This window comes from Pustulibacterium marinum (genome assembly GCF_900116665.1).
In the GTDB taxonomy this organism is placed as follows: domain Bacteria; phylum Bacteroidota; class Bacteroidia; order Flavobacteriales; family Flavobacteriaceae; genus Pustulibacterium; species Pustulibacterium marinum.
Map to the genome: position 1 here is coordinate 205,260 of NZ_FPBK01000004.1, position 55,265 is coordinate 260,524.

The 55,265-nt window shown below is 34.2% G+C and carries 34 protein-coding genes and 1 pseudogene (1 of these 35 only partly in view); 14 read left to right on the forward strand and 21 right to left on the reverse strand.

The annotated features are described in order from the left end of the window. The 3 genes from BM383_RS08175 to BM383_RS08185 all read right to left on the reverse strand — a co-directional run. A protein-coding gene (locus BM383_RS08175) for a RagB/SusD family nutrient uptake outer membrane protein (protein WP_177229090.1) crosses the window boundary here: on the reverse strand, positions 1-81 show its 5' portion. Its footprint begins 1,452 nt before the window's first position; only the first 81 of its 1,533 coding nucleotides appear in the window; it begins with the start codon at positions 79-81; the stop codon falls past the left edge of the window. Positions 82-92: 11 nt separating this feature from the next. Further along, complete coding sequence (locus tag BM383_RS08180; RefSeq protein ID WP_093024633.1) at positions 93-3,221, reverse strand: SusC/RagA family TonB-linked outer membrane protein; 3,129 nt, start codon at positions 3,219-3,221, stop codon at positions 93-95. Positions 3,222-3,763: 542 nt separating this feature from the next. Next, entirely contained in the window at positions 3,764-5,125 is a 1,362-nt protein-coding gene (locus tag BM383_RS08185) for an AGE family epimerase/isomerase (RefSeq protein WP_245766554.1), read from the reverse strand. 154 nt (positions 5,126-5,279) lie between these two features. On the opposite strand from BM383_RS08185, the gene BM383_RS08190 reads away from it, so the two are divergent. Both BM383_RS08190 and BM383_RS08195 read left to right on the forward strand, forming a co-directional pair. Continuing rightward, positions 5,280-7,742, forward strand: coding sequence for a glycoside hydrolase family 9 protein (locus BM383_RS08190; RefSeq protein WP_218157921.1), 2,463 nt, complete (start codon positions 5,280-5,282; stop codon positions 7,740-7,742). A gap of 15 nt (positions 7,743-7,757) precedes the next feature. Continuing rightward, the gene (locus tag BM383_RS08195) at positions 7,758-8,744 is read left to right on the forward strand and encodes a glycosyl hydrolase (protein ID WP_093024635.1); all 987 of its coding nucleotides are present in this window, start codon (positions 7,758-7,760) and stop codon (positions 8,742-8,744) included. 78 nt (positions 8,745-8,822) lie between these two features. Here BM383_RS08195 and BM383_RS08200 read toward each other — a convergent pair whose 3' ends face one another. Together BM383_RS08200 and BM383_RS08205 are read right to left on the reverse strand one after the other, a co-directional pair. Then, positions 8,823-9,668, reverse strand: a complete 846-nt coding sequence (locus BM383_RS08200) for a sialate O-acetylesterase (RefSeq protein WP_093024636.1) — start codon at positions 9,666-9,668, stop codon at positions 8,823-8,825. Between the two features lie 123 nt (positions 9,669-9,791). Then, on the reverse strand, positions 9,792-10,670 hold the full coding sequence (locus BM383_RS08205) for an AraC family transcriptional regulator (protein WP_093024637.1): 879 nt from the start codon (positions 10,668-10,670) through the stop codon (positions 9,792-9,794). 293 nt (positions 10,671-10,963) lie between these two features. Here BM383_RS08205 and BM383_RS08210 point away from each other — a divergent pair, with 293 nt between their 5' ends. Genes BM383_RS08210 through BM383_RS08235 form a run of 6 tightly spaced genes read left to right on the forward strand, consistent with a single transcriptional unit; the run spans position 10,964 to position 18,534 of the window. Then, entirely contained in the window at positions 10,964-11,968 is a 1,005-nt protein-coding gene (locus BM383_RS08210; protein WP_177229091.1) for a glycoside hydrolase family 26 protein, read from the forward strand. A gap of 5 nt (positions 11,969-11,973) precedes the next feature. Continuing rightward, the gene (locus BM383_RS08215) at positions 11,974-13,794 is read left to right on the forward strand and encodes a sodium:solute symporter family protein (protein WP_093024639.1); all 1,821 of its coding nucleotides are present in this window, start codon (positions 11,974-11,976) and stop codon (positions 13,792-13,794) included. Positions 13,795-13,837: 43 nt separating this feature from the next. Then, positions 13,838-15,010, forward strand: a complete 1,173-nt coding sequence (locus BM383_RS08220) for a glycoside hydrolase family 130 protein (RefSeq protein ID WP_093024640.1) — start codon at positions 13,838-13,840, stop codon at positions 15,008-15,010. 2 nt (positions 15,011-15,012) lie between these two features. After that, a complete protein-coding gene (locus tag BM383_RS08225) occupies positions 15,013-16,185 on the forward strand; it encodes an AGE family epimerase/isomerase (RefSeq protein WP_093024641.1) in 1,173 nt (390 codons plus the stop codon). A gap of 3 nt (positions 16,186-16,188) precedes the next feature. Continuing rightward, positions 16,189-17,202, forward strand: a complete 1,014-nt coding sequence (locus BM383_RS08230; RefSeq protein ID WP_093024642.1) for a carbohydrate binding domain-containing protein — start codon at positions 16,189-16,191, stop codon at positions 17,200-17,202. A gap of 9 nt (positions 17,203-17,211) precedes the next feature. Further along, positions 17,212-18,534, forward strand: a complete 1,323-nt coding sequence (locus BM383_RS08235) for a glycoside hydrolase 5 family protein (protein ID WP_093024643.1) — start codon at positions 17,212-17,214, stop codon at positions 18,532-18,534. Between the two features lie 319 nt (positions 18,535-18,853). Here BM383_RS08235 and BM383_RS08240 read toward each other — a convergent pair whose 3' ends face one another. The 5 genes from BM383_RS08240 to BM383_RS08260 all read right to left on the reverse strand — a co-directional run bounded on the left by BM383_RS08240 (position 18,854) and on the right by BM383_RS08260 (position 26,886). Beyond that, positions 18,854-19,852 carry a glycoside hydrolase family 5 protein gene (locus BM383_RS08240; protein ID WP_093024644.1) on the reverse strand — a complete coding sequence of 333 codons (999 nt, stop codon included), beginning with the start codon at positions 19,850-19,852 and terminating at the stop codon, positions 18,854-18,856. 7 nt (positions 19,853-19,859) lie between these two features. After that, entirely contained in the window at positions 19,860-21,071 is a 1,212-nt protein-coding gene (locus BM383_RS08245) for a glycoside hydrolase family 27 protein (protein ID WP_093024645.1), read from the reverse strand. Positions 21,072-21,148: 77 nt separating this feature from the next. Continuing rightward, positions 21,149-22,183: an IPT/TIG domain-containing protein gene (locus BM383_RS08250; RefSeq protein ID WP_093024646.1), complete on the reverse strand. Its 1,035-nt coding sequence runs from the start codon at positions 22,181-22,183 to the stop codon at positions 21,149-21,151. Positions 22,184-22,216: 33 nt separating this feature from the next. Continuing rightward, complete coding sequence (locus tag BM383_RS08255) at positions 22,217-23,749, reverse strand: RagB/SusD family nutrient uptake outer membrane protein (RefSeq protein WP_093024647.1); 1,533 nt, start codon at positions 23,747-23,749, stop codon at positions 22,217-22,219. A gap of 11 nt (positions 23,750-23,760) precedes the next feature. After that, entirely contained in the window at positions 23,761-26,886 is a 3,126-nt protein-coding gene (locus BM383_RS08260; protein WP_245766555.1) for a SusC/RagA family TonB-linked outer membrane protein, read from the reverse strand. A 402-nt stretch (positions 26,887-27,288) separates the two neighbouring features. Between BM383_RS08260 and BM383_RS08265 the strand changes: the two genes are divergently transcribed. The 6 genes from BM383_RS08265 to BM383_RS08295 all read left to right on the forward strand — a co-directional run bounded on the left by BM383_RS08265 (position 27,289) and on the right by BM383_RS08295 (position 40,922). Then, positions 27,289-28,389 (forward strand): SGNH/GDSL hydrolase family protein, encoded by a 1,101-nt coding sequence (locus BM383_RS08265; RefSeq protein ID WP_093024648.1) that lies wholly within the window; start codon positions 27,289-27,291, stop codon positions 28,387-28,389. Between the two features lie 14 nt (positions 28,390-28,403). Further along, the gene (locus BM383_RS08270) at positions 28,404-29,783 is read left to right on the forward strand and encodes a sialate O-acetylesterase (protein ID WP_093024649.1); all 1,380 of its coding nucleotides are present in this window, start codon (positions 28,404-28,406) and stop codon (positions 29,781-29,783) included. Between the two features lie 6 nt (positions 29,784-29,789). Next, positions 29,790-32,081, forward strand: coding sequence for a beta-glucosidase BglX (gene bglX / locus BM383_RS08275; RefSeq protein ID WP_093024650.1), 2,292 nt, complete (start codon positions 29,790-29,792; stop codon positions 32,079-32,081). 59 nt (positions 32,082-32,140) lie between these two features. Then, positions 32,141-34,918, forward strand: a complete 2,778-nt coding sequence (locus BM383_RS08280; protein ID WP_218157922.1) for a sugar-binding domain-containing protein — start codon at positions 32,141-32,143, stop codon at positions 34,916-34,918. A gap of 72 nt (positions 34,919-34,990) precedes the next feature. Further along, complete coding sequence (locus BM383_RS08285; RefSeq protein ID WP_093024651.1) at positions 34,991-37,348, forward strand: glycoside hydrolase family 95 protein; 2,358 nt, start codon at positions 34,991-34,993, stop codon at positions 37,346-37,348. Between the two features lie 1,408 nt (positions 37,349-38,756). After that, positions 38,757-40,922, forward strand: a complete 2,166-nt coding sequence (locus BM383_RS08295) for a TonB-dependent receptor (RefSeq protein ID WP_093024653.1) — start codon at positions 38,757-38,759, stop codon at positions 40,920-40,922. A gap of 589 nt (positions 40,923-41,511) precedes the next feature. On the opposite strand, the gene BM383_RS18815 is transcribed toward BM383_RS08295, so the two are convergent. The 11 genes and pseudogenes from BM383_RS18815 to BM383_RS08345 form a co-directional block, all read right to left on the reverse strand. Further along, a complete protein-coding gene (locus BM383_RS18815; protein ID WP_177229092.1) occupies positions 41,512-41,688 on the reverse strand; it encodes a hypothetical protein in 177 nt (58 codons plus the stop codon). A 678-nt stretch (positions 41,689-42,366) separates the two neighbouring features. Then, on the reverse strand, positions 42,367-42,927 hold the full coding sequence (locus BM383_RS08300; protein WP_093024654.1) for a DUF3347 domain-containing protein: 561 nt from the start codon (positions 42,925-42,927) through the stop codon (positions 42,367-42,369). A 15-nt stretch (positions 42,928-42,942) separates the two neighbouring features. After that, positions 42,943-43,395: a heme-binding domain-containing protein gene (locus BM383_RS08305; protein WP_093024655.1), complete on the reverse strand. Its 453-nt coding sequence runs from the start codon at positions 43,393-43,395 to the stop codon at positions 42,943-42,945. Beyond that, on the reverse strand, positions 43,396-44,025 hold the full coding sequence (locus BM383_RS08310) for a DUF3347 domain-containing protein (RefSeq protein WP_093024656.1): 630 nt from the start codon (positions 44,023-44,025) through the stop codon (positions 43,396-43,398). Positions 44,026-44,064: 39 nt separating this feature from the next. Beyond that, positions 44,065-46,431, reverse strand: a complete 2,367-nt coding sequence (locus tag BM383_RS08315) for a multicopper oxidase domain-containing protein (RefSeq protein ID WP_093024675.1) — start codon at positions 46,429-46,431, stop codon at positions 44,065-44,067. 7 nt (positions 46,432-46,438) lie between these two features. Further along, positions 46,439-48,286 carry an efflux RND transporter periplasmic adaptor subunit gene (locus BM383_RS08320; RefSeq protein WP_093024657.1) on the reverse strand — a complete coding sequence of 616 codons (1,848 nt, stop codon included), beginning with the start codon at positions 48,284-48,286 and terminating at the stop codon, positions 46,439-46,441. A 4-nt stretch (positions 48,287-48,290) separates the two neighbouring features. Continuing rightward, on the reverse strand, positions 48,291-49,514 hold the full coding sequence (locus tag BM383_RS08325) for a TolC family protein (protein ID WP_093024658.1): 1,224 nt from the start codon (positions 49,512-49,514) through the stop codon (positions 48,291-48,293). Then, positions 49,514-53,353, reverse strand: coding sequence for an efflux RND transporter permease subunit (locus BM383_RS08330; protein ID WP_093024659.1), 3,840 nt, complete (start codon positions 53,351-53,353; stop codon positions 49,514-49,516). Before BM383_RS08330 ends, BM383_RS08325 begins: the two co-directional genes overlap by 1 nt. A gap of 106 nt (positions 53,354-53,459) precedes the next feature. Beyond that, on the reverse strand, positions 53,460-53,879 hold the full coding sequence (locus tag BM383_RS08335) for an HYC_CC_PP family protein (protein WP_093024660.1): 420 nt from the start codon (positions 53,877-53,879) through the stop codon (positions 53,460-53,462). 694 nt (positions 53,880-54,573) lie between these two features. Then, positions 54,574-55,038, reverse strand: a complete 465-nt coding sequence (locus BM383_RS08340; RefSeq protein ID WP_093024676.1) for a DUF305 domain-containing protein — start codon at positions 55,036-55,038, stop codon at positions 54,574-54,576. A gap of 23 nt (positions 55,039-55,061) precedes the next feature. After that, a pseudogene (locus BM383_RS08345) lies at positions 55,062-55,265 on the reverse strand (DUF3347 domain-containing protein); the annotation flags it as partial.

The window sequence follows — 55,265 nt, forward strand, 5'->3', positions numbered from 1 at the left end:
ATAATCATCTGAACATGATAGCGATGTTGCTAACAATCCAACAGATAGTATTTTAAAAATATATAATTTATTCAACTTCATCATTTTCATTTTTAGAATTGTAAATTAAATCCAAGTGTTATAGTTGCAGAATTTGGATATGCTCCAAAGTCTATACCTCTAGTTTGTACACCACCATTACCATCTATATCTGTAGCAGTACCAATTTCCGGATCAAGACCACTATAATTAGTAATAGTAAATAAGTTCTGACCACTCATAAAAACGGTTGCTTTAGAAGCACTAATTTTGTCTAAAATTCCTTGTGGTAAATTATAACCTACTTTAACATTTCTTAGTTTTAAGAAAGAGCCATCTTCTACAAAATAATCAGAAATTCTACCATTACGGTTCGTATCTTCAACTACTGCTCTAGCATAGGTGTTAGATGGATTTTCTGGAGTCCAACGGTTGTTATAATATTCTTGACTTACGTTAGTATATACAGAGTTATAACCATAAGCTCCTAAACTTTCGTTTTGACTCTTAATAAAGTTGAGAACTTCGTTGCCGTATGTTCCATAGAAAGATAATTGGAAATCCCAATTTTTATAAGATGCATTTACATTTAAACCTCCGTAGAAATCTGGTACTGGACTACCGATAATTTCTCTATCTTCAGCAGTAATTTCACCATCCCCATTTAAATCTTTGAATTTTCTATCACCAGGAGCAATAGGATTTAAACCATAAGCTGGTTGATATTCTCCGTCAGGAGCACTTGCATTAAGCGCATCAATTTCAGATTGACTTTGGAAAATTCCTTCAGCTCTATATCCATAGAATGCACCAACATTACCTCCTACATATGACCTCGTGAAACCAGACCAACTTGTATTAAAGCTAGGTGTAAAATTAGATGGATATGTTACAAAATCTTGATTTCCTAAATCAGTAATTTCGTTATTAATAACACTTATGTTAGCAGAAACATCCCAAGTAAATTCGCCTTCAGTTTTTCTATACCCTAACATTACCTCAATACCTTCATTAACAACATTACCAGCATTAACAGACATTGTTGTAAAACCGTTTTGTGCAGGAATAGTTTGATCTAATAAGAAATCTTTAGCAGATTTATTAAAGTAATCTAATGTTCCATAAAATCTAGAATCTAACAATTCGAAATCTAAACCAATGTTTGTTTGAATTTGAGATTCCCAAGTAAGATCAGGATTTGCCAAACTAGCCAATGCCAAACCACTTACAGGATTTCCACCAAAAACATAACCTGAATTATCTTGAGTTGCACCAGAAGTATAAGATGCTAAATACTTAAATGCTTCTATACCCTGACTATTACCAGTTTCACCCCAAGAAGCTCTTAATTTTAATAAATCAAAAATAGAATCTTCCATAAATTTTTCTCTATCAATATTCCAAGCACCAGCAACTGATGGGAAAACACCATAAAGATTATCAGAAGAAAACTTGTTACCTACTCCATCACGTCTTACTGTAGCAGTGAAAGAGTATTTCTCATCATAAGAGTAGTTTAATCTTGCAAATGTACTAGCAAAAGTTGCTGTACCATGAGTACCAGAATAATTGATTATAGATTCTGATGCAGAAAGATCTCTAATACTATTGTTTAAATATCCTTGACCAGTAGTTGCTATATTATCATATAATTGCTTTTGAGCAGAAGAACCTACTAATAAGTCAAAATTATGTGCATCAAATGCTTTTTTATAGTTTACTAAAAACTCACCTAAATATTGTCTAGATTTAGATTGACTTACATAATAAGTAGCATTTGCATTTTGGTCATTTGCGCTTCTAAAATAAGATGGGTTAAAACTACTACCACTATAGCTAGTTAATTGATAACCAAATTTACCTGTTACTTTTAAGCCTTCAATTATTTCATAATCTAACGCTAAGTTAGATAATAAATTATCAGTAGCATTTTCGTTATCAGTTAATAAAGCATTACCAATTACGTTGATACTACTAGAAATTAAGTTACTATCTGTAAAAGCACCATAGTTACCATTATCATCGTAAGGTTCTGTAATACCTCCTCCACCTAAGTAAGGCACATTATCAAACACTCTAGCAAATCCATAGAAACCTGCAGATAAATTATTGTAAGTTTCAGAATATGCATATTTCACACTAGCTCTTGCTTTTAAACCTTTAGCAATATCATACTCGCTATTTAAACCAATGTTATATCTTTTATACTCAGCAGAAACTACAGTACCGTCGTCATCTACCATACCTAAACTAAAGGCAGTCTTTGATTTTTCTCCTCCACCTCTAATTCCTATGTTATATACTTGCTTAAAACCAGTATCAAAAGCATAATCTTGCCAGTTTACATTTGTTAAACTTTCTGGATTAGACCATTCAGATAATGTATCTACTCCTTGTGCTGTTCCTGTCTCTAAAGCAAACCCAGCGAAAGTAGATGCATCTAACATATCTATTTGTTGTGGAGTTGTTTGAATACTAACAAAACTATCTAGTGATACAATAATTCTATCCTTAACACCAGTTTTAGTTTTAATAATAACTACCCCAGCATTTGCTCTCACCCCATAAATAGCAGCTGCAGAAGCATCTTTTAATACAGAAATACTTTCAATATCGCTAGGGTTTAAAAATGAAATATCTTGTGTTGGAAAACCATCAACTACATACAATGGATCATTACTACCAAAAGAAGCAACCCCTCTTATGTTGATACTCATAGCAGAACCTGGACTACCAGAGTTTTGAGTAATCTGTACACCAGAAACTTTACCTTGAATAGACTGATTAACATCTGTTGCAGGAAACTGTTCCAACTCCTCACTTGAAACTGAAGTAACTGCACCGGTTAAATCTCTTTTTGTTTGCGTACCATACGCAACAATTACAACTTCATCAAGTAAACTACTTGATATTGTTAACACTACATCGATTTCGTCTTGATCACCAACTTCAACGCGTTGTTCTTTCATACCTACATAGGTAAAGATTAAAACGCTTCCAACTTCTACGTTGTTCAATTGATAGTTTCCATCAAAATCTGTTACTGTACCATTAGTTGTTCCCTCAACGGTAACATTTGCCCCAGGAAGAGCCACGCCCTGATCGTCTTTTACAATTCCCGTAATTGTTTTTGTCTGCTGTCCTAATACTAGGAAAGAAACAAAAAACATACATGAGAAAAATAATATTTTTAGTTTTTCCATAAAAAGTTTGTTTTAGAATCGTGTAAGTTTTATAGATTTTATGTTCAATAAAACTTCACTTTTTGATAAATTGATTAATAAGTCGAAATTAGGAATATAGCTCACTAGTCACTAATCATATTTTGTCAAATTGTTATTATAAAAATAATCAATCGTATATTTTTATGATAACACATTTTCCAACATCTATATATATAGAATCATCAATTTTAATAGGGCTAGGCAAATATTATGCGCATACGTCGCTGTAGTATAAAAAATAAATAGAATTCAAAAGACACCCTAACTACTAATAATAAACAAATTAACACAAATCAAAAATTATAGAAAAGTAAATACGATTTCTTAAATGAAAGCTTCTCTTATAAGCTGCTTAAAAATATTAAGAAAACAACAAATATTAGAATTTGATAAAAAAGATAGCTCAAAAATGCCATAAGTGTAAAAAACACACCTAGTACTATTTTTTCAAATATATAAGAAATATGATCTAAATCATATTCACATTCATATAATGTATACCTCTTAAAAAGACATAGAACTTAGGATTTCTTTTTCTTTAGGAACTCCAACTGATGTTTGCAATTAATTAATGCTCTAAAATTATGATACGTAGTTTTCCAAACATGCCCTTTTAATTCTTTTTTAACTTCAGGTCTCACATCTGTACCCCATGAATACCATCCTCCATATTTATCATCCATCATATACTGCTGAGTATACTTCCATAAATCTTCAAACTTTTCATAATAGTTCATTTTGTCATCAGGATACATTCGTGTCATAATTAATAAGGTATTCAAACCTTCTGCCTGTGCCCACCAATTTTTATCATAATTAGTTATAGTTAATACATCATCTCCTTTAAAGTAATATCCTCCCTCATAAAATCCTCCTAATTTATTATCTAATCCATAGGTTAAAGAGTGGTCAACCATTTTTTTACCTATTTCCAAAGTCTTTTCTGTATCTGTTCTACCTAAAACCTCTGATGCTTCTAACATCAAATATGCTGTTTCTACATCATGACCAAAGGAAACATGATCTAAATAAAAATGTTCTTGTATCACTTCTTTACTCTCCTCTCTAAAGCTTACTGGTGTCCAATCAGGTGTAAAGAATAAATCCATAGAATATTTATCATTCACTATAGTATCTCTAATCAGTAATAACAATTCCGTTAATCTTTCTTTTACAATATCATCTTTCCAAACCTGATATAATTCTGTAAAGGCTTCCATTAAATGTATAGAACTGTTCTGATCTTTATACCCAGCGTCAGATGTAGAAGCTATATCTTCTGTACGCACTATAGGAGTACCATCCATTTCCATGTGCTGAAAGTATCCTTTATACTCTTTATCATGACTATGTTCCTCTAACCACATAAAAACTTTTTTTGCTAATTCTAATGCCTCTGCATCTTTTGACACATCATAATAAGCAGCCAAAGCATAAATTGCAAATGCATTACCATAAGCAGTTTTAGCTTCATAAGGTTTCATAATAGGTTCACCTTCTTTAGTAACTAATGTATGAAACCCACCATTTTCTTTATCCCACATTACATCACGTAAAAACTTAAAACCATGTTCTGCATACGTTAAATACTCCTTATCTCCATATTCTTTATAAGCTTTTGAAGTAACCCACACTTGTCTAGATTGAGTTACAATCATTTTTTCATGCTCATTACCTACTTTAAAGTCGTAAGTAATATTAGTATAATATCCACCATCATCTTTATCTAAAGCTAAAGGATACCATTTATCTATTAATTCTTCTTTCGCATCTTTATCAAATGTATCAGCAAGATTATTTGATTTTTTTTCTGCGCATCCGATAAAAATCATCAATACAACAATCATTAACGTATTATATTTCAACATATTAACATTTTTCATATGAAAAAACTCTTTGTTATTATTGAATAAATATAAAATATACCCCCGAAATTTTATCAATACATAAATAATACGTTGTTATTTTGATAAAATAGTATTATCGAATCTTTCAGTCAAATTCTAGTTTTATATTCTAAATGGAAAAAATAGTATCATGAAAAACCTGTTTTATATAATTATTCTACTAGGTGCATTTTGCAATGCACAAAAAAAAGATTCCGTTTTTAAAATAACAGACCAACAATATCTTAAAAATAAAGGTGTTGAAGTGATGCTTGCTCATGATTTTTACCCTGAAGGACACCAAGGAGGAGTTGGTATTATACAAAATGGAATCCGGGTAGCTACTAACGGAGATTTACGTTTAGAACCTACACCAGGCCAATGGCAACCTGTTCCCAAAGTTGGTGAGCGTAGTGTTGACCTAGCCAACCAAACAATTAACTTGAGAATGCAGTTTCCTGATTCTTCTAAAAACAGAACTGGTTTTAATCCGGTGGAATACCCAGATTTATATCTTGCGTACACCCTAAAAATCAAACCAGAAGGTAAATCTTTCAAAATTATCGTAGATTTAGATAAGCCATTACCTGCTGAATGGGTTGGAAAAGTAGGGTTTAACTTAGAGTTTTTCCCAGGAATTCTATTTGGTAAGAGTTATTATATGGATGATGAGTTTGGTATTTTTAACAGACAAGCAAATGGACCTGGTTACACAAATGAAGATAACGAATATAGAATGACCCCTATTGCTTCTGGTAAAAAACTAAGTATTGCACCAGAAATGCCAGAACAAAGTGTTACTATTCAAAACGTAGGAACCGACAACTTAGAATTACTTGATGGACGTGCACAGCATAATAATGGCTGGTTTATTGTTCGCTCTCTTATTCCTGCTAATACCACTAAAAATGCTATTGAATGGATTGTGAGCCCTAATATGATTCAAGACTTTATTTACGACCCAGTAGTTCAAATTTCTCAAGTAGGTTATCACACAAATCAAGATAAAGTAGCTGTTATAGAAACAGACCCTAACGACACGGTTTCAGACATTACACTACATAGAATTATGCCTGATGGTAGCGCTAAAACTATTGAAACTAAAACTCCAAAATCTTGGGGTAACTTTTTAAGATATAAGTATTTTCAATATGATTTCTCTAAAATATCAGAGCCCGGTGTTTATTATATTACCTATAAAAACTATACTACATCTTCATTTATAATAAGCGAAACTATTTATGATAGAAATGTGTGGCAACCAACGTTAGAGTATTTTTTACCTGTACAAATGTGCCACATGAGAATTAACGACCGCTATAAGGTTTGGCATGGAAGATGCCATTTAGATGATGCTCTAATGGCTCCTACAAGTTTTAATCATTTCGATGGTTATTTACAAGGTGATAACACATTAACTTCATTTAAATCTGGAGAACATGTGCCAGAGCTAGATAAAGGTGGATGGCATGATGCAGGAGACTTTGATTTAAGAATAGAATCTCAGGCAGAAACAGTTCAAGGACTTGCCAGAATTTATGAGTTATTTGATGTTAATTATGATAATACACTAATTGATCAAAAGACTAAAACAGTAGAAATGCTTTCCCCTGATGGAAAAGCTGATATGCTACAACAAATAGAACACGGACTATTATCGATAGTTGGTGGTTATGAATCTTTAGACAGATTTTACCGTGGTGTTATTGTACCAACACAAAGACAGTATGTTTTACTTGGCGACCCTCTAAACCATAGCGATAACGAGATTTACCAAAAGAATGGTACCACTGAAATACCTATGGGGCAAGATGGAGCTCCTGACGACCGTTGGGTATTTACAGAAGACAACCCAGAACGTGCTATGGAAGCTGCTGCTGCGTTAGCTACAGCTGCTAGAAGCATGAAAGATTACAACAATATACTAGCTAAAAAATGTACTGACATTGCTAAAAAAGAGTGGGACAGCTATTCATTTGATCCATCAGCTGCTAGAATAGAACTTGCAACTGAGCTATACCACACTACCAAAGATGAAAAATACCTTGATTATTTAATTGACAACAAGAAATACATAGCTGCAAATTTTGCTAATGTAGGATGGATTGTTGCAACCATATATGATGATGTAGATAACAAAAGATTTAAAAAGTTCTTATTAGAGCCAGCTATGGCATATGCAGAAACGGTAAAAGAGCAAGCAAACCAGACACCTTACGGAGTGCCTTACGAGCCAAACATTTGGGGTGCAGGTTGGGATATTCAAAATTTTGGAATGAAACAGTATTTTTATCACACAGCATTTCCTGAATATTTCCCTAAATCTTACATGCTTAACGCATTGAATTTTGTATTAGGTACACACCCTGGGGTTAATACAGCATCTTTTGTTTCTGGTGTAGGGGCTCATTCTCTAACACAAGCATACGGATTAAATAGAGGTGAACGCTCTTATATTCCTGGAGGTATTGGTTCTGGTACAGCTTTAATTAGACCTGACCTTCCAGAACTTTTAGAGTGGCCATACTTATGGCAACAAACAGAATATGTTTTAGGAGGTGGTACTACTGATTATTTATTCTTAGCAATTGCAGCGCAACATTTATTAAAATAATCTAAAAGTAACGCTATGAGAAACCTAATATTAATAATTCTTTTAAGCACATGCCTAAATATAGTAGCCCAGAACCCTATAAATCCGAACGCTAGTAAGGAAGCTAAAAATCTACTTAGCTACATTTATGGTTTGGATAATACTATTTTATCAGGGCAACATAGTTATAACCACGAACCTACTAAGTATTATGATATAGCATCTGATATAGCTGGTGAAAAGCCAGCTATTTGGGGTGCAGATTTATACTGGAGTAGTGTTAACCAAGAAGATAAAGTAATAGAAGAAGCTATTAAAAAACATAATGAGGGAGCTATAATTACCATCATGTGGCATGTAGGTAGACCTATGGATGATGCTCCTTATGGCTGGAGCTCTAGTGTGCAAAACACTATTTCTGATGAGCAATGGAAAGAACTAACTACACCCGGAACTAAACTTAATAAAAGATGGGAAAACCAAGTAGATACTATTGCTAAAGCTTTAAAACGACTAAAGGATAAGAACATTCCTGTTTTGTGGAGACCTTACCATGAAATGAATGGTGTATGGTTTTGGTGGGGAAACAAACCTGGCAAAGATGGTTATATAAAACTTTGGAAAATGTTGTATCATAGATTAACAGACATCCACAAATTGAACAACTTGATATGGGTATGGAATGCTAACGGACCACGTGATATACCTTACGATGAAGCATTTGCTTATAAAGATTTTTATCCTGGAAAAAAATATGTAGATATTTTAGCCACAGATGTTTATCATTTTGATTATGAGCAAAAAGATTACGAAAGTTTACTAAAACTAGCCAATGGTAAACCTATTGCTTTAGGAGAAGTTGGACAATTACCCAAAGCCAACATACTAGAAAAACAACCTAAATGGAGCTGGTTTATGGTATGGGCTAACTGGATTGAAACCGCTAATACAAAAGAAGGTATTTTAGAGATTTATAATAGACCCGAAACACTAACGAGAGACGAAATAAAATTGCAAGAATAATATTTTCTCGAATAAATAATTTATACAAAAAAGACCTGAATATTCAGGTCTTTTTTTTGTACTATAATTTGTAAAATTTCACTCAACTTTATACCCTAATAATTCAAGCATTTGATAACCATATCGCTTTCCTAACAATCGGTATCCCGCAGAATCAAAATGAGCTTCGTCTTGGCCTGTACAACCTTCTGAAGATATGATGTAAGAATTAGGAATCACTTCAGGTAATTTATTAACAATAGGGATCATTTCTGCACAACAATTAACCTCTGTTTGCATCATCTCCCCCGCCAATAAAGGAATAGAATTGCTCTCTAGAGACAAATCGTTTAAAATATCATTATACACTTTTTCAACGTACTTAGGCCATTCTTCGTCACCTGTGTTAGTTTCTCCCTGATGCAATAAAATACCTTTTATAACACCATCTTTCTTAGCTATTTTAGCTAAATCTATGAGTCTTTTATATGGGTTTCCACCATACCCTGCTACTTTGTTTTTAAACCAGTCTTCATCATACGTTAAGGTATACTCCTCATACTTATCTTTATCAAATAATCTAATATCACAACCACCAATAGCCACGTTAATAATACCAATAGAAATACTGTCCGGCAAGTGTTCTACCATAGTTTTGCCAAACCAATCTGCTGGAGAAAGGTTGGTATCACATTGACATGTAGGCGGTGCTGCTTCGTACCACTTACCTTCTTCCCTATTCAACCCAGGGCAATCTAACGCTTGTAATAATTTAAATCTACTATTTGTTACCGTATCAATAGTCTCAATAGCTCCCTGTCCCTCCATATTAGACTGACCAAAGCAAAGAAATATGTAAAAATTTGAATCTTGAGCAGTTAACTTCATACTCGTAAAAAATAAAGCTGTTAAAAATAATAGCTTTGTAGTACTATAAATTTTCATTGTTTATTAACTTGTTAAATAAATTTCTAAAATTCAAGATACTAAATACCTTTCCATTTTTGTTCAACAATATCATCATTTACTATACCTAAATTATCATATTTAGTATAAAAATTATAGTAATTAGAGTACTCGTTTTATTCCTTCAAAAACAGCTTTATACTCACTTGGGGTACAATTTTTAAATTTTTTGAACACCCTGTTAAAATTGGCTATGTTATTAAAGCCACATTTATACGCTATTTCCGATATACTTTGATCTTTTTCTAGCAACCACATTGCGGCATTACTTATCCTAACATCATTAAGGTAATTAATAAAAGTCTTACCGGTACGTTTTTTTATAAATCTGTTGAAGGAAACACTACTCATATTAACAATCTCTGAAACTTCGGCTAAGGTTATTTTATTGTGAAAATTAGCCTGAATGTAATCGTATACTTTCTTTATTTTATCGCTGTTATCAAATTCATTTCTATCTACAGTATACGTAGAAAGCAATCGTTGATTTCTAGAGTTTGCTAAATCCTGTAAGATGGAAACCATTTCAATAAAATAATCCATACCGTCAAGTTTTGAAACTTGCGAAATACGTGGATACATTTCATTAGCTGTTTTTTGAGAAAACAAAATACCATGTATAGACCTGTCAAACATTTCTTTTATGGGTTTCATAATTCTACGAAACAACAGTTCTTCATTAAATAAATTACTGTGAAATTGAATAGTAATCTCATGTATTTCCTTTTCATCACAATTTTGACTAATCCATCCGTGGTGTAAGTTAGGACCTACTAAAACCAGTTCTACATCTTCTATTTCTTCTAAAGAATCGCCAACAACTCTGCGTACTCCCTTTCCATTTTTAATAAAGTTCAACTCATATTCCGGATGGAAATGAATGGGAAAATCAAATTCCCTTTTTTTTCTATCAAATACTAAAAAACTATCTTCAGCAGAAAGTGGTGTAATTTCTCTGTGTACTTTCTTTAATATGTCCATATTTATCTAAAGTTGTTATAATATTTTAAAAGTTTGACAAAATAATACAATCAGAATTTTCTTGTGATCGGTATTTTTGTTTTTATAAATTAACAAGATATCAAATTACTATTTCATTAATAAATTCAATATAAAAATATAAAGTTAATAATTTAATGAAAATAATATCACTAAAAACTACTTATATACTTTTTATATCTGTGCTATTTTTAAGCTCATGTAAATCAATTTACACTTCAGAATATAAAAAACCTGTGTTAGTTGACAAAAATATATCAACCCCTACAAAATATTTGCACAAAAAGTTATTCCTAATTTCTAAAGAAGGATTTGCAGTTAGTCAGCAAGATGCTACTTCTTACGGAATAGGCTGGAAATACGCTGATCAGCAAACAGCTATGCCGCTTAAAAGTGATGTATATGATGTTGTAAATGATTATCCGGCTGGTTTTGGTTTTGATATTGGAGGTATTGAATACGCCCATACACATAACCTAGACGGTGTTGCTTTTACAGATATGAAAACATTAATGGTTGAAGCCTATAAAAATGGTGGTTTTGTAACGGTAAGCTGGCACTTAGGCAATCCTGTTTCTGGTGGAAATTCTTGGGACACTACCCCTGCTGTTTCAGACATTATTGAAGGAGGTGCTTATCATGAAACTTATAAGCTATGGGTAAAGCGCGTAGCTGATTTTTTTAAATCAGTAACCTATAAAAACAAACCTATCCCTATAATTTTCAGACCTTTTCACGAAATGAATGGTTCATGGTTTTGGTGGGGAGACAAAAACTGTAATACCATAGATTATATTAAATTATGGAGAGAAACGGTAAATTTATTAAGAGATGAATACAATGTACATAATGTACTCTATGTATATTCTCCAAACAAATTAAACGCTACAGATGAGTATTTAAAATACTACCCAGCTGATGCTTATGTAGATATTTTAGGTATTGATATTTATGACTTTTACAATACAGAAGATTTTATAAAATCTGTACAACACGATTTAAATATTGTTAAAAATACAGCTGAAACCCACAACAAGTTATTTGCATTCACAGAAACTGGACTTGAAAAATTGAATACAGCAGCATGGTTTACCAATACGCTATACCCATATATAAAAGATTCAGGAATCTGTTGGATTCTATTCTGGCGAAACCATACAACAAATCATTTCTATATGCCATATAAAAAACAAGCTTTAGAAAATGATTTGATTGAGTTTTCAGAACTACCAAAAACCTTATTTCTAAAAGATATTCAAAAAATTAAAATCAAAAAATAAATACAATGCTCAAAATATACGACATTATTGTTATTCTCTTATACTTAGTCTCTACACTGGCCATAGGACTAATGGTAAGAAAAAAAGCGCAACAAAGCAAGGATGATTATTTACTTGGAGGAAAATCTATTCCATGGTATCTGTTGGGACTTTCTAATGCCTCAGGTATGTTTGATATTTCTGGTACTATTTGGTTGGTAACACTGATGTTTGTATATGGCATTAAAAGTGCATGGATACCATGGCTTTGGCCTGTTTTTAACCAAATATTCTTAATGGTATATTTATCTAAATGGTTACGCAGATCTAATGTAACTACCGGTGCCGAATGGATTGGAACCCGATTTGGATTTGGTAAAGGAGCTAAACTATCCCATATTATTGTAGTTATTTTTGCATTAGTAGTTTGCTTGGCATATTTAGCCTATGGGTTTATTGGGCTTGGCAAATTTGTAGAAATTTTTATTCCATGGGAGGCAGTAAGTCCATATATTCCATTTACTGTAAGTGCCAATCATGTACCCCATTTCTATGGTATTATATTCACATTATTTGCTGTATTCTACTCTTTATTAGGAGGTATGTCTGGTATTGTTTGGGCAGATGTAATTCAGTTTACTATAATGACAATATCTGCATTAGTAATCGGATATCTAGGCTTTCAAGCTGTTGGAGCCAATTCCTTAAATATTCCTGATGGTTGGATGAGTCCCTTCTGGGATTGGAAATTAGATTTGGACTGGTCTAAAATTATTCCAGAAGTGAATCAAAAAATAAAAGAAGACGGCTTTAGCCTATTTTCCATTTTCTTTATGATGATGGTTCTAAAAGGAATTCTTGTAAGTGTAGCTGGTCCTGCTCCAACCTACGACATGCAAAAAATACTATCTACCAAATCTCCTGCTGAAGCATCAAAAATGAGTGGTTTTGTTTCCGTGATTTTAATGCCAATACGCTATTTAATGATTGCAGGGTTTGCTGCTTTAGCTCTTATTTACTATGAAAAATTAGACCTAGTTACACAAACTGGACAAGTAGATTTTGAGTTAATTCTTCCAGCTGCCATTAAACAGTTTGTTCCCGTTGGTTTATTAGGCTTATTATTAGCCGGATTGTTAGCTGCCTTCATGTCTACTTTTGCAGGTACATTAAATGCTGCTCAAGCCTATTTGGTAAATGATATTTACTTAAAATACAACAAAGATGTTCCCCACAGCAAAGTAAATTTAATGAACTACGTTTCAGGAGTTTCTGTGGTTACCATAAGTATTATTTTAGGGTTATATGTAGAGAATGTAAATTCCATTTTACAATGGTTAGTATCATCATTATACGGTAGCTATGTAGTAGCAAACATTTTAAAATGGCACTGGTGGAGATTTAATGGAGAAGGATTTTTCTGGGGTATGGTTACAGGTATCGCATGTGCCATGGTAGTACCAGAAATTTTCCCTGATGTATTAGATCTCTATTTATTCCCTATCATCTTAGTAATATCAGGTATTGGTTGTGTTGTTGGAACATATTCTGCCCCACCAACCGATGAAAAAGTACTAAAATCATTCTACACTACTGTAAACCCTTGGGGATTCTGGAAACCAATAGAGGAAAAGGTAAAACTAGAAAATCCAGAATTTAAAAGTAATAGCAACTTTAAAGTAGATATGTTTAATGTAGTAATTGGTGTGGTAGCTCAAACAGCACTAGTACTAATTCCTATGTATATCATATTTAGACAAACAACCCCACTATATATTTTAATACCAGTGCTTATTGTATGCTCTGTGCTACTTAAAAAATTATGGTGGAATAAATTCGAACACTAAATAAAACTTAACTATAAAACTACTAAGTAAAAAATAAATAGGTATGAATCAAAAACTTGACAAACTGTTTGCAGCCTACAACAATCTAGTTTCAGAAAAGAATGTAGCTATAGAAGAAAATAACGGTGTATATACTAGATATAAAAATCCGGCTGTTACTGCTAAACATATCCCTTTAGAATGGAGATACGACTTTAACCCAGAAAGCAATCCGTTTATGATGGAGCGTATTGGTTTTAATGCAGCATTCAACGCTGGGGCTATTAAATGGAACAACAAATACGTAGTTTGCGTTCGTGTGGAAGGAGTTGATAGAAAGTCATTCTTTGCAATGGCTGAAAGCCCTAATGGTATAGACAACTTCACCTTTTGGGAAAAACCATGTGTAATACCTCAAATTGAAGGGATGCCAGACACGAACGTGTATGATATGAGATTAACATTACATGAAGATGGTTACATTTATGGTATTTTCTGTACCGAAAGAAAAGATCCTGATGCACCCGCTGGTGATACAAGCGCTGCCGTTGCAAATGCTGGTATTGTTAGGACTAAAGACTTAATTAACTTTGAAAGATTACCAGATTTAATTTCCAATGCAGGCCAACAACGTAATGTTGTACTACATCCTGAATTTGTTGACGGTAAATATGCTTTGTATACCAGACCACAAGACGGATTTATTGAAGTTGGCGGTGGCGGTGGAATAGGTTTAGGATATGTAAAAGACATAACTAATCCTGTTGTTGAGAACGAAAGCATTATTCATAACAAAGTATACCACACTGTATACGAATTGAAAAATGGCTTAGGTCCTGCACCAATTAAAACAGAAAAAGGATGGTTACACTTAGCTCACGGTGTTAGAAATACTGCTGCTGGTTTAAGATATACCCTTTATATGTTTATGACAGACCTAAATGATATTAGTAAAGTAACTCATGTTCCTGCAGGATATTTCATGGCTCCTGAAGATGCAGAAAGAGTTGGTGATGTATCTAACGTTTTATTTGTAAACGGATGGATTGCCGATGAAGACGGTACAGTATACATTTATTACGCATCTTCTGATACTAGAACTCATGTAGCTACTAGTACTATAGATAAATTAGTAGACTATGTAACTAATTCTCCTGAAGACACTTTTATTTCATCTGGATCAGTAGAAACTATTATTTCTTTAATTGATAAAAACAAAGCTCTTTTAGCTAAATAAACATGGAACCACTGAAGAATGATATGAAGATTGAGCTCCAAAGAATTTTAAATTATTGGAGTACAAATATGATTGACAAAACAAATGGTGGTTTCATTGGAACTATTGACTATAATAACATTAAACACCCCAAGGCTCTCAAAGGAGCCGTTTTAAACGCTCGTATTTTATGGACATTTTCCGCAGCCTACCAACTATCTGAAAATGAAAATGAATACGCCATAGCCCAAAGAGCCTTTAAGTACATAAAAGAGTGCTTTTATGATACTGTAAATAAAGGTATCTATTGGAGTGTTAACGTAGATGGTACACCTAGCGACACTAAAAACCAAATTTATGCGCTAGGGTTTACCATTTATGGCTTGTCTGAATACTATAAAATCTCCCAAGATCAGGAAGCACTTGATATAGCTATAAATCTCTATAAAAGCATACAAACCCATAGTTTAGACACAAAAAAAGGCGGTTATTTTGAAGCGTACACGCAAGATTGGGAAGAAATTTCAGATATGCGTTTAAGTGATAAAGATGCCAACGAAAAGAAAACTATGAACACACATTTGCATATTGTGGAAGGTTTTGCAAATCTGTACTTAGTCTGGAAAAATGAAGAACTCAAAAATGCTATTATTGACATTCTAAATATTATAGACGAGAAATTCATTGATAAAAATACTTGGCATTTAAAATTATTCTTCAACGAAGATTGGGTAGAAAAACCAGATGTAATATCATACGGACACGATATTGAAGCCGCATGGTTATTACAATGGTGTGCCGAAGTAACTAAAGACAGCGCATTAATTGAAAACTTTAAGCACTATGCGATAGAGATCACGAAAGTTACAAACGAAGGCATTGATAAAGATGGTGGACTTTGGTATGAATACAATCCACAAGAAAAGCAACTGATCGCTGAAAAACATTGGTGGCCACAAGCAGAACTCTGGATAGGATATGTCAATGCTTATCAATTAACCAATCATAAAGCCTACTTAGATGTAGTATATAAAAACTGGAGTTTTGTAAAACAATACATTCTAGATAATAAATATGGAGAGTGGTTTTGGGGAGTTGATGATAAATATAATTATATAGAAAAAGATAAGGCTGGGTTTTGGAAATGTCCGTACCATAATGCCAGAGCTTGTATGGAATTAATGAAACGATTATAAATTATGAAAGTAATATTAGTAACACTAGCATCCATTTTATTTTCAATGCATCTAACAGCTCAAAAAAACATCCTTAAAAATGGTAGTTTTGAGCAGGATTTACAAAATTGGAGAGGCGATGCTACCATAAATCCATATAACAAAAAAAGTGGCAACAACAGTTGTATGATTAACCAGTTCACTGATAATAAATGGAAAGGTATAGACCAGATCATACCTATCCCTAAAAATACAGCTGCTATAGAATTTACTGGTTGGGTTAAAACCGATGCAGTAGAGCAACACAATGAAGCTTACAAAGCTGGAGTTATAACTGTTGAATTGTTAACTGGTGGAGATAAAAGTATCAGCTACCACAACATCGCTCAGGTAGTAGCTACCACTCCTTGGACAGCCTACAAAGAACTTATTAAAATACCAGAAAATGCAAAAAAGGCTAGAATTATTTTAGCCCTTGCAGAAACTAATGGAAGTATTTTATTTGACAATCTTAGTGCTAAAACGTTTTCATTAAAAAAATACAATGCGCTTCTTTCTAAAAAGGAAGAAAGTACCATATCAAACATGAATTCTTTTAGTAATGGAAGTTTCGAAGAAGGTTTCACCAATTGGAGTGGAAACACTCAAATTATAACAACTGATGATGTAAAAGATGGAACAAAAGCAGCTGCTATTTCTAGTAAAACTGCTACTTGGACAGCTATCGATCAGCAAGCAACCATCCCAACTAACGCTAAAGAAATAATAGTTTCGGGGTATTTAAAAAGTATCGAAATTATGCAAGGCAAAGAAAACTGGAATAACGGTATGTTTATTTTAGAACTTACCACAGCTTCTAATGAAAAAGCAAGAGAAGATCAGCTAATTGGCAGCCTAACTGGAAGTAGTAATTGGACCTATTTTGAAAAAACTTTTCCCATTCCTACCAACGCATCACAATATAGAATTATGATTGCACTTAGCAACTGTACAGGAACTCTGATGGCAGATGGTATTACAATAGAATTCAAAAAATAAACCAACTATATGCACTATCTAAAAAAGGTTGCCTTACTTCTTGCAACCACTACCTTACTCAGCTGTAGTTCTTCAAAAACTATGGCTACTAAAAAGCTTCACACCCCATTTGTAACCGTTGAAAATGGAATATTCTACAGAAATGGATCTCCATATCATTACATAGGAACCAATTATTGGTATGGAGCCATTTTGGCTTCAGAAAAATATGGAAACAGAGAACGATTACATAAGGAATTAGATGAGCTTAAAGCTCATGGTATGGTTAACCTAAGAATCTTATTTGGGGCTGAAGGTGGCGATCAAGACTATACTGTAAGACCTGCATTACAATATAAACAAGGGGTTTATGATGATGCGCTTTTAGAAGGATTAGATTATTTGTTGGGAGAGCTTGCCAAAAGAGATATGACAGCAATTCTTTACTTAACGAATAATTGGGAATGGTCTGGTGGTATGGCTAAATACCTTCAATGGAATGGCTTTGGCGATGTTCCCAATCCTAATATCCCTCCTCATAATTGGCCTGAATTTATGGAGTTTACCCCCAAATTCTTCACATGTGACCCTTGCCAAGAAGGATTTAGAGAACATATAAAATATGCACTCCAAAGAACCAACAGGTATACACATATAAAATATACTGAAGACCCAAGCATTATGGCTTGGCAAGTAGCCAACGAACCGCGTATTTTTACTGTTGATAATGAAGAAAATTTCACAAAATGGATAAATGCTACCGTAAATTTAATTAACAATTTAGACAACAACCATTTAATATCTACGGGGTCTGAAGGAAAAGCAAGTTCTAATGATGATATAAACGCTTATAAAAGAACTCATACGAATCCTAATATAGATTATTTAACCATGCACACATGGCCTAAAAACTGGGGTTGGTATACACTAGAAAATGAAGAGAATGCTACTTTTATAGCCATTGAAAATGCTTTACAATACATAGACGAGCATATAGAAATAGCAAAAGATTTAAACAAACCTATTGTTTTAGAAGAGTTTGGTTTTCCTAGAATGCAAGAAAGTTTAGACAAAAACGCTTGTTTAGAGTATAGAAATATTTTTTATACAGCAATTTTTAATAAACTTGAAAAAAGTATAACGAATAAGGAGCCCTTTGTTGCTCTGAACTTTTGGGGTTACGGAGGCCTAGGAAAGAATAATCCTGAAAATGGAAAATGGAACCCTGGAGATGATTTTACTACAGATCCTCCTATGGAGCCACAAGGACTCAATTCTATATTTTCAACAGACAAGTCTACTCTGTATCTAATTAAAATGTTTAATGAAAATATTGAAACCTTAAATGAATAAGTTATTCTAAGAAAGTGATTTCCTAAAAAAAATACAAACACCAAAGAATAGTTATTCTTTGGTGTTTTTTAACGGATAACGTGATGCAATAAAATAAATTTAAGCATAGTTATAATTAACCTCTAGGCGATCCATTCTAATTTAGCTGCTACTTACACCATAAATCGGGCTTTTATTAAAGACTTATTTAGCCCTAAAAATTGTTATCAATTTATAATACTTCCGGTTATATCTGTAGAAAACAAACTATAAAAAAAGCCTCAGAAAAAATCCTGAGGCTTTTCTAACACTACATTCAAATCTATTTATAAAAAACTATCTACTTTTTATAACTTCTCATTTTCTTTTTAAAATACTTCCCTTGTCTACTAGGCGTGTATTTATCGTCTACATACATTTGAGGAGACCATTGTTTGTCGAATACCCAAATAAAATAAGAGATGTTTTTATCATCACAATAGTTTGTAATAGCATCTCCATAAGTTTCATCACCTATTACAGGTACATGGGCTCCAGGAGCAGTTTCATCACAAAAACCAATTTCTGTAAGTACTACAGGATAGGTATCTTTTACAAACCCCCAATCTGCTGTCCATTTAGGTTCCCAAGGCTGTTCTCTTTTCATGGGATAAGGATGGGCTACATATCCAATTCCTTCAGCTTCAATTGGGTTTTCTTTAACCGGAGTTAAATCATATGCCCAATTAAACCCAGCTACCAAGGGGATTCCTTCTCCTCCATTAGCTCTGACTATTGTAATAATTTCTTCATTAATTTTTTTCCATTCCTCCCATGTTATAGTTCCAAACCTCTGTTGGTACATTGTAGGCTCGTTAAAGAGTTCATAAAATGCTACTGTTGGATTTTTTCCATATTTTTCAGCCATCAGTTTCCAAAAAGCATAAGTTTCTGGCAACGTGGTATTATACATCTCGTCTAAGTACAATTGATTTTTTAAATTTCCAATACTGTGCCAATCTATAATTACATACATATTGTATTTAGCGGCCCACGCTATACCTTGATCTAATAGTTTTAAGTAGGCTTCTTGCCCCCTTCTTCTCCAAGCGGAAGGATGAACAGGAAAACGAACTGCTGTGGCTCCCCATTTACTAATTTCTTGGATGTACTCTTCTCCCCAAATTCCATCTGTTGCTAATTTATCTGGATCACTTGTATTGATACCTCTAAACACCATTACCTTACCAGCTAAATTCACAAACTCATTCCCTTCTACCTTAATACGTTCCATTTTATTTGATTGAGCAAACATGGTAAGGCAAACAAAAAAAGAAGATATATATATTACAATTTTCATATTTAATTTATTTTTTACTTAGCGTAATCATTAACACATCATGTACGCCTATACTAGCTTTTAAAGACTTTTTAGTAGTTCCTATATTTTTATGTCCAAACAAATCTCTTATGGTAAAAGTATTATTTTCAACTTGCATAAATTGTTGACTTACATCGTCACCAATCGGATGTTTGCCCCAATCAAAATCAATTTGAGCCACGGTATCATTTTTATTGATAAAGGCAATTGCCCATCCTTCATTTTCCATTGGCTTCACCCAAATTTCAATATTATCTTCATTAGAAAATCTAAATCCTGGAATTCCTAAACCATCTTTATTTACGTCTATTACCTCGCTATTGGTTAAGGTGTTTAGAGTTTCTTTAGACATAGAACGTACATCGTTCCCCATCATTAATGGAGAATTTAAAATGCTCCACATGGCAAAATGGCTTCGGTCTTCTGCAGCTGTCATGCCATTTCCTACTTCCATCATATCATAATCATTCCAATGTCCAGGACCCGCAACTTGACGTGTTTTTTCATTTTTCCGCATTTCAATAATTTTCCAAATTCCAGATGAAGACCATGATCCATGACCAACTTCACAATCCCAACAATTAATGATATCACCGGTTATTCTCCACATATGGCCAACATCTTTAGCCCATTCCCATGGTTTGTTATCGCCCCATTCACAAATACTAAACAAAACTGGTCTACCTGCTTTATACAATGCGTCTCTCATAGTAAAATAGGATTCTTGCGCATTCAATTCAGAGGTATCGCACCAATCATATTTTAGAAAATCTACCCCCCAAGAAGCATATAACCTAGCATCCTGGTACTGATGTCCTCTACTCCCCGGATATCCGGCACACGTTTTATTACCAGCACAATTGTACAAACCAAACTTTAATCCTTTTGAATGTACATAATCTACCAAAGCTTTCATTCCACTAGGGAATTTTTCTGGATCAGCTACTAAATTTCCATTTGGATCTCTTTCTTTGGTCATCCAACCATCGTCTAGTACTATATATTCATAACCGGCATCTTTCAATCCTAATTCTACAAATTTATCTGCTATACCTTTTACAAGGTCTTCATTTATATCTGTAGCAAATGTATTCCAACTATTCCACCCCATTGGAGGCGTATTGGCAAGACCCTCAAATTTTTGTGCATTTAAAAAGGTGCACACGCTTAAAAATAACACTAATACTATTTTGTTCATATTATCAAACTTTATACAAAAAGCATCTAAAGTACATAGATGCTTTTTTAAATGAATTAAACTAATTATGTGAACTTCTAAAGAAATCCTAGATTATCTATATACAATGTATTACCAGAACCACTGTACTCTTGAATAGCGAATGCTTGAATTTCTGTGATATTAAAACTTGACAAATCAAAAGATAGAGTTTGCCACTCTCCAGCTGTTAAAGATACCACCTGTACATTTGTTGAGTAATCATAATTCATTGAGATTAGAATATTACCATCAGATACTGCATATACATCAAACTGTAGCATTGAGTAATTAGAAGCATCAATGGTACCACCGCCGTTACCTACCTGAAAAGCACTCCAGCCGGCAATTTGGGTTTCTAGTGCATAGGTACCTCCATTTACATGTGTTGTATTTGCAAAGTCGTTGGTTTCGCCCCAACCGCCACTCCACCAGTCGCTATTCAATGCGTCATCATAGATGTAATACGAGAGTCCTCCGAAGAAATCTTCTGATACTGTAGCTCCGGCTGATGTTGTTACTGTGATCTGAACCGGTTCTTCTATTTCAGGGGCAGTTACTACTATTTCTGAATCTGAAGAAGAAATAATGCTTGCTTCTGCATCTCCAAAATATACACTTTCTAAGTTATTAAACACCTCACCTATAATGGTTACTTGAGTACCTGCGCTACCAACTGCAGGAGTAAAAGATGTTATGGTTGGTGCTGGTTGTAAAATATCAAAACTATACGTTGCCTCTCCACTATTGGTAACCACACGAATTGCCTCTGGAGAATAATCGTATGGTGTTTCGGCATCTATGGTTACTAAAATTACTTCATTTGTTACATAGGTAGGGTTAAAGTAAGTATCATAATCATTAAAGTAAATATGCTCTAAACCAGAAAAACCGTTTCCACGTATGATGTACATATTTTGTCTAATTCCGGCAACTACAGCCGAATCGTTACTAGCAAAACTTACACCTGTGATCTCTGGATTAGAAAAGTCATCGTCATCATCATTACAAGAGGTAAACAGCGTTGTTAGCAAAGCAACTATACATAGTAATGCTAACTTTGTTAGGGTATGTAAAGAATTTATTTTTTTCATTTCTATGCGATTTAAATCATTAATATGTTCAAATTAATTTGGAAAATCATAAGACACAGCATCCTCTAAAAGCAATGGATTAGAAGCAGACTCGTTAGACGGTATTGGATAGACCAAATCTTCTGCTGTAGCTGTGTAATATTGCTCATAATTTTGATCTCCTCTATTTTGATTGCTCAATAGAGTTAACAGTTCATTTTCTGACAACAATCTTTGTAAATCGAACCAATATTCACCTTCAAACGCAAATTCTCTTCTTCTTTCTTGTAAAAGAATCTCATTTGTTAAGGTAGGCAAATCTACTAAGCCTGCACGTGCTCTAACTTGATTAAAATAAGCTAAAGCAGTTGCATCTGTAGTAGAACCAGCACCTGCCATAGAAGCCTCTGCGTAGATTAGCAATACATCTGCATACCTCATTATATAGGTATTGTTAGAGGTCATTCCCCATGTATCGTATTCATCTTGACCACCTACCACATATTTTTTAATTGCAGACCCAGAGGTAGCAGCAGAAATATCATCTGGAACCGTAAATTGTTCTCCATCACTTGTATATAGGTTCTCATATGTATGTCCTGGAATCATTATATTTTCTATTTCTCTATCATCTCCTGTAGGATAAATATCTAAGATATCTTGAGATGGTCCAAAAACATTCCAGTCGCCAATATTACTTAAACCATAACCAGCTGCAGAATTGGCTATATTACTTTGATTTCCGCTACCATAATCTGTAGAAATACACCATTGTATAGAGAAAATAGACTCTTGATTGTTATCGTTTTCAGTTAAAAATAAATCTGCATAATTATCTAATAATTGAAACTCTCCAGAGTTAATTACTTCTGCTGCCATTGTTTTTGCATCTGTATATTTTGCTTCACTTAAATACACTTTGGCCAACATTGCTTTTGCACTTCCGACAGAAACTCTTGCATTGTTTTCAAAATCAGCTCCTCTTACTTTTTCAGGTAATAAAGCAATGGCTTTTTCTAAATCAGTTTCTATTAATGTATAAATATCTTCTTCATGATTTTTATACACTTGTGGACTATAAATATAATCGTTTGCATTTTCTATAATTGGCACTTCTTTCCAGAATCTTACCAAGTAGAAATAGGCAACAGCTCTCATGAAATAAGCTTCTCCTTTAACAGCATTTATAACATCTTGACTTACACTAGCATCAACTTTGTCATCTAAATTATTAATTATCTCGTTAGATTGTGCTACTACTGAATATAAGCTTCCCCAGGTATCATCTAAATTAGAGTTAGATGATGTTACTGAAAACTGAATAAATGGTGTATGAGAATAGTTAAACATATCTCCGGAAGCAACTTCCGTCATTACCCAAAAGGGTGTATTAAACATACCCCACCAGGGTTTAAAGTACAATGGTGTGATTCTAGATTCTACTTGTTCATCTGTATAGTAGAATTCATCGTCTGAATAACTATCTTCTGGTGGACGCTCTAAAAAATCTTCACTACAAGACGATACAAATAGTACGAGCAACAGCGCCAAACTAATTTTATTTATTTTATATGTAAATAGTTTCATTTGTTATTTTATTAAAATTCAATATTTAATCCCATAGTATATGTTCTTGGAGATGGGTAACGACCATTATCTATACCCATTAATAGCGCATTTTGATTGATAGATCCTACTTCAGGGTCGTATCCTTTGTAATCTGTAAACGTGTATAAGTTTTGAACACCTCCGTAGATTCTTAATCTAGACATCTTAATTTTTGATATCAAATTTGTAGGAAAGTTATACCCTAAGGTTACGTTTTGAATTCTTAAATAAGATCCATCTTCTACAAAACGAGAAGAGATTCTGTTGTTATTATGATCTTCTAATTGTGGTCTAGGTAATTGTGCATCAGGATTGTCTACAGACCAAAAGTCTGAAGCTTCTGCTAATTGATTGATGTATAAATTTGAATTTCTAGTACCATATTTTCTTGTTAGGTTCAAAATGTCATTTCCGTAAGAACCTTGTAAAAATACAGATAAGGTTACTCCCTTATATTCAAAGTTATTTGTAAACCCATAGGTAAATTTAGGATGAGGGTTTCCGATATAGGTATAATCATCTTCATTTACAATACCATCACCGCTTACATCTACGTATTTTACATCTCCTATTTCAGGTGTTTCACCAAAATAAGTACCCGCATTGGTTACCTCATCGTCACTTCTTAACAAGCCATCTGCCTGTAAACCATAAAATTGCCCTATTGCCTGTCCTACTACAGAATTGGTTACTGTTATATCGTTATAATTAATATCTCCAATAGTTTGAATTAGATTTAAATCCTTATTCATTTTAGTCAACTCATTTTTATAAGTTGAAAATATTAAGGTAGAATTCCATGAAAAATCATTTGTTGAGGTTCCATAATTCAAAGAAATATCCCATCCTGTATTCTTCATTTCACCAACATTCACTGTAGGGTTACTTAAGCCACCTTCCCAATTACTATTTCCTGTTAGGTATTCTGGTAATGGAATTGTGTATAAGAAATCTTTAGAGACCTTGTTATACCATTCTACAGTAAACTTCAGTTTATTATCTAAAAAGCCCATATCTAAACCAATATTAGTTTGGTGCATAGATTCCCATTTTAAATCTGGATTACCAAGGTTAGATACTAAAAACCCTACTCCCGTATCCGTTGTAAAGGAATACAATGAAGATCCGTAAGCATATCCTCCAATATTCTGGTTTCCAGTTTGTCCATAACCAACTCTAAGTTTTAGATCATCTAAAAATTTCACATTACTCATAAATGATTCATTAGAAACTCTCCAAGAACCAGATATTCCAGGAAAATATCCCCATCTGTTTTCTTTAGAAAATTTTGAAGACCCGTCTGCTCTATAGGTAGCTGTTATACTATATCTATTATTGAAGTCATAAATTAGGCGTCCAAAAAATGATAAAAGAGAAGAGCTTCCTTTATAATCATTAGATGTGGTTTCGTCTGCTACATCAAGTGCATGAATTTCATCACTAACAAATCCATTCCCTTGTGATATGACACCTTGCCAAGCAGATTCTGAAGCCTCTTGCCCTAATAATAAAGTAAAACTATGTTTGCCTACTTTTTTATCGTAAGTAACTAAATTCTTTAAGTTCCAACTATACCAGTTTTGTCTTCTTACGTTGTAAACAGCTTCTTCTGTACTTAAATACTCTGCTTCCGGAGTATATTTATCAAATTCACTAAATTCAGTGTTACCTCCAAACTCAAATCTATATTTAAGCCCTTTAATAATATCTGCTTCTAAGTAGGTGTTTCCGAAGAAATTTTTTCTAACCAATTCAGTATCTACGGCCAGCGCCATAGCTAGTGGGTTGTTAAAATTAATTCCTAAATTATTTTCCTCTTGCGCCTGAAAATCACCATCGCCAGCATAAGCTGCCAAATCAGGAGCAGATAAAATACTGTAGTTAATGATCCCGTTACTACTGGAACCAAAAACCAAGTCCTCATTGGTAACACCAACAGATAAATTAGCACCAACACGCAACCAATCTTTAAGTCGGCTATCAACGTTTGTTTTAAAGGTATAACGTTTTAGTCCTGAACCAATAATAGTTCCTTCTTGCTTTAAATAACTACCCGAAACATAATAAGAGAATAAATCTTTTCTACCAGATAATGAAATTTGATGATTTTGTGTAACTCCGGTTCTGAATAGTTCTTCTTGCCAATTGGTACCTGCTCCTAACAATTCAGGATAAGTAAACTCTACTCGTGGCTCTAAACCATATATTTCTGCTAATGCGTTCTGCTGAGTAGCGTATTGTTGTAAATTCATCACATCCAAAAGCTTACTCTGAGTTTGGTAAGTTAAATAAGAATCGTAGGTAATTTTACCAGTACCTTTTTTTCCAGATTTTGTAGTAACAATAACAACACCATTAGCACCACGAGAACCATAAATAGCAGTAGCTGAAGCATCCTTTAATACTACAACGCTTTCGATATCATTCGGATTTAAGGCTGTTAAGGGGTTAGTAGTAGTCTCTCCTTCACTTGTAAAATCAGATCCAGCAATAGGTCTTCCACTCGTAGCAGTATTTCTTGCATCTCCCGAAATAGGGATCCCATCTATAACATATAAAGGTTCATTACTTCCTGTTAGTGAAGTAGCACCACGGATACGAACCGAAACAGCTGCTCCAGGTTTCCCTGAATCTGAAGTTACCGACACCCCAGCAGCCTGTCCTTGAAGCATTTGGTCTACCGTAACTTTTGGTTGCTCTTTGGTATTTTCTAAATCTACTACAGCAACAGCACTATTGATTTGTTCTTTTTTCTGGGCACCATAACCAATAATAACCACTTCATCTAGTTTTTCAACGTTTTCTTTTAAAACGATGTCTATTTTAGTTTGTTCGCCAATTGTCACCTCATGTGTAGTAAAGCCAATAAAACTAAAAACCAAGGTGGCACCTTTGGTAACGGTAATGGTATAATTACCATCAAAATCTGTTGTAACACCATTTTTGGTACCTTTTTCTAAAACAGTTACTCCCGGCAATGTAACATTTGCCTCATCAGTAACTACACCGCTTATCTCTATCTGAGCGAATGCAGTTGTACTAAAAAGAATAAGAGACATATACAATAACGTATAGTGCCAACTTATTTTGTTCTTTCCTAAAATAATTTCCATCATTTTATTTTACAGTTTACATAGTTGTTTGTTAATTGTTTAAATTACAACATAAAAAATATTGATTACTAAATATATTATGTCATTTTTTATCAAAACCAAAATTATTGCATAAACCGCCTTGTCAGTAGTATTATTTTGTCATTTATTAATTCAATTTTCTCTATGACCATCTTTTTTTTGAAGAAAACCAAAATTTATGACCATTGTTTTTAAAAAAGTAATTAGAATTAAATAGTATTTAATATACTTTTCACATTAAAAACCTTATAAATGTGAAAATAACATTTATAAATTATAATCTATACTTTTTTTGACATTTTCATATTATTAAATGCCATTTTAAATCAACTACATAATATAAAGGAAGTGTAAATTTGTATTTATTAGCATAAATTTATTAAAATGAAATCCATTAACACCATTATTTTGTTGCTTTTAGTAACGACTTTTCATACAACAATAACATTTTCTCAAAAATCAACACCAGAACGTTCAACTGATACTTTTTTTACTACTCTAGGCAGAAGTATACACAAAAATGGAAAAATTACACTAATAGGCTCTGGTTCTTCTACAACGTTTACTACAAAAAGTAAGAAAGCTACACTGCATCTGTCTACAGACGGGTTTACTCCTTATAATTTCATTGTAGTAGAAGTAAACGGCAACCCCATAAAAAGATATAAACTATTAGCAAATCAAGATAACAAGATTCGTTTAACCTTTACAAAAAAGCTAAATAAAGTAGCCATTTACAAGGCAACCGAAGCTTGTATGGGTGATGTATATATTACTAATGTAGAAACTAAGGAATTTGTGCTTCAAGAAACGAAAGCTCCTGATTATAAAATTGAGTTTATAGGAAACTCTATAACATGTGGTATGGGGGCTGATGATACAGAAATAGCTTGTGGTTCTGAAAATTGGTACGACCAGCACAATGCATACTATGCGTACGGACCTGTACTTAGTAGAAAGTTAAATGCTAACTTTTTATTGAGTTCTGTTTCTGGTATTGGAATGTACAGAAATTGGAACGATGAAAACAAAGAAGAACCTATTATGCCGCAAGTTTACGACAATCTATACCTTAATTATCATAAAAATGCTCCTTACAAATATAATTTTAATCCTGACTTAATAAGTATTTGTTTAGGTACTAACGACTTATCTGACGGGGACGGAGTTAAAGAACGTTTGCCTTTTAATAAAGAAAAATATACGAGTAACTACATAAAGTTTGTAGCTAATTTATATGAGCATTATCCAGGAGTTAAAATTGTTTTATTAAATAGTCCTATGGTTTCAGGTGAGAAAAACGATGTCTTTGTTTCGTGTCTTGAAAAAGTAAAAGCTCACTTTGAAAATAAAGATGAAAAGATATACATGGTACTTATGGAGGGAATTAATCCTAAAGGTTGTTCATATCACCCAGCTATAGAAGATCATCAGCAAATTGCGGATCAGTTATATCCTGAATTCAAAAAAATACTTTCAAAATAAAAAAACAAACTTCCATGTTCACAAAAACAATTAGCTTACTTTGTTTACTACTCTTACCTCTAATATCTGTAAAAGCAGCTATAAAACTACCTGCTGTATTTTCAGACCATATGGTATTGCAACAAAATACCAATGTAAAATTTTGGGGTTGGGCAGATCCTAATGAAGAAGTTATTATTTCACCATCTTGGACAACAAAGAGCTACACCACTACCGGAAATAATTTAGCAGAATGGAATACAGAAATAGCGACTCCTAAAGCCGGCGGTCCTTATTCAATTACATTTAAAGGATATAATTATATAGAAATCAAAGATGTTTATATAGGAGAGGTCTGGTTTTGTTCTGGTCAGTCTAATATGGAAATGTCTGCTTCTTGGGGGATTGAAAATGGTGAAGAGGAAATACAAAAATCGCAATACCCAGAAATTCGCTTTTTTAAAGTTCCAAAACTCAGTGCCGATTCACCACAAAACAATCTCCCTGCGAATTGGGATGTATGTACCCCAGAAAGTATGAAATACAATAGTGCTCTTTCATATTATTTTGCCAGAAAACTACAAGACTCTTTAAACGTTCCAATCGGTCTTATGGTTTCGGCATGGGGAGGTACTCCAGCAGAGATTTGGATACCCTCTAAAGTAATTCAGGAAGATGCCCTTTTAACATCAGAAGCTAACAGATTACAACCCAATGAATGGGGACCTATACAACCTGGAAAAGCATTTAATGCTATGGTAGCACCACTAACACAGTACCATATCGCTGGTTTTCTATGGTATCAAGGAGAAAGTAATGTAGGGTCTACAAACTATGACCTTATTCTTACGGCTTTGATTAACTCTTGGAGAGAACTTTGGAAATCTGAAAATCTTCCTTTTTACTTTGTGCAAATTGCGCCTTACAACTATGAAGGAAGTACCGACGCAGGAGCTAAGATAAGAGACGCCCAACGCAAAGTTGCCCACGATGTTGCAAATACTGCCATGGTTGTTACTAGTGATATTTCAACAACCGATGACATCCATCCTAAAAACAAAAAATCTGTTGGAGAACGGTTGGCTAACATTGCCTTAAAAAACACTTATAAAACATACGATGGTGTTATTGCCGGCCCCACATTCAAAAAAATTGAAGTAGAAAAAAATAAAATCATCGTTCACTTTACCAACAACGAAGGATTATACTTTTCTAACAAGGATAATCAATTTGAAATAGCTGGAGAAGATGGTGTTTTTCACACTGCAAAAGCAACCATAAAAAACAATACCATTTATCTAAAATCAAAACAAGTTAAAAACCCCGTAAATGTGAGATTTGCATGGGGTAATACAATACAATCTAACTTATTCAACAACGCAAAATTACCAGCATCATCATTTATAGCACACTAAACAAGTATGAATAAATTTTTCTCCCTTTCTTTAATCCTTTTTATATTAACAATAACTATTAATTGTACGGCACAACAAAAACAAATCATGAGCAAAGACACTAAAAAAACAATAGAAGAAAAAGTAGATTCGCTACTTAATATTATGACCTTGGAAGAAAAAATTGGTCAAATGAATCAATACAACGGATTTTGGGATGTAACAGGCCCTTCTCCAAAAAGTGGTAACGAAGCTAAAAAATACGAAGATATTAAAAAGGGATTGGTAGGTTCTATGCTTACCGTTCGTGGAGTTGATCAGGTTCGCAGCGTACAAAAAATTGCTGTTGAAGATACGCGTCTTGGTATTCCTCTTATTATTGGTTTTGATGTAATTCATGGATATAAAACGTTAAGTCCTATTCCACTTGCCGAAGCTGCAAGTTGGGATTTAGAAGCTATTGAAAAATCTGCTAGTGTTGCTGCTTCTGAGGCGGCAGCTTCTGGTATCAACTGGACTTTTGGTCCAAATGTAGATGTTTCTCGTGACCCTAGATGGGGACGTGTAATGGAAGGTGCCGGGGAAGACCCGTTTTTAGGTAGTAAAATTACCACAGCCAGGGTTAAAGGATTTCAGGGAGATGACCTATCTCAGGTAAATACCATTGCTGCCTGTGCTAAACACTTTGCAGGTTATGGTTTTTCTGAAGCCGGAAAAGAATATAATACCGTTTCTATAGACCGTAGTACCCTTTACAATGTAGTGCTACCGCCTTTTAAAGCTGCTGTAGACGCTGATGTTAAAACCTTAATGAACTCTTTTAACGAGTTAGATGGGATTCCAGCAACTGGAAATAAATTTCTTCAAAGAGATATTTTAAAAGACAAATGGGGCTTTAATGGTTTTGTTATTTCAGACTGGGCATCTATTAAAGAAATGATTAGTTGGGGACATGCAAAAGATTTAAATCAGGCAGCAGAACTAGCCGTAGAAGCTGGTTGTGATATGGATATGGAATCGTATGCGTATGTAGATGAGCTAGCTAAACTGGTAAAAAAAGGCAAGGTAGATGAAAAATTAATTGACGATGCTGCACGTAGAATTCTTACCGTTAAATATGAACTAGGTTTATTTGACGATCCTTATAAATATTGTAACGAAGCATTAGAAAAAGCAGTTATAGGTAGTGATGAAAATAGAGCTGCTGTTCTTGACATGGCTAAAAAATCAATCGTATTACTTAAAAACGAAAACCAACTATTACCACTTCCTAAAGAAGGTAAAAAAATAACCGTTATTGGAGGTTTAGCAAATGACGATAACAGTATACTTGGTAGCTGGAGAATTGCATCAGACGATCATTCAGGAGTTTCCATTTTAGAAGGACTACAAAAATATACAGGGAATCAATTAACCTTTAAAAAAGGTGCCGATGTAACCGTAGGAAAAACTGCGTTCACAGAAGAATTAACCATTAATACTACCGATACTTCTGAAATTAAAGACGCTGTACTAGCCGCTAAAGATGCCGATATAGTTGTTATGGTCTTAGGAGAACACGGATTCCAAACAGGAGAAGCAAGAAGTAGAACAGAACTGGACTTACCAGGAGTACAACAAGAGCTTTTAGAAGCCGTATATGAGGTAAATAAAAATATTGTTTTAGTATTAACCAACGGAAGACCATTAACCATTAACTGGGCTAGCGAAAACATACCAGCCATTGTAGAAGCATGGCAATTAGGTACAGAAACCGGTAATGCAGTAGCGCAAGTACTTTACGGTGATTATAACCCAAGTGGAAAATTACCAATGACCTTCCCTAGAAATATAGGTCAAATTCCTATTTACTATAACCACAAACAAACGGGTCGTCCGGTAAATGCAGATAACAATGTATTCTGGTCTCATTATAGTGATGTAGCAAGTACACCTTTATATCCATTTGGATACGGTTTAAGTTATACCACTTTTGAATACAGCAACTTAAATGTTAGTAAAACTAATTTTAATGTAGAAGATACCATTGAGGTTACATTTAATCTTAAGAACACTGGTAACTATGCTGGTAAAGAAGTAGCACAGCTATATATTAGAGATCTATTTGCATCAGTTACGCGCCCAGTAAAGGAATTAAAAGGTTTTGAACTAGTTTCTCTTAACGCCGGTGAAACTAAAAAAATAACACTAAAGCTTACCAAAGAAGAACTTGGTTTTTATGACAACAATGGTGATTTTGTTATTGAACCAGGAGATTTTAAACTATTTGTTGGAGGAAGTTCTGAAACTAGTTTAGAAACAGAAATTACACTTAACTAATTTAAAACATGACATTCATGAGGAATGTAAAAAATATGCTTACTAAAACTTATTGCCTAATGTTGGCAATAAGTTTTGTTGCTTGTACTACCCCCGAAAGGAAATTCAGAACTAAACTGAAACTAAGTGGTGAGTGGGAATTTGCTCTGGATACTGCCAATATCGGTATAAAAGAAAAATGGTTTGCCAATTCATTTTCTGAAAATGTTTCGTTACCCGGAACAACTGATACCAATAAGAAAGGATTCGTAAATACAGATACTACTACCCTACACCTTAATCGCCCCTATACCTACGAAGGAGCTGCCTGGTATAGAAAAAAAATATTGATACCAGAAGATTTTAATGGTAAGCATGTAGAACTATTTTTAGAGCGTACCAAAACAACTCAAGTTTGGTTTGACTCTACATTCATTGGTAGTTCTAAGTTATTACAAACCCCTCATATTTTTGATCTAAGTAATCTTATTACTCCCGGAGAGCATTATATCACCGTGATGGTAGATAACAATTTAAAACTTACCCCATATGGTAATGTTCATATCTACAGTGATGATACACAAACCAATTGGAATGGTATTATTGGGGATATGTATCTTGAAGCATCTCCTAAATTACATATTACCAACCTTCAAGTATACCCTGATATTACCAAAAAAGCTGTTGATATTAAATTTGGGCTTGCTAATAATCTTACTATTAAAAAACAAAATATTAAAATTGAACTTATTGTTAAGGAAACTTTTAAAGGCAATGTAAAAAGATTACCCGTTAAAACCATAGATACAACCTACTCTCCAACCTTAGAATTATCATACACCATTGGGGATTATTGTAAATTATGGAGTGAATTTAGTCAACCTTTGTATGAATTAGAAGTTGTTATTTCAAACGAAAAAATCAAGGATGCCCAAAAAGTAACTTTTGGTATGCGCAACTTTGATACTAACGGAACCAAATTTACAATTAACGGTACCACTACATTTTTACGTGGTAAACACGAAGCCGGTGTATTTCCAATTACAGGTTACACCCCTACCGATGTTGAAGAATGGAAACGTGTGTATCAGATAGCCAAAACATACGGAATTAATCATTACAGATTCCATACGTATTGTCCACCGGAAGCTGCTTTTACTGCAGCAGATGAAGAAGGCATTTATTTACAAATAGAACTTCCTTTTTGGGGTGGTATGGATGCAGATTCAATAGCAGCTATGCAATTAGAAGAAGGCTATGCCATGCTAGATGCGTATGCTAATCACCCATCGTGTGTAATGATTTCTCCCGGTAATGAAATATGGAGTGGACATGATAGCGTTGAAAAAAATATGGTTACGCTTAAAGCTTACGATAACAGACCACTTTACACCATGGGATCTAATAACAATATTGGTTATGTAGAACCAAGAAGTTATGTAGACTATTTCGTAGGGTCTCGTACTCCATCAGACGGAGATACTATTAAAACACATACACGATTAACACATGCGTATGCAGATAGCAATGAAGGAGGTATGCTAAATACCCTTGAACCTTCTACTAAAATAAATTTTGACTATCCTGTTTCACAACTTAATATGCCAATTATAAGCCATGAAATTGGTCAATACCAAATATATCCTAACTATAGCGAAATTGAAAAATATACAGGTGTTTTAAAAGCCTGGAATCTTGATAAATTCCGTCAAAGTTTAGAGAAATCAGGCATGGCCGATATGGATAGTATTTTTCAAAAGGCTTCTGGAGCTTGGTCAGCAATTTGTTACAAGGCAGAAATGGAAGCTGCCCTAAGAACAAAAGGATTAGGTGGTTTTCAATTGCTAGACCTTCAGGATTTTCCCGGACAAGGTACGGCTCTTGTAGGCGTATTAGATGCCTTTATGGACTCTAAAAATGTAGTTACCCCTGAAACATGGAAACAATCTTGCAATGATGTGGTACTACTAGCTGAATTTGATAAATTCTGCTATACCAATGAAGAAAGTTTTCAGTCATCAATTGTTTTATCTAATTATTCACAAGAGACTGTAAAAAACACTGCTATTAAATGGATTCTTAGAGATAAAAACAAGCAAGTGATTAAAGAAGGGTTATTACCTGAAAGTACTTTTTCACAAGGAACATTAACAACTGCCGGAAACATAACTATTAATTTGGCAGATGTGGTAACACCATCAGAATTAACCTTAGTACTTAAATTGGAAGGTACCCACTATACCAATAAATATCCATTATGGGTATATCCAACTAACAACCCAATTAATTCAAATAATATTTTAGTAACGGAGACACTCAACAAAACTACTTTAGAAAAACTTGAAAATGGTAGTACAGTATTGTTGTTCCCTACATCAGAAATGGTAAAAGAAAACAGTTTCGCCGGTCATTTCCCTCCAGAGTTTTGGAATTATGGCATGTTTAAATCTATTAGTGAAAATGTAAATAAACCAATATCTCCTGGAACTTTAGGTCTTTTAATGGATCCTAAACATCCTTTATTTGATCTGTTTCCTACTGAATTTTATACAAATTGGCAATGGTTTTCTATCATCAAAGAAAGTAATTCATTAATTTTAGATACCCTACCAAAAGATTATAAACCAATTATTCAAGTAATTGATAACCTAGAAAGAAACCACAAGCTAGGTATGATTTTTGAATTTAAATTTGGAAAAGGAAAGTTACTTGTGTGTACCTCTCAACTTGAAAATATTTCAGAGGAACATCCGGAAGCTAAACAACTTTATAATGCTATAATCACGTATATGCAGTCAGCCGATTTTAATCCGGCTACAAGCATAAATGAAGAAGAATTAAAACAATTATTCCATTAAAAGAATCATATGAACTCTCATTTTTCAACATACTTTAAACTACAAATAGTACTTTGTTTTAATACCTTTTTTATGGCTAATAGTGTACTAGCTCAATCAAACCTAATGATGTGGTATGATAAACCTGCCTCCTATTTTGAGGAAACACTAGTGCTAGGAAATGGAAAAATGGGAGCTACAGTTTTTGGTGGTGTTCAAACAGATCAGATTTATTTAAACGATGCTACATTATGGTCTGGAGAGCCTATCAATGCTGCAAATAATCCGGAAGCTAAAAGCTACATTCCTATAATTAGAGAAGCCTTAGCGAATGAAAATTATAAAGCAGCCGATTCTTTAATGCGATTTGTTCAAGGTGCATTTTCAGAATCATATGCCCCACTGGGTACATTAAAAATCAATTATGAGAATCAATCTGAATATAAAGATTACTATCGTGATCTAAATTTAGCAGAAGCTATTTCAACGGTTAAATACAACAGTAGTGGTACCGACTTTCAAAGAGCATATTTTGTTTCTCACCCTGATCAGATAATGGCTATAAAGCTTACTGCAAATAAAAAGAAACGTATTAATTGTAGTATTAATTTTGAAAGTCAACTGAAGTATGATATTACTTCTAAAGGCCAAATACTTCAAGTAAATGGTTATGCTCCTTATCATGCAGAACCAAGTTATAGAGGAGATATGCCTGATGCTATTTTATTTGATAAAGATAGAGGAACTAGATTCACCACATTATTACAAGCAAAAAATAAGGATGGAAAGGTAACAGTAGATAATGGAAGTATTCATATTAAAAATTGTTCTGAAGCTATTATTTATGTAGCCATTGCAACCAGTTTTAATGGTTTTGATAAAAATCCGGCAACAGAAGGCATTGATAACAAAGCAATTGCTAAGAACAACTTAGAGAAAGCTTTTCAATTATCTTATAACTCTTTAAGAGAAAGACATTTAAAAGATTACAGCAGCTTATTTAATAGAGTTACATTACAATTAGGAAATGACGAAACTCCTAATTTACCAACAGATAAAAGATTACTAAACTATTATGACGGTGCCGATGATAAAAACTTGGAATCTTTATACTTTCAATTTGGAAGATACCTTTCTATTGCATCATCAAGGACAAAAGAAGTTCCTGCCAATTTACAGGGAATTTGGAATCCGTACATGCGTCCGCCATGGAGTAGTAATTACACCCTAAATATTAATGCTGAAGAAAACTATTGGCTAGCTGAGACCGGGAATTTATCCGAATTACATACTCCTTTACTAGGTTTTATTAAAAACCTTGCTAAAACAGGTGAAATTACTGCTAACACATATTATGGGGTTAATGGTTGGACAACCGCTCATAATTCTGATATCTGGGCTACAACAAATCCTGTTGGTGACTTCGGCCAAGGAGACCCTAACTGGGCTAACTGGAGTGCTGGTGGTGCTTGGTTAGCTACCCATTTATGGGAACATTATGATTTTACCAGAGATACCACCTATTTAAAGGAAGATGCCTTTCCTATTCTTAAAGGGGCAGTTACCTTTTGTTTGGAATATATGATTAAAGATAAGAATGGAAAGTGGGTAACCTCTCCTGCCAATTCTCCGGAGGCCAAGTACATTACACCCGATGGATACGTGGGGGCTACTTTATATGGAGGTACTGCAGATTTAGCTATGATTCGTGAGCTTTTTATTGACTATATAAAGGCTTCTGAAACCTTAGGTATAAAAGATTCATATTTAGAGCAAGTAAAATCAGTTTATACCGATCTACATCCTTATCAAATAGGAAAGAAAGGTAATTTACAAGAATGGTATTATGATTGGGAAGATGAAGCCCCACATCACCGACACCAATCACATCTTTTCGGATTGTATCCGGGTAACCATATTTCTCCTTTAACAACACCGGATTTAGCTGAGGCTTGTAAAAAGACATTAGAAATAAAAGGAGATGAAACCACAGGATGGTCTAAAGGGTGGCGTATTAATCTTTGGGCGCGTTTAAGAGACGGTAATCATGCCTACAAAATGTATCGCGAATTATTGAAATATGTAGATCCTGATAATTTTGATGGTACACATGGTGGACACGGTGGTACCTACCCTAATTTATTTGATGCTCACCCTCCTTTCCAGATTGATGGCAACTTCGGTGGTGCTGCAGCTGTTATAGAAATGCTTTTACAATCTACAAGCGACAAAATATATCTGTTACCAGCACTACCAGATGCTTGGAATGAAGGAAGTGTTTCCGGAATTTGTGCTAGAGGTGGTTTTGAAATTTCATTTAAATGGAAAAATAAAAAAGTATATGACTTTACTATCTCATCTAATGTTGGTGGCACAGCAACTATTGTTTACAAGAACAAAACTTATCATATTTCTATACAAAAAGGAGCTACTCAACAAATAGAACTCTAGAAAACACCAATCCTGTGATGGTTTTTAAATCCCTAATTTGAGTAGTATTATGTAATTTACCTGTTTTACTAAAATTGAGGTTATTACCATAAAACAACTGAAAAATTCAGCGAAAAGATATAAAACAAGAAAGGCTTTCCGAAATGGAAAGCCTTTGTCTTGTGATCGCGCTATGATAGAGCGGGTACCATCTTTCTTTTGGTAGTTCGATTTCAGCTTTATTTTATAGGTTAACTTCTCAATCATTTTCATTGAGTAGTGTAGTGAGTAGTAATTTGCAAAATTTGCTTCTCTGTTGTACAAGTATTCCATAGCGATTTCAGTTTGAAAAGTGTATAAACAACAGAAGACGAGCTAGTTAAGGTTATTAAACCTAAACTAAACTCGTCTTCTTTATAAGCAATAGTGATCGCGACAGGATTACTATATGTATTTTTAATTAGCTGCTAACTAAATATTTACAACATCAAAACAGTAAATGATTGATGCATTGCATATTATAACAATCGATATTTATGTAAAGGTATATATTTCAAATAAAAATAAAAGCAAATTATGTTAAAATAAATTGAAATCGAGTAACTCTTTATCTCTCCAACTTTAAAGTCAAAAATGAATTTAAGTTTATCAATTGCATGATATATCATACTATCATATGATAGTATCAAATAATTATCTATTAAAATAAATAGGATAATACTTACCATTACTTACTATATTAAACTTTACACAGCTACCTTGTAATTCATCTAATTGTTTAAATTCTCGCTTTAAGTCTATAAATTAATAAACCATACTTATATGATATAGGGGGGTTCCCTGAAATTTTCACCATTGGGAAACTTAGAAAATTATATGAGTTACCGTTGAGCAATAAACGGTTTACAGATATTTAAAAAAACGGTCTCTAAAAAAAACTCCTAAAGTACTTGCTAAAGAATTAAAGCTGTCGAAATAACAACTAATCCAACGCATAGTTTATGATGAATACAAAAATTATTCTCCTTTATAGAAGTATTAGAATATACTTATCTTTGAAGCCTAATGAAGTATTGGATCCTCTATATGGCTATGCTTACCTTGTTCGCTGCAACTGTTCCGTGTTGTGGCTTTATAGATCATTGCAGTGAGGATGTCGCACAAAGTAGTGACTCCCATCAGGAGGAACATAATACCTGTAATAACTGTTCTCCCTTTTTTGCTTGTGGCAGCTGTTCGGGCTGTATACTTCCTCCGCAAACGGTGGCACAAGAAATGACCATACCATTAGCTACTGAAAAAAAAGAAATCATCCATTTCAAAACCATTACTCCTTTTCGCATTTTAAAGTGCTTGTGGAAACCTCCACGCCTGGACAGCTAACTATTCCTAGGTTTACTAAATTTTTTTCACTTTAAAATTGATTCACATGAAATTATTTTATGGGATGCTCTTGCTATGTTTTTATAGTCAGGTATCCTTTGCGCAACATACCTTACAAGTAACTGTAAAAGATCAAAACACAAAAGAACCACTGATCGGAGTTTCGGTTTTGTTTCCTGAACTACAATTAGGTACGGCTACCGATGACAAGGGTATCGCAACCCTTACCAATATCCCGGAGGGAACCTATACCCTACACATTCAATATTTAGGGTACAAAACCCAACGCTTGCAACAAGTGATTCCAACATCACAAACAACACCTTTGACCATTTATCTACAAGAAAATGAAGAAGAAATGAAAGAAGTGATTGTAACCTCTACCCGTAGCAGCCGCACCATTGAAGACATCCCAACACGGGTGGAAGTGATTGCCGGGGAAGAGCTGGCTGAAAAAGGCAATATGAAACCCGGAGATATCCGTATGCTCCTCAATGAAAGTACCGGTATCCAAACGCAGCAAACTTCGGCGACAAGCTACAATTCCAGTATTCGTATTCAAGGACTCGATGGTAAATACACTCAACTACTCAGAGATGGACTTCCCCTCTATTCCGGGTATTCCGGAGGCCTGAGTCTGATGCAAATAGCACCACTGGATTTGCAACAAGTAGAAGTAATCAAAGGATCTTCTTCTACCCTATACGGCGGTGGTGCCATTGCAGGATTGGTCAACTTAATCTCTAAAAAACCGGAAGACGAGCGCCGTTTGGATTTTATGGCCAACGGAACCTCTGCCTTAGGATTGGACCTTAGTGGATTCTACAGTGAAAAATACGGCTCTATAGGGACTACGGTATTTGCTTCCTATAACAAAGGAACTGCCTATGATCCGGCAGATATTGGCCTGACCGCCATTCCTAAATTCGATCGGTTTACTTTAAACCCGAAAATCTTCGTGTACCTAAACAAACTAGCATTCAATGCAGGTGTCAACTATGTAACCGAAGACCGATTGGGCGGAAACATCGATTATATTCAGAAAGATACACCTAGCGGTTATTTTGAACAAAATAAAACCGATCGGATTTCAACTCAGTTTCAGGCGGTTTATACGCTTCAAGAAAACCAACAAATGACACTCAAAAACAGTGTGAGTTTCTTTGACCGAAGCATTACTATTCCGGACTACGAGTTCTCAGGAAAACAAGTATCTTCATTTTCAGAAATCAATTTAAGCACCTATTCTGAAGCTACCGAATGGATTGTAGGAGCTAATCTCTGGACAGAACATTTGAAGCAAACACAAAATACCTCCGGAGAAAACCTTGGCTATTCCAATAGTACTGTTGGTGCCTTTATTCAAAATACTTGGAAAATGGCCGAACCCTTGACACTGGAAACCGGACTCCGCACGGATTATCAATCGGATTACGGATGGTTTGTCTTACCCAAATTTTCATTGTTATATGAACCTACCCATAGGCTAACATTACGTTTGGGAGGTGGTTTGGGCTATAAGACCCCTACGGTATTTACCGAAGATGCGGAGAAACTACAATTTCAAAACATCCTCCCGATAGATACAAACCACACCAAAGCCGAAGAGTCACTGGGAACCAGTCTGGATATTAATTACAATTGGCCTATTTCAGAGACCATTGGTCTCAGTACAAATGTGCTATTTTTCTACACCCGTATCAATGATCCCTTATTATTACAGGCTACGGGTAGCAACCAATACCAGTTTGAGCAACCTGAAGGATATATGCAAACCCGAGGTATGGAAGCCAATATGAAATGGAGTTACCGAGATTTTAAACTTTTCATAGGCTATACTTATGCCAATGTAGACCAACATTACAACGGTGAAAACACCACCTATCCCTTAGTTTCCAAACATCGACTGAACAATGTCTTGATGTATGAAAAAGAAGATAATTTTTGGATAGGATTGGAAGGCTACTATTACAGTCCACAACAACTCAATGATGGTACCACCGGAAAAGCGTATTGGATTGCCGGAGTAATGTCTGAAAAGAAAATTGGCGAACATTTCTCGGTATTTCTCAATTTTGAGAACCTACTCGACACCCGACAAACCCGATTTGATACGATTTATACCGGAAACCTCAACGATCCGCAGTTTCGGGATATCTATGCTCCCGTAGATGGATTTGTTATCAACGGAGGATTTAAACTCACTTTATAAACTAAAAAAATAGCGCACAGCACCTTACTGTGCACTATTTTTTATCCTTGTGATCTCAAAAAAAGAGGTTGATATCATATTTTATTAAAATATTGAATATCAATCTCTTAATCCTTTAAGTAATATCAAAAAAAATTACTTTGTCGGGGTGGCAGAACAAGACCCACCCCATATATCATTGAATATCAATATTTTAAACCCTTAAAAAAGTCAGGTAACCGTATAGGTAACGACCGTTAATTTGACCGTATATTTTGGGAAAAATAGACAAAAAAATCTCTTAATTTCAACACTTCATCTACTTTAACATTTTAATTATGACAGTTTACTACAGTTTGAAATATTAGATTACTTTTTCCATTACAAATTCTAACTTACCATTTTTTGGGCAGGTTCTAATCGTAGATTTTTTTAAACGAACTTATACTTAGTCAACCTTTTATCACCAGATTTAAGTAAAACACCATTAGTCCCAGTATCTTTAAATCTCTACTTGCTGTAGCTAAGGAGATATCTTTGTTATAACGCAGGTAGTCTTAGCGCGAAAACTCAGCATCCCCTATATACGCTTTAATGAGACTTATACTTTTTAAAACAATTCTATACCTGCATTTAAAAAAGAAAAATAGTAAGCTGCTACAACAGCGATAACAAATATTAATACCATAACAAACAGACCAATAACTTTATCTTTCACTGTTATAACATTTTTAACCATACGTTTATTCCTTTCTATTTTTCTTCTATTTCTTCTATTCTCACTCATTGCTATTCTTCTTAATATTACACATATCAAGGAATGCCATAATTGTATTCACAAAGGAAAGTTTTATACTTAGTGATAAAAACTGCAATTCTATTGTAAGCCAAGTAATAAGGTATATTATTGATGAATCAATACTCTGAGATAATTTTTAAGATTTTAAATTGATGGCTATTATATCATTAATTTATGGTGATTGTGTCCAATTTTACCATAAGCTGAATTATAACCAGAATGATCTATTTCACCATAACTAATTTTCCCTTGTTAATCGAAATGATTTTTGTAGTTACGATGTCTATGATTTTTTAAATTTATTTAAACATACTATCTGCATACTTACCCCGTAAACAAATACTTTTAATTACCAAAAACAGTTTCGATTTATACACTATGGTTTCATATTTTTGTTCTTTTGACCATTTTCAGGATGATTATATTTTAAAAACCTAATTTATTTTATATCTAGGGATTTAATAACTAAATCGACTTTAGCTCTATTAATCAAATCAATTTCTCTTCTGCAATAATCTTATAATTGACACGGGAAGGAATTAGCACTGACAATCAACTATTTTCCTTCCCGTGACAAGACTTCATGAAAATAACACCTTCATAAGACTACTACCTTTCAGTTAACTAATTAACAAGAAAGATTCCTAATACTAGGAAAAGGGTTCTCTAATTAATAACCCTTTTTACCTTTCCACACTTCGACATTTTACTGCCATAATATGGATTCCTTACTTGGTCACTACTACTCAACCAAGAGCTACCTCCATTATACATTGGGCAAAACTGCTCATACAAAGCGCTTGTTGTACCTGTAATGGATTCCATATCCATTATATTCTTACTTAAAGCTTTAAAATGCTCTCTTTGATGATCTATTTCACTTTTTGAAATATGTTCTGCGTGTTCCTTGGCATCCTCAATAATGTCTCGCAATTCTTTTTGTTCTTCTGATGTATAACTAGACTCATCAAATTCTTTTAATGAAGCAGCCAATTTAGCACCTTCAATCGCAGCCTTTTTGGTATCATCTGCTACTAAGGCATCTTTTAAGCTCAAATAATCATTTAATATAGCCTCTGCCTTTGCATCACTCTTCATATTCATCGCTTTACTATGATCCATTTTCATGGTTGCGTGATTGTGGTTCATTTTTTTCTTTTCCTGTGCATTGGTAAAAGAAACTACTAACAATAGCATTGCTGCTATACTCATTTTAAAATTTTTCATTTTATCTTTTTTTAATTATAAACTGTCTTTTAAATTTTCCATATACTTAACAACCTTCTGGGTTTCTTCTTCAGAAAAAGTGGCCTTCTTATGAATTAAAGTATAGGAAGCCATAGGCATCTCACCACTTTCAATCTGTTTAATGATTGACCTTAGCTTGCTTGCTTTTCTTCGACTGGAAAGAGAATCCCATTCATTGAAGTTCAACTCTGCTTTCCCTTCTTTGATATGCCCTTCTAAAAACCAAGCTATGGGCTGCACTTTATTGTACCAAGGATATTGTGTGTTATTACTGTGGCAATCATAACAAGAGATCTGCAATTTGTTCTTGATATCACTTGGAACATCATTAACCAACATAAAATCTGTTGGTGGCACAATATCGCTTTTGTTGCGTTCTGTGGGCATAAACTGTATGCCCACGAATACTACCACTAAAATCAATGCTATGATTTTTACGATTTTCATTTAGTTGATTTCCTTTTGTACCTTTCCACAGGTTAACATTTTACCGCCGTAGTAAGGGTTTTTAATATCCTTGCTCATACTTAACCAGGTACTGCCGCCATCGTACATTGGGCAGAATTGTTCATAGAGTGTCGTTTTAGTTCCTGTAATGGCCACCATATCCGTTATATCCTTGCTCAAGGTTTTAAAATGTTCACGTTGATGGTCCATTTCACTTTCGCTAATATGCTCTGCATGCTCAACTGCGTCCTCTACAATTTCCTTTAGTTCTGATTTTTCTGCTTCCGTATATTTAGAAATATCCAAACTTCCTAAACTTGTGGCCAAAACGGCTCCTAAATTTTTCGCTTTTGCGTTGTCATCTGCTACCAAAGCGTCTTTAAGATTGAAATAATCATTTAATACGGCTTGTGAGGTACCATTTCCATTCATTGCCATCTCCTTTTTTTCACCGTCGTGGTGTCCATCACTATTATCGTGATTCATTTTTGAATGGTCTTCATCCATATTCGTTTCTGAATGATGGTCTGTTGAATTGTTTTTCTCATTTTTTGCATCTTTACAAGATACTGCGGTCAGGGTTACAAATGTTATTGCAACCACTCCTAATACTAATTTTAATTTGCTCATTTTGTTTTTGATTTAATTATTATTAATTCATCTTTTTGGTTAAAATCTTGCTATAAGTCCACCACCCCAGCCGTATCGGTTATTGTAGTTTGCTTGAATTGAAAAATTTCTAGAGAGGATGTAAGAAGCACCTACCAGCCACTGAGTTTCACCCTCATAGGATTTATCACCCAGGTTGTTCACCCATCCAAAATCGGCTCTGTATTCATATTCACCTTCCAGAAAAATTCTAGGAAAAATCAAGAACTCTCTGTCCAAACGTATTCTTGGGCGAAGCTGATGGTCCATACTCACATCTACATTGAACCTATATGGCGTAAAATATTTAACACCAACCAATCCTACAGTATTAAATGTATCATAAGAATTTGGTGTTGATGTTTCGGTATTAATACCTACGTAGAGACGTACCCAATCATTGAGATACCTATTATAATTTACTTCGGCTTCAAGGTTTTGGTCGTAATCGAACTCTGTTCTCAAACCAAATTCATTACGAATGTTGCTCGACATTAAAAAAAGTTCATTAAAGTTTGAACCTAAACGTGCTGCCCCCCAATAATAATAATGGTCCGTCTCGTCGATTAACTTTGTTACTGGATAATCCTTCATTCGTTCATCACTTGGTGTATCATAGCTAAACACGCGTGCCATACCTCCCATCATATGGTAGAGAATGTGGCAGTGGAAAAACCAATCGCCATATTCTTCGTTATAAAATTCAATGACCACTTTCTGCATTGGTGGTACATTTACGGTGTGCTTTAAGGGCGAACGTTCACCATTTTCATTAATCACCCTAAAATAATGACCGTGAAGATGCATAGGGTGGTGCATCATTGTTAGGTTGTTGAGTGTAATTCTTGTTACTTCTCCTCCTTTGATTTTTATTTTATCGGTTTCTGAAAGTGGCACACCATTTAAACTCCACACATAGCGTTGCATATTCCCCGTTAGATTCAACAATAAATCGTTTACTGGCAAATCAGACTTGTAGGCAGTATTTTCTTTCGCCTTTAGAAAATCATAATTGAAATAGGTTTTACGTGTATTGTAATCAAAAGCCGAAGTGTCTTTCTGCTTCATGGACATATTATGCCCCATATGGTTATCCATTTTATTGGTAGGCTCCATAGAACTCATTGACATAGAGTCCTTTTTCATTCCCATTGTATCATCCATCTTCATTTGGTCACTCATTTCACTGTCTTTCATTGACACCTTATTGTGCATCCCCATATTCATCTGACCATCCTTCATATCCATCTTCATTCCGTACTTCTGCATTAAATATTCGGGCGTGTTCTTCTTTTTATTTCCAGCCATTGCAGGTGCTCCCATCTTCATATCCATTTTACCCATTTGTTTCATCATCTCTACTTTATCAGGTCTGTCTATTCTTTTGGCAGGATAAAGAGTGCCATTACCCAAATGTATAGAGGTATGACCTGAACCGTCTTGAGCTGTTGCAGTAATTTCTATAATACCTTCGGGAATTGTGACAATAACATCGTAGGTTTCGGCAATGCCAAATAGAAATCGGCTTTTGGACACTGGTTGTACGTCAATACCATCACTGGAAACCACCATTGGGTTTCCACCACCAAAATCCATCCAATAATAAGTCGAGGCCGATGCGTTGATGAAGCGAAGACGTACTTTTTCACCTGCCTTGAATTCTGGATACTCCGCCAATTTTTTTCCGTTGGACAAAAATGCCGGATAGTAGATATCTGCAATGTCAGCACCTTCCATACGGTCTCTCCAAAATTTGAGTTGTGCCCCGAACGCTCCTTCCTTAATGACCCTGCTCAAGGGTACTGCGGTTCCTTTTTTGATTTGGTACCACTCATTGCCCCTTTTAAGATTCCGTAGTATGTTCATGGCTTTTTCGTTGGTCCAGTCAGACAAAACCACGACTAAATCCTTATCATATTGCAAGGTTTTTTCTTTTGGTTGAATAACAATAGAGCCGTATACCCCTTTTTGCTCTTGCAGCATTGTGTGTGAATGGTACCAAAATGTACCCGATTGATTAATTGGTATTCTGTACTGAAATGTAGTGCCGGGTTCAATGGGTGGTGTGGTTAAATAAGGAACACCGTCATAAAAATTAGGGAGTATCAATCCATGCCAATGCACAGAGGTTTCCACATCCATTTTATTGGTCACATTTATGATAGCAAGGTCACCCTCATTAAACTCTAAAACCGGTCCAGGAATACTACCATTGATGGTCATCGCCTTAGCAGTGACCCCACCTAATGTTATCTTGTTTTGCTCAATGGTCAAGTTATATTCCTTTATGGGCCGACCGTCTTCTTTTCTATCCTGTCCATTGGTTCCAACTTGAGCAAATGTATAGGTTGAATACAATAGTAATATTATTATTTTTAGTATTTTCATTCTTGTTTTAATGTATTTCATCTTTTACTTCTCCACAAGTAAGCATAGCCTTTCCTAAATAAGGATTTTTAATCTCTTTGGTAATACTCAACCAGTAAGCTCCTTTATTATTATCCGCCATCGGACAAAACTGTTCGTATACTTTTTGATTTACTCCAAAAAGCTTAATACCTTTTGATATTAGACCTGACATGTTTTTAAAATAATTTCGCTGTTTTTCCACATCTAAAGTTTCAGAAATAGCAGTAGCCGATTTGGAAATTTCTTTTGAAATGGTCATCCATTGATCATGTGCATTCTTATCTGTCAATTGTTTCATATCTACATTTCTCATTGCTAATGACATTTCTTTAGCATAGCCGCTAGCTTTACTACTATCATCATTAACCAAAGCATCTTTTAATTTTAAATAAGTATAGAAGACTTTTTTCAATTGAGTTCTAAACAACTCCGTGGTATTTATTCGTTCACTTATGCTGTTTTGATCTTTTTTATCTTCCCCTGTGGTTTTACTCATATTCATTTTTGAATGATCAACACCCTTTATTTCTTTACTTCCTCCCATATTCATTCCTCCATGGTTATGCCCCGTCATAGCCGGACCTCCCTCTGGATTCATCATACTAGGTTTCCCCTCTAATTGAGCAGCAGCATCGATACTAAAAGTGCCATTAACTGCTATTTCTTCTCCTTCTCGCAATCCGTCTTTTACAACAAAACTATTTCCCAAAGAAGGGCCTAGGATGACATCTCTTAACACAAAACTTACTTCTTTAGAGGATTCATTTTTAACATATACTACAGAACGTTCTCCTGTCCACATTACAGCAGATTTAGGAATTACAATAGCTTTAGAGGTAAGAGGTAGTTTTGCTTCTACAGTTCCAGAAGCAAACATTTCCGGCTTCAATCTGAAATCAACATTCTTTATTTCGATTCTTGCTTTAGCTACTCTTGTTTGAGGATTAATTACAGGATCTATATAAGCTATCTTACCTGTAAATGTTTCCCCAGGAAGTGACGGTACCGTAAAAGCTACTTCATCCCCTTTTTTGATCCAAGGCATGTCTGTTTCGTATATATCGAACAACCCCCAAACACTACTAAGATTAGCTATTTGATACAGAGCTTTTCCCTTATTAACATAATCTCCAAGGTTAACCATTTTTTGTGTAACATACCCAGATACATCTGAATGTATTGGTAATTGCTCACTAACAGTTCCTGATTGAAGTATTTGTGCAATTTGCTTATCAGATAGTTTCCAATTTCTTAATTTTTCCTTAGCAGCATTAAAAAATTGGGGTTGCGTTTCTACAACTTTTCGTGCCTCAAAAAGTTCTTCCTGAGCCGTTACCAAGTCAGGTGAATATATATAAGCAATAATCTGCCCTTTATTAATATATTCCCCTGTAAAATTAACCATTAACCTCTCTATTCGCCCAGGAATATGAGAAGACTGAGAGTAAACAGATCGCTCATCCGCTTCAATTTTTCCATTTAATTTAATTAGTTTAACTGGATTCGTTTTGCCTACAATTTCAGTTGAAACATTGGCTAGTTCTAAAGCAGTTTTTGACATACTAATAGCCATTGGATCCAAATCAGAATTACTGTTGCTTTCTAAAGGAATCAAATCCATTCCGCATATTGGGCAATTACCGGGTTCTTTTTGTCTAATTTGCGGATGCATAGAGCAGGTCCAAATAGTCTCTTCTGATACTTCAGAAGAATGATTATGGTGTTCTTCTTGCTTATTGGTAGTGGAACCTCCAAATAATAGCCATCCTAGCAAAAGACCTAAAACCATCATAGGTAAGGCTATTTTTATTATTTTTTTTGTTTCTGATTTCATTTGCTTATTGTTTTGCTGTGATATAATTTAATTTAGCCATTGCTATTTCATATTGTGTCAATGCACTTATTTTTAATTTATTATATTTTAACAATTGTTGCTGCATCCGTAATACTTCTTCGAAATCTTTTCCTGAATTTCCGTAAGCAGTGAATAATAAATTAAGTACTTGCTCTGATTCAATTATTTGTTCATCAAAGAGCGAGACCAAATCACTTTGCTGTTTTATGTCAAAAAGAGCCATTTCATAAGTCGACTTCAATGTATTTGATATTTCTGTTTTTTGCAGTATATAACTTTCTTGCATCAATTTAGCCTCCTTTGCAGCGGCCTTGTATTTACCTCTAAAAATAGGTAAGCTTACAGACAGCATTGGCATTAGTACATCTTTACCATTATCCGTAATGAACATATCTGTACGTTTATCTACCATAACGTAATCCAATCCAATCCCAATTTTTGGTAAACCTTGCTTAAAGGCAGCTCTCTCGGTTGCCTGTGCTGCCTTAACTTTTAAATCCATCGAATTCAAAAGAGGATGACTTACAAGTAACGAATCTTTGAGATAATCAATTTGCGGTATATTAATCTCGAAACTTTCTGAAATTTCTATTTTCTCAAATTCATTACGATTGAGCAGTTTATTGAAAGAAGCCTGAAGTGGAATTTCTTTTTTCTTCAGTATTCCTAAATTAGTTTGTGCTTCCTTTAAAAAAACATCTACTCTTAAAACATCAACCAATGTTCCTACCCCATTCTTAAACTTCGTATTAGAAATGGTTTTGTACGACTCTAAAATGGCGATGTTATCTTCTTCAATTTTCATCCATTTTTTGAGTTCATACAAAGGAAAATAAGCTGCTGACACCTCATAATAAAGTTTGTTTTTAGCATCCAAGAAAGACTGATATTTAGACTCTGCCATGAATACAGCAGCATCACCTTGAGCCTTTAATGTTCCAAACCAAGGAAACATTTGGGTTAATGAAATCTTAGCCTTCTGGGCACCCACTCTGGTTTCAACTGGAGAAATAAAATAGCCAAAGGATAAATTAGGGTCAGGCAACGAGCTTACCTGTGGCACTTTTTGCAACGCAGCTTCAAACTCCTTATACTGTGAAAGCAATCCTGGATTACTCTCAGCTGCTATTTTAAAGTATTCATCTAAAGTCTGACCATAAGATAGTAGACTCATGAAGATGAGTATGAACGTGATTACATTTTTCATTATACAATATTTTTTTTCAATTTTTTACTTTGCTTTCTTATAACTGTTTCCCTCCAATAAGCTTGAAGTACAGGTACTACAAACATGGTCATGATTTGAATAGTCATACCTCCAAATGTCGGAATAGCCATAGGGATCATGATATCTGCTCCTTTACCAGTTGAGGTTAGTACTGGTAAAAGTGCAATAATGGCTACTGCAGCTGTCATCATTGCAGGGCGTACTCTCTTTTTACCTGCTTCTAAAACTGCCGCTCTTACCTCTGGAATTGTATTTGGTTTTCGTTCTTCAAAAACTTGGTGAATATAAGTTCCCATGATAACACCATCATCAGTAGCTATTCCAAAAAGAGCAATAAAGCCAACCCAAACAGCTACACTTAAATTGATCGTATGCATTTGAAATAAATCTCTCATGTTAACTCCAGCAATGGCAAAATTCATGAACCAATCCTGACCATAAAGCCACAACATTATAAACCCTCCTGCAAAAGCAACAAACACTCCTGAAAAATGTATAGAGGAAGCAATCACTGTCTTAAACTGAAAAAACAATAACAAGAAAATAACAATCAAACTAATAGGAATTACAATAGCTAATCTTTTAACCGCTCTGATTTGATTTTCATAATTCCCTGAGAATTTATAGCTTACACCATCAGGAACTATTAATTCACCCGAATCTATTTTTCTTTGAATAGCATCCTGAGCATCATTTACAACATCAACCTCTGCAAAACTTTCTTGCTTATCGAAAAGGACATAGCCTACCAAAAAGGTATTCTCACTCTTGATGGCCTGCGGACCTCTTACATATTCAAAATCAACCAATTGAGACAATGGAATTTGAGCACCTACTGGTGTTGGAATTAATATCTTACTTAAAGACTCTGAATCATCTCTTAACTCTCGTGGATAACGCACTCTTACTGGAAATCGCTCACGACCTTCTACTGTAGAGGTAATTTCCATACCCCCAATGGCTGTTTCTATACTTTGTTGAACATCTTCAATGTTTAACCCATATCTAGATATTTCATCCCTATTAATATTAAGATGCAGATATGGTTTTCCTACTATTCTATCTGCAAATACAGCTTCTGATTTCACAGAAGGAACCTCTTTTAGAATATTTTCTAACTGCATACCGAAATTCTCAATTGTTTTTAAGTCAGGCCCAAAAACTTTAACACCCATGGGTGCCCGCATTCCGGTTTGTAACATCACTAATCGAGTTTCAATAGGTTGTAATCTTGGAGCAGATGTAATTCCCGGAATTTTAGTAACCTTTACTATCTCATCCCATATATCATTAGGTGATTTAATATTTGCTCTCCAATTACGGAAAAACTCACCATTATCATCTTCAATTAAATCAGCTTTTGTGATTCCTTGCTTTAAAGCTTCTTCATTGGTTAAGGCTTCTTTTTGTGTTGTTATGAATCGATCTTTCTTATCTACTTTAAAACGAATTCTATGTCCGTCTTCATTTAAAATAAATTCAGGCTTATAGTTGATTACGTTCTCATACATAGATATTGGTGCTGGATCTAGCGCTGATTCTACCCTACCTAATTTACCAACGACTAATTCTACTTCCGGAATATTCCCCAAAAGTTTATCCAACTGTCCTACCACATTTTTATTGTATTCAACCCCTGAATGTGGCATAGATGTTGGCATTAGTAAGAATGAACCTTCATTGAGTGAAGGCATAAATTCAGATCCTATTCCAGGGAATCTATTTGAAGCTGCTTGCCATCCTGAAGTTTGTCTAACATTTTTCCAACCTACAGATTCAAGACCTTTTGCGACAACACCAAAAGTGCTATCAAAGCCTATCCACACCACAATTCCAAAAAATAGAGTAACAAAAGGAATTAACATAAATTTGCCTTTATTTTCCAAGCACCATTTCAATACAGGTGTGTAGAGATGTACAATACCCATTAATATTATAAGGATAATACCTACCAAGAACAGAACAAAGAAGTAGTTGATTATAACACCATTTTGAAGACCTAATGGCATCCATTCTTTGGTTAAAAAGAATGATGCAATAAAGACTGTTAATCCTAAATTAATATAATTAGGGTATGTTTTGAATTTTTCCGGCCATTTAGGCTCAAACAGATTATTCAACCCAACAAGTGAAATAACAATCGGTAGCCACGTTTGAGTATAAAACACAAAAACAATTCCGGCTGTGACTAATAATATTGACCAAAATCTTCTTACTCGTTTCTTGTTATAATCTATACCCAATACAAAATGTGCCAATGCCGGTAGTATACTTATACCTAAGAAAAACGCACTCAATAAAGCAAAGGTTTTGGTAAAGGCCAAAGGTCTAAATAGCTTCCCTTCCGAAGATTGCATCGCAAAAACAGGTACAAAACTTACTACAGTAGTTGCTAATGCTGTAGTAATAGCGGAGGCAACTTCTACCGTAGCCGTATAAATTACTTGAATGAGTTCTTTGCCCTTAGCATTACGATTCTCTGGCATTTCCATATGCCGGATTATATTTTCAACAAAAACAATTCCTACATCCACCATCACTCCAATGGCTATTGCTATCCCTGACAGTGCTACTACATTTGCATCAACTCCTGCATATTGCATAACAACAAAGGTCATCAAGACGGCCACAGGTAATAAACTTGAAATAATAATGGAAGCTCTAAGATTAAGTACAAGTACTAATACGACAATAATACTAATAAGGATTTCATGAGACAAGGCACTTTCCAGTGTACCAATAGTCTCATGTATTAGTTGGGTACGATCATAAAAAGGTACAATTGTCAATTGGCTTTCAACCCCATTTGATAGTGTCTTTTTAGGTAATCCTGGAGCTATTTCCTTTATCTTTTCTTTTAAATTATTGATAACAGCTAAAGGATTTGATCCATATCTAGCTACGACAACGCCCCCAACAACTTCCGCACCTCCTTTATCAAGTGCTCCTCTACGAGTAGCAGGACCTAGGCTCACTATCCCAATATCCTTAATCCGTATCGGAACATTATCATGTACTGCTACTACTGCCTTTTCGATATCCTCCGTATTCTTTATATAACCTAGTCCTCTAACCAAATATTCCGCTTGATTGACTTCAATTGTTTTTGCCCCAACATCTCTATTTGATTTCTTTACAGCTTGCATTACCATATGTAAAGGAATATTGTAGGCTTTAAGAGCATCTGGATTAACATCAATTTGATATTCCTGTACAAAGCCACCTATAGAAGCAACCTCAGAAACTCCATCAACAGCATTGAGACCATATTTAACATAAAAATCCTGAGCAGTACGTATCTCATGTAAATCCCAACCACCTGTTGGGTTACCATCTTTATCCCTACCTTCAAGGGTATACCAGTATACTTGCCCTAATGCGGTAGCATCAGGCCCCAAAGTAGGAGTTACGCCATCCGGTAATAGACCTGATGGAAGTGAATTTAGTTTTTCAAGTATTCTAGATCGAGACCAATAAAATTCTACATCATCGTTAAAAATGATATAAATACTAGAGAATCCAAATATAGATGAACTACGAATTGTTTTAACACCAGGAATCCCTAGTAAATAAGTAGTCATTGGATATGAAATCTGATCTTCAATATCTTGTGGTGAGCGCCCAGTCCATTTTGTAAAAACAATTTGTTGATTTTCTCCTATATCAGGAATAGCATCTACGGGCACTGGGTCATTAGGTAAAAAACTGGTATTCCAGTTGAATGGGGACGTAATCACTCCCCAAGTAACCAAAGTAATTAAAACCAAAACGGTTACTAACTTGTTTTCCAAGAAGTATTTTATAAGTTTATTAAGCATTTAATTTGATAATTAAACAATTAGACATATGTTAGGTAAAAACCGAATACAGCGTATTATCCCTAAAGCAAAGCTTTAAAGCATAATAACATCTAAAGTTTAAAAATCAAATTAAGTATGTCTCGTCTATCTTAAAGAGACACCTTACAACATGGGGTGAATTATATTCTTCAAAGGAGACAATCTTCTTATCAAAACTTACAAGAGGATTTATGTATGTGTAGAAATAGGAAACAAGAAAAACTTGTTGATCAAAAGAAATTTTGTCAATAGAAAGTAATTGCAATTCATCTTGTCCGTTAACAACTAACTTTTCATTTCGACAGCAATCTTTTTTTATAAAACTACAATCTGCCGAACATGTCTTCTGCACTTCTTCTTTAGCGCAAGACTTAACATGTCCAAACATGGAGGAATCTACTAAAATATCACGACAAAAATGACTTTCAATAGCAAAAGAAAGAGTGGACACAAAAACTAAAAGTGCCATCAAACATGATACTATTTTGTAAAAAATCTTTTTCATCACAATAACAAAGGTATGACTTTTTTATTAAAGTTTAAGAAGTCAAGAAATATTTATTAATTATTTGCCAATAAATATTGTTACTTAACTTATCATATTTTATTTCAAATTCATTAATTCATATACAAAGTAAGGATATTGACCTATTAATATATATGATAAATATCATATTTACATAATTAATTATCCCCCAAAACGGCTTTCAAATGAACCTCGCCGCAGTAAGCTGCGAGGTATCTAAATCATTAAAACAATCTTAATTGACCTAAATGGATCTTTTCATTCTTTTTTTCTTTCCCTTAATTCCTAAATTTATATTTTATGACTTATTCATTAGCATATTGATCACTGTATTGACATAATAGCTATCTGACCAGAATTGTCAACCTCACAACTCTTCTCTAACCCTATATCGATAAAATATAGATTGTAACAATATTCAATCTCTGGACATACTCTTATAAAACTACTATTTAATTCATCCGTCAAAATTGAACCTTAATATTTTATCGGACAAACCAAATGATATAATAACAAATTTTTATTGTGTCTTTAATGGAAATAATCACTCATAAATCCAATATCCACTTTTCAAACTTTTCCTTTTTTACCCTGCAGCAAGCTACGAGGAATTCTTTAGATTAAAATTCCATCTGTCATAAGGTCTTATTTGCAATAAATTTTCTCCTTACTTTTATTCTTTCTCCTGCTCTAACCGGTACAATATTTTTTTCATTTGGGCTATTTCGCGTTCTTGTGCTTCAATAATTTCTTTCGCCAATTTCTTGGCTTCAGGATCTTCAATATCTGCTCGTTTGCTTGTCATTATAGCAATAGAGTGGTGTGGTATCATCGCTTTCATCCATAGTACATCGTTCACGGGTTTTTGTGCTCGAACCATATACAAGGCGCCTATAAACAATACCAAACTACCTCCATAAATAGCTAAGTTTTTCTTTGTATTCTTGTACATTCCTAGCATTAGGGTAAGCATTATAACCGCCATACAAGCTATTCCCAAGCACGTCATATACAGTCGGGTTAAACTGAAGTATACATGATCTAACTCATATGCATTCAAATACATAGTAATGTACATGGCTATGAACGAACATAACAACATTAATAAAAATTTACCGTAGTTTCCTCCTTTTTTCATTTTGCTGATTTTTTTTAGTTGACTTATTTTTCTTTTGCAATAGTTTTCACCACTTTTCCACATTTAGGCATTTCATCTCCAAAATACGGATTGATATCATTGGTTACATCGGCATACCAGTCGGCTCCTTCATTATTAAAAGCCATAGGGCAATGCTTTAAATAGATAGTTCCGGCAGAAAGTGCATCTTCAAACATGGGACCGATAGCTGCTGTTAACTCCGAAAA

What these genes read in the sequence shown, in the direction of transcription:
- BM383_RS08295 (WP_093024653.1), top strand. Translation starts at nt 38,757, where the DNA reads ATGAAATTATTTTATGGGATGCTCTTGCTATGTTTTTATAGTCAGGTA.
- BM383_RS08320 (WP_093024657.1), bottom strand. Translation starts at nt 48,286, where the DNA reads ATGAAATCAGAAACAAAAAAAATAATAAAAATAGCCTTACCTATGATG.
- BM383_RS18815 (WP_177229092.1), bottom strand. Translation starts at nt 41,688, where the DNA reads ATGAGTGAGAATAGAAGAAATAGAAGAAAAATAGAAAGGAATAAACGT.
- BM383_RS08225 (WP_093024641.1), top strand. Translation starts at nt 15,013, where the DNA reads ATGGAACCACTGAAGAATGATATGAAGATTGAGCTCCAAAGAATTTTA.
- BM383_RS08260 (WP_245766555.1), bottom strand. Translation starts at nt 26,886, where the DNA reads ATGATGGAAATTATTTTAGGAAAGAACAAAATAAGTTGGCACTATACG.
- BM383_RS08340 (WP_093024676.1), bottom strand. Translation starts at nt 55,038, where the DNA reads ATGAAAAAAGGAGGAAACTACGGTAAATTTTTATTAATGTTGTTATGT.
- BM383_RS08220 (WP_093024640.1), top strand. Translation starts at nt 13,838, where the DNA reads ATGAATCAAAAACTTGACAAACTGTTTGCAGCCTACAACAATCTAGTT.
- BM383_RS08245 (WP_093024645.1), bottom strand. Translation starts at nt 21,071, where the DNA reads ATGAACAAAATAGTATTAGTGTTATTTTTAAGCGTGTGCACCTTTTTA.
- BM383_RS08195 (WP_093024635.1), top strand. Translation starts at nt 7,758, where the DNA reads ATGAGAAACCTAATATTAATAATTCTTTTAAGCACATGCCTAAATATA.
- bglX (WP_093024650.1), top strand. Translation starts at nt 29,790, where the DNA reads ATGAATAAATTTTTCTCCCTTTCTTTAATCCTTTTTATATTAACAATA.
- BM383_RS08310 (WP_093024656.1), bottom strand. Translation starts at nt 44,025, where the DNA reads ATGAGCAAATTAAAATTAGTATTAGGAGTGGTTGCAATAACATTTGTA.
- BM383_RS08315 (WP_093024675.1), bottom strand. Translation starts at nt 46,431, where the DNA reads ATGAAAATACTAAAAATAATAATATTACTATTGTATTCAACCTATACA.
- BM383_RS08255 (WP_093024647.1), bottom strand. Translation starts at nt 23,749, where the DNA reads ATGAAACTATTTACATATAAAATAAATAAAATTAGTTTGGCGCTGTTG.
- BM383_RS08190 (WP_218157921.1), top strand. Translation starts at nt 5,280, where the DNA reads ATGAAAAACCTGTTTTATATAATTATTCTACTAGGTGCATTTTGCAAT.
- BM383_RS08285 (WP_093024651.1), top strand. Translation starts at nt 34,991, where the DNA reads ATGGCTAATAGTGTACTAGCTCAATCAAACCTAATGATGTGGTATGAT.
- BM383_RS08250 (WP_093024646.1), bottom strand. Translation starts at nt 22,183, where the DNA reads ATGAAAAAAATAAATTCTTTACATACCCTAACAAAGTTAGCATTACTA.
- BM383_RS08305 (WP_093024655.1), bottom strand. Translation starts at nt 43,395, where the DNA reads ATGAAAATCGTAAAAATCATAGCATTGATTTTAGTGGTAGTATTCGTG.
- BM383_RS08205 (WP_093024637.1), bottom strand. Translation starts at nt 10,670, where the DNA reads ATGGACATATTAAAGAAAGTACACAGAGAAATTACACCACTTTCTGCT.
- BM383_RS08265 (WP_093024648.1), top strand. Translation starts at nt 27,289, where the DNA reads ATGAAATCCATTAACACCATTATTTTGTTGCTTTTAGTAACGACTTTT.
- BM383_RS08200 (WP_093024636.1), bottom strand. Translation starts at nt 9,668, where the DNA reads ATGAAAATTTATAGTACTACAAAGCTATTATTTTTAACAGCTTTATTT.
- BM383_RS08325 (WP_093024658.1), bottom strand. Translation starts at nt 49,514, where the DNA reads ATGAAAAATGTAATCACGTTCATACTCATCTTCATGAGTCTACTATCT.
- BM383_RS08280 (WP_218157922.1), top strand. Translation starts at nt 32,141, where the DNA reads ATGTTGGCAATAAGTTTTGTTGCTTGTACTACCCCCGAAAGGAAATTC.
- BM383_RS08215 (WP_093024639.1), top strand. Translation starts at nt 11,974, where the DNA reads ATGCTCAAAATATACGACATTATTGTTATTCTCTTATACTTAGTCTCT.
- BM383_RS08235 (WP_093024643.1), top strand. Translation starts at nt 17,212, where the DNA reads ATGCACTATCTAAAAAAGGTTGCCTTACTTCTTGCAACCACTACCTTA.
- BM383_RS08270 (WP_093024649.1), top strand. Translation starts at nt 28,404, where the DNA reads ATGTTCACAAAAACAATTAGCTTACTTTGTTTACTACTCTTACCTCTA.
- BM383_RS08335 (WP_093024660.1), bottom strand. Translation starts at nt 53,879, where the DNA reads ATGAAAAAGATTTTTTACAAAATAGTATCATGTTTGATGGCACTTTTA.
- BM383_RS08230 (WP_093024642.1), top strand. Translation starts at nt 16,189, where the DNA reads ATGAAAGTAATATTAGTAACACTAGCATCCATTTTATTTTCAATGCAT.
- BM383_RS08330 (WP_093024659.1), bottom strand. Translation starts at nt 53,353, where the DNA reads ATGCTTAATAAACTTATAAAATACTTCTTGGAAAACAAGTTAGTAACC.
- BM383_RS08240 (WP_093024644.1), bottom strand. Translation starts at nt 19,852, where the DNA reads ATGAAAATTGTAATATATATATCTTCTTTTTTTGTTTGCCTTACCATG.
- BM383_RS08180 (WP_093024633.1), bottom strand. Translation starts at nt 3,221, where the DNA reads ATGGAAAAACTAAAAATATTATTTTTCTCATGTATGTTTTTTGTTTCT.
- BM383_RS08185 (WP_245766554.1), bottom strand. Translation starts at nt 5,125, where the DNA reads ATGAAAAATGTTAATATGTTGAAATATAATACGTTAATGATTGTTGTA.
- BM383_RS08300 (WP_093024654.1), bottom strand. Translation starts at nt 42,927, where the DNA reads ATGAAAAATTTTAAAATGAGTATAGCAGCAATGCTATTGTTAGTAGTT.